At 58.1% G+C, this 57,671-nt stretch carries 50 protein-coding genes (1 of these 50 running past the window's edge); 32 read left to right on the forward strand and 18 right to left on the reverse strand.

The window, feature by feature from the left end; genetic code table 11:
* Positions 1–381 precede the first annotated feature (381 nt).
* The 5 genes from MHM37_RS14290 to MHM37_RS14310 all read left to right on the forward strand — a co-directional run bounded on the left by MHM37_RS14290 (position 382) and on the right by MHM37_RS14310 (position 3,784).
* Positions 382–843 carry a curli assembly protein CsgF gene (locus MHM37_RS14290; RefSeq protein WP_196781567.1) on the forward strand — a complete coding sequence of 154 codons (462 nt, stop codon included), beginning with the start codon at positions 382–384 and terminating at the stop codon, positions 841–843.
* A gap of 75 nt (positions 844–918) precedes the next feature.
* On the forward strand, positions 919–1,776 hold the full coding sequence (locus MHM37_RS14295) for a CsgG/HfaB family protein (protein WP_153842930.1): 858 nt from the start codon (positions 919–921) through the stop codon (positions 1,774–1,776).
* Positions 1,777–2,004: 228 nt separating this feature from the next.
* Positions 2,005–2,820, forward strand: a complete 816-nt coding sequence (locus tag MHM37_RS14300; protein WP_239297194.1) for a hypothetical protein — start codon at positions 2,005–2,007, stop codon at positions 2,818–2,820.
* A gap of 102 nt (positions 2,821–2,922) precedes the next feature.
* The gene (locus MHM37_RS14305; protein ID WP_239297192.1) at positions 2,923–3,504 is read left to right on the forward strand and encodes a hypothetical protein; all 582 of its coding nucleotides are present in this window, start codon (positions 2,923–2,925) and stop codon (positions 3,502–3,504) included.
* Positions 3,505–3,547: 43 nt separating this feature from the next.
* On the forward strand, positions 3,548–3,784 hold the full coding sequence (locus MHM37_RS14310; protein WP_239297191.1) for a hypothetical protein: 237 nt from the start codon (positions 3,548–3,550) through the stop codon (positions 3,782–3,784).
* On the opposite strand, the gene speB is transcribed toward MHM37_RS14310, so the two are convergent.
* On the reverse strand, positions 3,776–4,678 hold the full coding sequence (gene speB, locus MHM37_RS14315) for an agmatinase (protein WP_153843121.1): 903 nt from the start codon (positions 4,676–4,678) through the stop codon (positions 3,776–3,778). The two genes, MHM37_RS14310 and speB, sit on opposite strands and share 9 nt — an antisense overlap.
* Positions 4,679–4,830: 152 nt before the next feature.
* Between speB and MHM37_RS14320 the strand changes: the two genes are divergently transcribed.
* The 3 genes from MHM37_RS14320 to MHM37_RS14330 all read left to right on the forward strand — a co-directional run bounded on the left by MHM37_RS14320 (position 4,831) and on the right by MHM37_RS14330 (position 9,000).
* Positions 4,831–5,754, forward strand: a complete 924-nt coding sequence (locus MHM37_RS14320) for a LysR family transcriptional regulator (RefSeq protein ID WP_239297190.1) — start codon at positions 4,831–4,833, stop codon at positions 5,752–5,754.
* A 215-nt stretch (positions 5,755–5,969) separates the two neighbouring features.
* Positions 5,970–7,541: a Re/Si-specific NAD(P)(+) transhydrogenase subunit alpha gene (locus MHM37_RS14325; protein ID WP_239297189.1), complete on the forward strand. Its 1,572-nt coding sequence runs from the start codon at positions 5,970–5,972 to the stop codon at positions 7,539–7,541.
* A gap of 16 nt (positions 7,542–7,557) precedes the next feature.
* The gene (locus MHM37_RS14330) at positions 7,558–9,000 is read left to right on the forward strand and encodes an NAD(P)(+) transhydrogenase (Re/Si-specific) subunit beta (RefSeq protein ID WP_139525898.1); all 1,443 of its coding nucleotides are present in this window, start codon (positions 7,558–7,560) and stop codon (positions 8,998–9,000) included.
* Positions 9,001–9,089: 89 nt separating this feature from the next.
* On the opposite strand, the gene MHM37_RS14335 is transcribed toward MHM37_RS14330, so the two are convergent.
* The 5 genes from MHM37_RS14335 to MHM37_RS14355 form a co-directional block, all read right to left on the reverse strand.
* Positions 9,090–12,449 carry a PilC/PilY family type IV pilus protein gene (locus MHM37_RS14335; protein WP_239297187.1) on the reverse strand — a complete coding sequence of 1,120 codons (3,360 nt, stop codon included), beginning with the start codon at positions 12,447–12,449 and terminating at the stop codon, positions 9,090–9,092.
* Positions 12,450–12,517: 68 nt separating this feature from the next.
* Positions 12,518–12,964, reverse strand: a complete 447-nt coding sequence (locus MHM37_RS14340; RefSeq protein ID WP_153842938.1) for a PilX N-terminal domain-containing pilus assembly protein — start codon at positions 12,962–12,964, stop codon at positions 12,518–12,520.
* A gap of 1 nt (position 12,965) precedes the next feature.
* Positions 12,966–14,000 carry a PilW family protein gene (locus MHM37_RS14345; protein WP_239297186.1) on the reverse strand — a complete coding sequence of 345 codons (1,035 nt, stop codon included), beginning with the start codon at positions 13,998–14,000 and terminating at the stop codon, positions 12,966–12,968.
* A gap of 1 nt (position 14,001) precedes the next feature.
* A complete protein-coding gene (gene pilV, locus MHM37_RS14350; RefSeq protein WP_139525895.1) occupies positions 14,002–14,409 on the reverse strand; it encodes a type IV pilus modification protein PilV in 408 nt (135 codons plus the stop codon).
* A gap of 19 nt (positions 14,410–14,428) precedes the next feature.
* Positions 14,429–14,899 (reverse strand): GspH/FimT family protein, encoded by a 471-nt coding sequence (locus MHM37_RS14355; protein WP_239297184.1) that lies wholly within the window; start codon positions 14,897–14,899, stop codon positions 14,429–14,431.
* A 449-nt stretch (positions 14,900–15,348) separates the two neighbouring features.
* On the opposite strand from MHM37_RS14355, the gene katG reads away from it, so the two are divergent.
* From katG to MHM37_RS14370, 3 genes are all read left to right on the forward strand, one after another.
* Complete coding sequence (katG, locus tag MHM37_RS14360) at positions 15,349–17,505, forward strand: catalase/peroxidase HPI (protein WP_239297182.1); 2,157 nt, start codon at positions 15,349–15,351, stop codon at positions 17,503–17,505.
* 149 nt (positions 17,506–17,654) lie between these two features.
* The gene (locus MHM37_RS14365; RefSeq protein WP_219862133.1) at positions 17,655–17,843 is read left to right on the forward strand and encodes a hypothetical protein; all 189 of its coding nucleotides are present in this window, start codon (positions 17,655–17,657) and stop codon (positions 17,841–17,843) included.
* On the forward strand, positions 17,836–19,356 hold the full coding sequence (locus MHM37_RS14370) for a sodium:solute symporter family protein (protein ID WP_239297180.1): 1,521 nt from the start codon (positions 17,836–17,838) through the stop codon (positions 19,354–19,356). Before MHM37_RS14365 ends, MHM37_RS14370 begins: the two co-directional genes overlap by 8 nt.
* 42 nt (positions 19,357–19,398) lie before the next feature.
* On the opposite strand, the gene MHM37_RS14375 is transcribed toward MHM37_RS14370, so the two are convergent.
* The 3 genes from MHM37_RS14375 to MHM37_RS14385 are packed head-to-tail and all read right to left on the reverse strand — an operon-like array spanning position 19,399 to position 21,781.
* Positions 19,399–20,331, reverse strand: a complete 933-nt coding sequence (locus MHM37_RS14375; protein WP_239297178.1) for a biotin-dependent carboxyltransferase family protein — start codon at positions 20,329–20,331, stop codon at positions 19,399–19,401.
* Complete coding sequence (gene pxpB / locus MHM37_RS14380) at positions 20,328–21,032, reverse strand: 5-oxoprolinase subunit PxpB (protein ID WP_239297175.1); 705 nt, start codon at positions 21,030–21,032, stop codon at positions 20,328–20,330. The genes MHM37_RS14375 and pxpB overlap by 4 nt, the downstream gene beginning before the upstream one ends.
* On the reverse strand, positions 21,029–21,781 hold the full coding sequence (locus MHM37_RS14385) for a 5-oxoprolinase subunit PxpA (RefSeq protein ID WP_239297173.1): 753 nt from the start codon (positions 21,779–21,781) through the stop codon (positions 21,029–21,031). The genes pxpB and MHM37_RS14385 overlap by 4 nt, the downstream gene beginning before the upstream one ends.
* 527 nt (positions 21,782–22,308) lie before the next feature.
* On the opposite strand from MHM37_RS14385, the gene MHM37_RS14390 reads away from it, so the two are divergent.
* The 4 genes from MHM37_RS14390 (at position 22,309) to MHM37_RS14405 (ending at position 26,272) form a co-directional block, all read left to right on the forward strand.
* A complete protein-coding gene (locus tag MHM37_RS14390; RefSeq protein WP_153842948.1) occupies positions 22,309–23,301 on the forward strand; it encodes a LysR family transcriptional regulator in 993 nt (330 codons plus the stop codon).
* Positions 23,302–23,314: 13 nt separating this feature from the next.
* Complete coding sequence (locus MHM37_RS14395; RefSeq protein ID WP_153842949.1) at positions 23,315–24,304, forward strand: TRAP transporter substrate-binding protein; 990 nt, start codon at positions 23,315–23,317, stop codon at positions 24,302–24,304.
* A gap of 76 nt (positions 24,305–24,380) precedes the next feature.
* Positions 24,381–24,944 carry a TRAP transporter small permease gene (locus MHM37_RS14400; RefSeq protein WP_139525885.1) on the forward strand — a complete coding sequence of 188 codons (564 nt, stop codon included), beginning with the start codon at positions 24,381–24,383 and terminating at the stop codon, positions 24,942–24,944.
* 23 nt (positions 24,945–24,967) lie between these two features.
* A complete protein-coding gene (locus MHM37_RS14405; RefSeq protein WP_139525884.1) occupies positions 24,968–26,272 on the forward strand; it encodes a TRAP transporter large permease subunit in 1,305 nt (434 codons plus the stop codon).
* 9 nt (positions 26,273–26,281) lie between these two features.
* Here the strand turns inward: MHM37_RS14405 and MHM37_RS14410 are convergent, their stop codons facing one another.
* Positions 26,282–27,811, reverse strand: a complete 1,530-nt coding sequence (locus MHM37_RS14410) for a GGDEF domain-containing protein (protein WP_219862119.1) — start codon at positions 27,809–27,811, stop codon at positions 26,282–26,284.
* Positions 27,812–28,014: 203 nt separating this feature from the next.
* Here MHM37_RS14410 and MHM37_RS14415 point away from each other — a divergent pair, with 203 nt between their 5' ends.
* From MHM37_RS14415 to MHM37_RS14425, 3 genes are all read left to right on the forward strand, one after another.
* Complete coding sequence (locus MHM37_RS14415) at positions 28,015–30,714, forward strand: EAL domain-containing protein (RefSeq protein ID WP_239297171.1); 2,700 nt, start codon at positions 28,015–28,017, stop codon at positions 30,712–30,714.
* Positions 30,715–30,789: 75 nt separating this feature from the next.
* Positions 30,790–31,527, forward strand: a complete 738-nt coding sequence (locus MHM37_RS14420) for an HAD-IB family hydrolase (RefSeq protein ID WP_239297168.1) — start codon at positions 30,790–30,792, stop codon at positions 31,525–31,527.
* Between the two features lie 39 nt (positions 31,528–31,566).
* Positions 31,567–32,460 carry a drug/metabolite transporter gene (locus MHM37_RS14425; RefSeq protein WP_239297165.1) on the forward strand — a complete coding sequence of 298 codons (894 nt, stop codon included), beginning with the start codon at positions 31,567–31,569 and terminating at the stop codon, positions 32,458–32,460.
* A gap of 25 nt (positions 32,461–32,485) precedes the next feature.
* On the opposite strand, the gene MHM37_RS14430 is transcribed toward MHM37_RS14425, so the two are convergent.
* The 4 genes from MHM37_RS14430 to MHM37_RS14445 all read right to left on the reverse strand — a co-directional run bounded on the left by MHM37_RS14430 (position 32,486) and on the right by MHM37_RS14445 (position 35,677).
* Positions 32,486–33,226 carry a sulfite exporter TauE/SafE family protein gene (locus tag MHM37_RS14430; RefSeq protein WP_239297164.1) on the reverse strand — a complete coding sequence of 247 codons (741 nt, stop codon included), beginning with the start codon at positions 33,224–33,226 and terminating at the stop codon, positions 32,486–32,488.
* 142 nt (positions 33,227–33,368) lie between these two features.
* Positions 33,369–34,727 carry a magnesium transporter gene (gene mgtE / locus MHM37_RS14435; protein WP_239297162.1) on the reverse strand — a complete coding sequence of 453 codons (1,359 nt, stop codon included), beginning with the start codon at positions 34,725–34,727 and terminating at the stop codon, positions 33,369–33,371.
* Between the two features lie 156 nt (positions 34,728–34,883).
* The gene (locus tag MHM37_RS14440) at positions 34,884–35,225 is read right to left on the reverse strand and encodes a DUF6482 family protein (protein WP_239297161.1); all 342 of its coding nucleotides are present in this window, start codon (positions 35,223–35,225) and stop codon (positions 34,884–34,886) included.
* A gap of 116 nt (positions 35,226–35,341) precedes the next feature.
* The gene (locus MHM37_RS14445) at positions 35,342–35,677 is read right to left on the reverse strand and encodes a hypothetical protein (protein ID WP_153842955.1); all 336 of its coding nucleotides are present in this window, start codon (positions 35,675–35,677) and stop codon (positions 35,342–35,344) included.
* 185 nt (positions 35,678–35,862) lie between these two features.
* On the opposite strand from MHM37_RS14445, the gene MHM37_RS14450 reads away from it, so the two are divergent.
* Complete coding sequence (locus tag MHM37_RS14450) at positions 35,863–36,756, forward strand: LysR family transcriptional regulator (RefSeq protein ID WP_239297159.1); 894 nt, start codon at positions 35,863–35,865, stop codon at positions 36,754–36,756.
* Between the two features lie 100 nt (positions 36,757–36,856).
* Here MHM37_RS14450 and MHM37_RS14455 read toward each other — a convergent pair whose 3' ends face one another.
* Positions 36,857–37,873, reverse strand: a complete 1,017-nt coding sequence (locus tag MHM37_RS14455; RefSeq protein WP_239297157.1) for a 1-aminocyclopropane-1-carboxylate deaminase — start codon at positions 37,871–37,873, stop codon at positions 36,857–36,859.
* A gap of 207 nt (positions 37,874–38,080) precedes the next feature.
* Between MHM37_RS14455 and MHM37_RS14460 the strand changes: the two genes are divergently transcribed.
* The gene (locus tag MHM37_RS14460) at positions 38,081–38,587 is read left to right on the forward strand and encodes an Lrp/AsnC family transcriptional regulator (RefSeq protein WP_239297156.1); all 507 of its coding nucleotides are present in this window, start codon (positions 38,081–38,083) and stop codon (positions 38,585–38,587) included.
* Between the two features lie 133 nt (positions 38,588–38,720).
* Positions 38,721–40,850, forward strand: a complete 2,130-nt coding sequence (locus tag MHM37_RS14465; RefSeq protein ID WP_239297154.1) for a PhoX family phosphatase — start codon at positions 38,721–38,723, stop codon at positions 40,848–40,850.
* Between the two features lie 155 nt (positions 40,851–41,005).
* Here the strand turns inward: MHM37_RS14465 and MHM37_RS14470 are convergent, their stop codons facing one another.
* Positions 41,006–41,644: an NAD(P)-dependent oxidoreductase gene (locus tag MHM37_RS14470; RefSeq protein ID WP_239297152.1), complete on the reverse strand. Its 639-nt coding sequence runs from the start codon at positions 41,642–41,644 to the stop codon at positions 41,006–41,008.
* Positions 41,645–41,760: 116 nt separating this feature from the next.
* Between MHM37_RS14470 and MHM37_RS14475 the strand changes: the two genes are divergently transcribed.
* Positions 41,761–42,666, forward strand: coding sequence for a LysR family transcriptional regulator (locus MHM37_RS14475; RefSeq protein ID WP_239297151.1), 906 nt, complete (start codon positions 41,761–41,763; stop codon positions 42,664–42,666).
* Here the strand turns inward: MHM37_RS14475 and MHM37_RS14480 are convergent.
* Positions 42,663–43,421: a FadR/GntR family transcriptional regulator gene (locus MHM37_RS14480; RefSeq protein ID WP_239297150.1), complete on the reverse strand. Its 759-nt coding sequence runs from the start codon at positions 43,419–43,421 to the stop codon at positions 42,663–42,665. The genes MHM37_RS14475 and MHM37_RS14480 overlap by 4 nt on opposite strands.
* Positions 43,422–43,637: 216 nt before the next feature.
* On the opposite strand from MHM37_RS14480, the gene MHM37_RS14485 reads away from it, so the two are divergent.
* The 5 genes from MHM37_RS14485 (at position 43,638) to MHM37_RS14505 (ending at position 49,070) form a co-directional block, all read left to right on the forward strand.
* On the forward strand, positions 43,638–44,633 hold the full coding sequence (locus tag MHM37_RS14485) for an asparaginase (RefSeq protein WP_239297149.1): 996 nt from the start codon (positions 43,638–43,640) through the stop codon (positions 44,631–44,633).
* 76 nt (positions 44,634–44,709) lie between these two features.
* A complete protein-coding gene (locus tag MHM37_RS14490) occupies positions 44,710–45,711 on the forward strand; it encodes a TRAP transporter substrate-binding protein (RefSeq protein ID WP_239297148.1) in 1,002 nt (333 codons plus the stop codon).
* Between the two features lie 62 nt (positions 45,712–45,773).
* Positions 45,774–46,295, forward strand: a complete 522-nt coding sequence (locus MHM37_RS14495) for a TRAP transporter small permease (protein ID WP_239297147.1) — start codon at positions 45,774–45,776, stop codon at positions 46,293–46,295.
* A gap of 15 nt (positions 46,296–46,310) precedes the next feature.
* Entirely contained in the window at positions 46,311–47,585 is a 1,275-nt protein-coding gene (locus MHM37_RS14500) for a TRAP transporter large permease (RefSeq protein WP_239297146.1), read from the forward strand.
* 84 nt (positions 47,586–47,669) lie between these two features.
* The gene (locus MHM37_RS14505) at positions 47,670–49,070 is read left to right on the forward strand and encodes an amidase (protein ID WP_239297144.1); all 1,401 of its coding nucleotides are present in this window, start codon (positions 47,670–47,672) and stop codon (positions 49,068–49,070) included.
* 167 nt (positions 49,071–49,237) lie between these two features.
* Here the strand turns inward: MHM37_RS14505 and MHM37_RS14510 are convergent, their stop codons facing one another.
* Entirely contained in the window at positions 49,238–49,888 is a 651-nt protein-coding gene (locus MHM37_RS14510; protein WP_239297143.1) for a TetR/AcrR family transcriptional regulator, read from the reverse strand.
* A gap of 99 nt (positions 49,889–49,987) precedes the next feature.
* Here MHM37_RS14510 and MHM37_RS14515 point away from each other — a divergent pair, with 99 nt between their 5' ends.
* From MHM37_RS14515 to MHM37_RS14535, 5 genes are all read left to right on the forward strand, one after another.
* Positions 49,988–51,142 carry an efflux RND transporter periplasmic adaptor subunit gene (locus tag MHM37_RS14515; RefSeq protein ID WP_139525871.1) on the forward strand — a complete coding sequence of 385 codons (1,155 nt, stop codon included), beginning with the start codon at positions 49,988–49,990 and terminating at the stop codon, positions 51,140–51,142.
* Positions 51,132–54,185, forward strand: a complete 3,054-nt coding sequence (locus tag MHM37_RS14520; RefSeq protein ID WP_239297141.1) for an efflux RND transporter permease subunit — start codon at positions 51,132–51,134, stop codon at positions 54,183–54,185. The genes MHM37_RS14515 and MHM37_RS14520 overlap by 11 nt, the downstream gene beginning before the upstream one ends.
* 189 nt (positions 54,186–54,374) lie before the next feature.
* The gene (locus tag MHM37_RS14525) at positions 54,375–55,292 is read left to right on the forward strand and encodes a GGDEF domain-containing protein (protein ID WP_239297139.1); all 918 of its coding nucleotides are present in this window, start codon (positions 54,375–54,377) and stop codon (positions 55,290–55,292) included.
* Between the two features lie 154 nt (positions 55,293–55,446).
* Complete coding sequence (gene gmtY / locus MHM37_RS14530; RefSeq protein ID WP_239383766.1) at positions 55,447–56,913, forward strand: gamma-mobile-trio recombinase GmtY; 1,467 nt, start codon at positions 55,447–55,449, stop codon at positions 56,911–56,913.
* Position 56,914: 1 nt separating this feature from the next.
* Positions 56,915–57,671 carry the 5' end (the start) of a VPA1269 family protein gene (locus MHM37_RS14535; RefSeq protein WP_239383767.1) on the forward strand. 1,865 nt of this gene lie beyond the right edge of the window, so the window shows 757 of its 2,622 coding nt (coding positions 1–757); the start codon lies at positions 56,915–56,917; the stop codon falls past the right edge of the window.

A 57,671-nucleotide genomic window follows, 5' to 3' on the forward strand; every position in this document is an offset into this window, starting at 1 on the left:
GCGAGAAGGTCAGCTTTTCAGGTACCATTTTGGAAGCGGCTGTTGGTGCTTGATGGATTGGTTAGGTTCTTGAAATCATAGCACTTTCAGCCGCTTTCTTTTATACCCTGTGAGAAATCCGGGCTAGAATAGTAAGTTAACCTTATAGTTAAAATCCTCAAAATAACCAAAATCAACATAGCAAAACAAAGATGCAGAAGCGCTTCTAGATGTTATGGGAGTGGGTGGATATTTTTTAGTTATTTGTTGCATGGTTGTTTTGAAGGCTCTCTATTAATAATAACCTCATCATTATGTGAAGCATTGATGCTGCTTCGATTATCTCATGATGTTGTTGTACTAGAGGTTAGTGTAAAAACCGACGAACTATAGGGGGCTTATGTGAACGTTAAATGTACAAAAAGGTTCAACAGGCGGCTTGCTTGGCTTATTTTCTTAGGTGCTGTGAGCAGTGTTTGGGGAGTAAGCGCTAAAAGCTCTGATTATGTATATCGCCCTAATAACCCCTCCTTCGGTGGCGATGCGTTCAATTCAGCCCACCTGATTGGCCTGGCCGAACGACAGAATAAACACAAAGAGACCGGCTCATCGGCAGCCTCTCGGTATAGCAATAGCCCTGCAGACCAGTTCGTACGTCAACTCCAGAGTCGCATGCTGAGCAGTCTTTCACAGCAAGTTAATGAAGCCATTTTTGGTGAGAACGCTGCTGAAGAGGGCCGCATTGTTTTCGGTGAGCAGGTGATTTCCTTCAGTCGTGGCCTCGAGGGCGTTCATCTTGTGATCGAGAACACCACAGATGGCAGCCAAACGGAAGTGACCGTTCCAACACTACAAGTGCAGTAATGATAAAAAGCAGCAGCGCCCAGTGAGCCGCTTGGCGGCCTTGATTATTCAGCCAAGTACGAACAGGACGTCGACATGACGAAATTGCCACTGACACCAAATCTCATGCTGGTATTGGCGCTGACCGTTGCACTTGCCGGGTGTGCCTCTCCACAACGTTTGCAGCCCTTCACTCCTGAGACTCGTACGACGCCAAGTTTGGCCACACTTCCGCTTCCACCTGAGCCCGTTGTCGCTGCTGTTTATGATTTTCCTGATATGACCGGGCAGCATCGCGAAACGGAAGCCGGGGCGCCCCACTATTCAAAGGCAGTTTCCCAAGGCGGGGCGGCAGTCCTCATTCGCGCTCTCCAGGACGCAGGCGGGGGTAGGTGGTTTAGGGTGTTAGAGCGTAACCGGCTTTCCAGTGTGCTAACTGAGCGGCAGATTATTCGAGACCAGCGGCAAAGCTTTGCGGATGCAAACGGTAACCCGCTCCCTCCGCCATCTCCGCTGCTCTATGCGGGCGTCATTTTAGAGGGCGGCATTATCGGTTACGACACCAATACGCTGACCGGCGGAGCAGGCGCACGCTTTCTCGGTATTGGCGCGAGTTCTAGATACCGTGAGGACGTGATCACTGTGTTTCTACGAGCGATTAGTAGTCAAACCGGTGAAGTATGGAGAACGGTGGTGGCCTCAAAACGCATTTATTCGGTACAAGCTCAAGGCGATGTATTTCGCTTCGTGGATGCCGATGAAATTCTCGAATTGGAAGCCGGCTTTTCTCGTAACGAACCACGTTTAGTCGCCCTGCGTGAGGCGGTTGAGCAAGCCGTCCATGCCATGATTATGGAGGGCTCTGAACGGGGGCTATGGAGTTTCGCTAACGCGGCAGAGGGGGCGGCAGCCCTGGCCGCCTATCGTGATAGGCAAGGCGAGTTGGTGCAATAAGTTCTAAGGCCCAACAGATAACGCTATGGCTAGCATGGCCATGTAAAGGTGATGGCTCGGCTCACCTCTGGCGGTCTCGCAACAGGCAGTCAACAAACCGCTGGAGCTAAAGAATTGGGCGTGACGGACCACCTTGGCGGGATGTACCCCGTCACACCCAGGCTGGTTGCGGCATAGGGCCGTAACCAAATCCAAGTCCCAAGGGACACTACAATGGTGAGGTGTATCATGAAATTTAACAAGTCACTAATGGCAGCCAGCATCGCAGCAGCCTTCACCGCGGTTTCAGGTGCGGCTTTTGCAGATGACAACCTCGCTGACATTATGCAGCAAGGTAATCTCAACACCGCAGATCAACAGCAAGACGGTAACGCAAACGTAGCGGACATTGAACAGATAGGCTCTGGTGCGGCTGCTTCCTTCAATAATACGGCTGAACAAGACCAGATAGGCGATAGTAATGATGCGTCTATCCAACAAAATAGTGATGCGACTGGCTTTTTGACAGGTGCAATCACCTCCTTCAATACGGCCACACAATCGCAAACGGGTAACGATAACGATGCGATGGTTGAGCAGAACTCCAGCGCAGAAGGGCTTCTTTCTGGGGCTCTAACTACTCTCAATACCGCCAACCAGACTCAAACGGGCGATGCCAATATGGCCAGCATTACTCAGGTGAGCGATGCAGGATGGTTCAGTGCTGATGCCACATACGGTAATACGGCTACGCAAGAACAAGTGGGCGACTGGAATGAGGCAACGGCTAACCAGGCGGGCTATGGGAACGTGTCAGAGCAGTTCCAGCAAGGTGATAGCAACGTCTCGACCGTTATGCAGTATGGGCTCGATAACTCGGCTTACGTAAGTCAGTATGGCGACGGTAATACAGCCACTGTAGGCCAAGAGGGTTCTTACCACGTGGCGACGCTCACACAAACGGGCAATGGCAACACTGGCTCTATTTCTCAGTATCAATCCAGCAATACCGCGACGATGATGCAAACGGGCAATAACAATACGGGTACTCAAGTACAGTATTAAAAGACGCAAAAAGGCGGTGGCAATATCGCATTCGCCACTACGGGAGGGGCTCATGTTCCTCCCGTAGCGTAGCGCGGAGGTTGTTGGGTGAGGAGAGTGCCGATGAGCCCCAAGACACAGATGATAGCCAGTACACTCCTTTTTATTATGGCAAGTGTCGTGGCGCAGGCCGATACCCATCTGGCATATATCGAACAGGTCGGAGACAACCATAATGCCCGGATGATACAGGCAGGCACTGGCTTGAAGGCATCGCTCTATCAAGAGGGTGATAGCAGTCGTGCACAGTTCCAACAGCTAGGCGACCATCATACGATTCTTGGTCTTGATGATGGCCCAGCTTTACAGTCTGGATATGCGAATTGGATGCTTATTGACCAAACAGGGGAGCGTAATCAAGCTTTTGTAAGTCAACAAGGCTTGGAAAACGCGATGTCGCTTACTCAGCATGGTAATGGCAACCTAACAGCGGTTGGGCAGTTTGGTAATTTCAATACAGCGGATATACAACAATATGGCAACAGCAACACTGCGAACCTGCAGCAGACGGGTAACGCAAACCAAACCAACATCATCCAAATGGGAGAGAGTAGGCTACAGCTTAGCCAAGAAGGAGGGCTGCATATTCCTGAAATCGTACAGCATGCGAGCGACGTTATCGTCCAGCAATGGTCTGCATATTAAGCGCACATACTCACGCCCAACATAACGAAAAGAGACGAACGCAGTGCCATTACCGAATCGGCAGCGCGGCGTGTGGCTGGGGCTCTGTTTAGGGCTGTTGGGATTGATCGTCATTGGCAGTATGTGGACGAGCGGCGCGGCAGCGCTGCCGCACGTGCTGGCAGCGCTGACCGTGTTGATTCCGCTCACCCTGTTTGGCGTCGTCCTAAAAAGCCCCTGGCCCGCCGTCGGGGCGCTCGCGCTGCTGCTGGTCATCGACGTGACCCTGCGCTTAGGCTGACTTGGACGCTGCCAGCGTATAGAGAAACTCCAAGCCCAGCGTTGCGGCAGCCAGCGAGGTAATGTCGCCGTGGTCGTAGGCCGGGTTCACTTCCACGAGATCCATGCCCACCAGCTCCATCCCCACCATACCGCGCATCACTTTCAGCATCAGATCGGTGGACATGCCGCCGCATACCGGCGTGCCGGTGCCCGGTGCGAAGGCGGGATCCAGGCCGTCGATATCCAACGTGACATACGCCGGGTGGTGACCCACTCGCGCACGAATCCGCTCCAGCACCGCCGCCGGGCCGTGGTCGTTCACCCAGTCGGCATCCAGCACTTCGTAGGGGTGGTTGCTCCGGTCATAGCTGGTACGAATACCGATTTGCAGCGAGTGCTCCGGCACGACCAAGCCTTCTTTGAGGGCATGGTGAAAAATGGTGCCGTGATCGAAGCGCGTGCCTTGCTCGTAGGTGTCGGTGTGGGCATCAAAGTGAATCAATGCCAGCGGGCCGTGCTCGCGGGCGTGAGCGCGCAGCAGCGGCAGGCTGATGTAGTGGTCGCCGCCCAGCGTCAACATTTTCTTGCCCGCTTTCAACCAGCGCATGGCGTGGCTTTCCAGGTTATCCACCAGGCTTTCCGGTTCACCGTAGGCGTAGTCCAGGTTACCGGCATCGCATACCCGCAGGCGATCTTCCAACGCGAAATCCCACGGCCAGCGCTTGCCTTCCCAAATCAGGTTGGCGGTGCTTTGGCGAATGGCGTTCGGCCCCATACGGGTGCCGGAGCGGCCGGAGCATGCGAGGTCGAACGGCACGCCGCTGACCACCACCTCGGCATCGGTGGCGTTCGGGTCGGTGGCTTTGGGTACGCCCATGAACGTGGAGATAACATCACCAAACAGGCTGGGCATGATCTGCGCTGGGGTCACCTAATGGGTTCTCCTATCGTCGTGTGTCTGGAAAAGGTGGTGGGCTCGAAGAAGCGCGACGATAAGGAATTTTTCGCGATGAATGAAATGAATGTTTAGAATGAAATCATTCATCATATGAATAGTGAGGCGCTATGCGGTCGCTCCGCCATTTTGACCTGAACTTGCTGCTGGTCTTCGAGATGCTCATGCGCGAGCGCCACGTCACCCGTGCCGCCGAAAAGCTCCATCTCAGCCAGCCCGCGCTCAGCCATGCGCTGAAGCGCCTGAGAGAAGCGCTCGACGATCCGCTGTTGGTGCGCACCGAGCAGGGCCTGCAGCCGACGCCCCGCGCCATGGCGCTGCTGCCGGTGGTGCAGCAGGCGCTGGCGGCGCTGCAAGCGGGCTTGGCTCCACCCGCCACGTTCGCGCCCGACACCAGCACCCGGCGCTTTACGCTGGCGACCACCGACTACTTCGAAGAGGTCATGTATCCGGCGTTTCTTAGCCAGCTGCTGGGCTATGCGCCCGGCATCAGTTTTTCCATCGAGCTGATTACGCCGGAGGTGCTGAGTGAGGCGTTAGAGCAGCGCCAGGTGGATATGGTGGTTGGCTTGGACAGCCAGTCATCGCTGCCCAATGGCGTGGTGCAAACGCCCTGGATGCACGAAGAGCTGGTGTGTCTGGCGGCCCAGCACAACCCGCACGTGGGGGACGCGCTGGCGCTGGAGGCATTTGCCCGCCAGCTCCACGTCGAGCTCGCCGACATCAGCGGCCTGCTGCCCAGCCGTATCGAAAACTGCCTGGCTCAGCACGGCCTGAGTCGTCGCGTGATTTCGAAGAACCTCAACTACATCGCCGCCGCGCGGGTCGTCGCGCTGACCGATGCGATACTGACGCTGCCGCGCCAAATGGCCGAGCGCTTCGTCGCCATGCTGCCCGTGCGCATAGTGGCCCCACCGGACGAGCTTCCCGAATTGACCATGACGCTGATCCAGCACACCCTCTACGCCAACGCGCCTGCCAATGTCTGGCTTTACCAGGAGCTCACGGCGTTTGCGAAGAATGCCAGTCGTTAATTCATGGCGCTGTTTCGATATCAATATGTTGTAGAAATACAACTCAGTTGAAGCAAAGGTTGAATGGTCACTGGCAGGCTTGGCGTTAGATCCTAAACTGCTAGCTGGCGCGTTTTTTTGCGCCGCAACGAATAAAGCAGCGCTCCATGATGCTAGCGATGACGGGCTAGGTGAGGGGCGGGCGCTGGACGCGGGACAACCAAGGGAGAAGGCGTGTGAAAATAGGCGCACCGAAAGAGAGTGCTCGGGGAGAGGCGCGGGTCGCGCTGACCCCCGATAGTGCGAAGCATCTTCAAAAGTTGGGCCATGAGTGCCTCATCGAAACAGGTGCTGGCCTGGCCGCGGGTTTTAATGACGACACTTATCGTGACGCTGGCGTGACAGTGATCGAGAGCGCCGATGCCCTCTGGCGCGACGCTGAGGTGGTGATTAAAGTTCGTGAGCCGTCGGAAAGTGAAGCCAAGCAGCTTCGCGAAGGCCAAACGCTGATCGCCTTTTTCTGGCCCGCGCAAAACGAAGCGCTGCTGGAAGCCTGCAAAGCCCAGGGGGCCACCGTGATCGCCATGGACATGGTGCCGCGTATCTCCCGGGCGCAGAAAATGGATGCTCTGTCGTCCATGGCCAACATTGCGGGCTACCGCGCGGTGATCGAGGCGGGCAATAACTTTGGCCGATTCTTCACCGGTCAGGTGACGGCGGCGGGCAAGGTGCCACCTGCGAAAGTACTGGTGATCGGTGCCGGGGTGGCGGGCTTGGCGGCGATTGGCACGGCGACGAGTCTGGGTGCCGTGGTGCGCGCCTTCGACGTGCGGCCCGAGGTCTCCGAGCAGATCGAGTCCATGGGCGCCGAGTTCCTGTTCCTCGATTTCGAAGATAGCCAGGATGGTTCCGAGAGCGGTGGCTACGCGGCACCTTCGAGCCCAGAGTTCCGCGAGAAGCAGCTGGAGTGCTTCCGCGAGCAGGCCCCGGACGTGGATATCGTCATCACCACAGCGCTGATTCCCGGTAAACCCGCGCCCAAGCTGTGGCTGGAAGACATGGTCGCGGCCATGAAGCCCGGTTCGGTGATCGTCGATTTGGCTGCCGAGAAGGGCGGTAACTGCGACCTGACTCAGCCTGACGAGCGCGTAGTGAGCGATAACGGCGTGGTGGTGATCGGCTACACCGACTTCCCCTCGCGCATGGCGACGCAAGCGTCACTGCTTTACGCCACCAACATTCGCCACATGCTCACCGATCTCACCCCCGAGAAAGACGGCGTGATCCATCACGACATGGACGACGACGTGATTCGGGGGGCCACGGTGACGCACCAAGGCGAGATCACTTTCCCACCGCCGCCGCCGAAGGTGAAAGCCATCGGCGCGGCCAAGCCGAAGAAAAAAGAGAAAGAGCCAACGCCTGAAGAGAAAAAGGCCGCCGAGCTTGCCGAGTTCAAAGCGCAAACCAAGCGTCAGGTGAGCCTGCTGGCGATAGGTGGTGCGCTGATGCTGCTGCTCGGCTGGGTCGCCCCGGCCTCGTTCATGCAGCACTTCATCGTCTTCGTGCTGGCCTGCTTCATTGGCTTCCAGGTGATTTGGAAAGTGAGCCACTCGCTACACACGCCGCTGATGGCGGTGACCAACGCGATATCCGGCATCATCATCTTGGGGGCGATTCTGCAAATTGGCTCCGGTAGCGCGGTGGTTAGCGTGCTGGCGGGTATTTCCGTACTGATCGCGTCGATCAATATCGTGGGTGGCTTCCTGGTGACACGCCGGATGCTGGCCATGTTCCAAAAATCCTAAGCGGCGGAGAGACGATATGTTAGAGCAAGGATTCGTATCTGCCGCAGCGATTGCGGCCAGCGTGCTGTTCATTTTGTCGCTGGGCGGCTTGAGTAATCAGGAAAAGGCCAAGCGCGCCGTGTGGTACGGCATCGTCGGTATGGCGGTCGCGGTGTTTTTCACCGCGTTTGGCCCCGGTATTGGCGGCTACTGGTGGCTGATTCCGATGATGCTGATTGGCGCAGCCATTGGTGCTTACGTAGCGGGCAAGGTCGAGATGACCGAAATGCCCCAGCTCGTGGCCGCGCTGCACAGTTTCGTAGGCTTGGCAGCGGTCTTCGTTGCCTGGAGCGCAGACCTGGAACGCCGCCGGGTGATGGCAGCTCGTGCCGCTGAGGCGTCGCTGGACCAGTTCTCCGCTTTTGCGGCGCTGGTGGCCACCAAGGCACCCGACGAGCTGATGTTCCTGCAAATCGAGGTGGTGCTGGGCATCTTCATTGGCGCGGTGACGTTCACCGGCTCGGTGATTGCCTTCGGCAAGCTGGCGGGCAAGGTAGACGGTAAACCCAAGCAACTGCCCGGCGGCCACATGCTGAATGCGGGTGCCGCAGTACTATCGCTGCTGCTGGCGATTCTCTACCTCAACGGCGCAGGCTTCTGGACGCTGCTGGTGATTGCGGCGCTGGCGTTCTTCATTGGGTATCACCTGATCATGGGCATCGGCGGAGCGGATATGCCGGTGGTGGTCTCCATGCTCAACAGCTACTCCGGCTGGGCGGCGGCGGCGATTGGTTTCACGCTTTCCAACGACCTGTTGATCGTGACCGGTGCGCTGGTGGGCTCCTCCGGGGCGATTCTCTCTTACATCATGTGTAAGGCGATGAATCGCAATTTCGTCAGCGTGATTCTAGGTGGTTTTGGGGGTTCTCAAGGGCCTGCCGCGGAAATCGAAGGCGAGCAGGTCTCCATCGACGCCAATGGCGTCGCTACCGCACTGAACGACGCCGATAGCATCATCATCGTACCGGGTTACGGCATGGCGGTGGCGCAGGCGCAAACCGCGGTCAGCGATCTCGTTCGCAAGCTGCGCGCGGCGGGTAAGACCGTACGTTTCGGTATCCACCCGGTGGCCGGGCGCTTGCCGGGGCATATGAACGTGCTGTTGGCGGAAGCCAAGGTGCCCTACGATATCGTGCTGGAAATGGACGAGATCAACGATGATTTCGCCACCACCGACGTGGTCATCGTCATCGGCTCCAACGACATCGTGAACCCTGCCGCCGAAGAGGACCCCAACAGCCCCATCGCGGGCATGCCGGTGCTCAAAGTGTGGGAAGCGAAGCAGGTCTTCGTCAGCAAACGTGGTCAAGGCACCGGCTATTCGGGTATCGAGAACCCGCTGTTCTTCAAGGAGAACACCCGGATGTTCTACGGTGATGCTCGCGAAAGCCTGAATGCGCTGCTACCACTGGTGGATTGAGCCTGTAAGTACGGACGTGTAGGACTCGACGAGTGAGCAGTTGCTCGTCGTTCGCCGGGGGAACCAATGGCTCCTCCGGTTTTTTCCGTCTACGTATCGCTCTCTTCGCCGGTCACTTGCCGCCAGGAGCGACGCCCCAAGTGATCATCGCTAAAACCAATCGTGATGGAGCCATCGCCATTCGGTGAAGCGTTCGTATCCTCTGGATTGCCCACGAAGAGACGTTCGATCTCCCCGTCATTCACGCTCACCAAGCGCTCGCCGGTGCCCGCTTGCAAGCCGGTGATGGCGTCACCGTTGATGGTGGCGTCGCTGTCTGGCCGTCCGTCACCGTTGAAGTCGAAAGCGGTCGAACCGCCACTGCCGCCGGTATCGGCCAGTAGCGACATGAAGAACCCGCTGCGCCCACCGCCGCAGGGGTCGGATTCATCGGGAAGCAGCGTCGAGAAGCGCACCCGCCGTGGGAGGCTGGTTGAGATCGACGGGGCGGCGATCACGCGCTCTCCAGCAGGTAGCTCCAAGCGCCATCCCACGTCGCTACTGTCAGGGGCGAAGTTGGTGCTGGCGCGGCGGTTAAAGCCACTCTGTGAGTTTTCACCCGTAATGCGTTGAAGCAGTAGATCGCTTTGAGTAATGGTCGCGCTGCGACTCACTTGGTCTCGCAGGCCAATGAGCTGCTGTATCGAAGCGTCACCAATGTCGCCGTTGCGGAAATAGCTGCCGGTGCCGAAGGAGACCACTAGCGTATCCGGCGAGCCGCTGCTCAGCGTGACGGCGGGGGCTGATGTGATGGGCTGGCTAGCGCTGCCTTGATATAGCTGGTTAACGGTGCCACTGCCGGTTAACGAGAAGCGCCACATATTGCCTGCCAAGTCGCCCGCGTAGGCAAAGCGTGCGCCGTTATAGCTCGGCCAAGCAGTGACGGTGGGGGTGGCCAATCCGTTGGGAGTATCCGTGTTGCCTACGCCCGTCTTTATTTGCTTGATCAACTCACCGGTAGCAAGGTTCACTACGAAAAGTGACGCTTGGTAGCCCATGCTGTTATAGCCGTTACCAAAAATGGCGGCCCAGGTGCCGTCGGTCAGTTGCGTGATCGTGGGTTGAGAAACCCCCGTGCCCAACTCGGGATGGCGAAACTCCCAAAGCACGTCAGCAGCGCTCATGTTGCTGGGGTTGCTCACATCGAGTGCAAACACCGTCCGCCCACCCGCGCCCATGGTGCCAACGGCCACGGCAGTCGGGCCACCAGAGATGTTCACTTCCCGCACAGCAGGTGTGCCATCCATGAAGTAGCGATGGTTATAGTCAGGCTGCATCAATGAGCGAATGGCGGGCGCCTCGCCTTGGGTCAACTCAGCGGGTAAAAAGCCAAACAGTTCCCGACCAGTCTCCGCGTTAAAGCCGTGCAGCATGCCGTCGTTGGCGGCCACCAGCAGGAGCGGCATACGCTCATCAGTCCCCTTTAAGAACACCGGGTTGGCGTTGATGATATCGCCCAGCAGCGATTGGCGTGGCCGCAGCCCCTGCACGTTTTCGCCCTGTAGCCAGCGCACTTCGGCACTGGTTAAGCCGCTGTTGTCGGCACTTAGTATAACGCCGCTCCGGGTACCGCTCTCCAGCCGTCGATAGGTCAATAACCGCCGATTGCCTGCTTGCTCGGCGAGCTCGGTTTCAGCATTCCAGCGTTCGCTACGAGTACCATCGGCTTGGATCACCGAAGCGGCTAAACGCCCTGACCAGTCGTCACTGCGAAAGCCGGCGGTATAGAGCAAGTTGCCATCTTCAAGACCAAATTCGTCGCCATTGACCGCCGCGGAGGTATTGGACTGAGAGGCGGCGATGATATTGCCCAGCACCTGCTGCATGACCTGGTTCAACGAGGCTTCATCGTTGGCAAAGTACGCGCGATCGGTACCCCCTGCGCGGGCAAGATCGCCGAGTGGGTCGTCAGAGACGTTGGGTAAATTGACGATATCCGGCGGTAGGTTAAAGCCCACCACATAGGTTCTTACCGGGTTAGGCAGCTGTGCATTGGTATCGTCGTATAGCCGTTTAATGGCCGCTTCGGCGCTGGCCAAAGCGCCGCTAACATTGTTGCCTAGTGAGTTGCCGAAGCGGTCTACCGACGGCAAACCATCGGTTAGCCAAATATTGGCATTCACTAAGCACTGCTGCGCATCGGGGTTATTGATGTTGGGAATCGCTATACCCGCACGGCGTCCCTGATTGGGGCCGAACGCGCTGCTGCTCGTGTTCAAAAAGTAGTCGCGGGCGGTATACATCGTGCCTTCGATAGGGGTCAAACCTGTCGCCAGCAGTGGCCAAGAAGGATCCGTCATGGGGTTACCGCTACCGTTCCACTCATGGCGCTGGGCACCCAGTTTTGTCTCGATGGCACTCCAATGGGCACTGTTTACCGTGCCATCGTTATTGAGCCCTCCAATGGGAACATGCAGATAGCCTAGTCCCGGTGATGACGTCGTCCGCCACTCCCATTGGTTGAGTTGTATGGAGGCTGTATGCGCCCCCCAGTTTGGTATGCCCCGTTGGCGAAGACTGTCCACCAGCGGCAGCGTAAAATTTGAGCGAACCGGATTGCTATAAGAGACACCATCACCAATAGCTGGAGAGCTTGAAAAACCTGTGGTCAGTCCACGAAAGCGTTCTGAAAGCTGATCGGATGTGGTGGTTGGGTTGGATATCCGACGCCAGTACTCAGTGACGTCATTGCGTGGTAAGCCAGACGTGAAGTTTTCCTCAAACATGTAGCCAGGTACACCAACATTGAAAAACGTGTAGATGTCGGTGTTCGGGAGCCGTGCTCTATAACGTTTGGTGCTAGCGTTCCAGGCTCCGTCGAAGCTTGGGTCGTACCAGCTTGGGTTAGCGTTGCTGGAGTACCGTGCGGCCAACGCACGTTCTGTTAATCGCCAGACGACTGTATTGCCGCTAAAAGCCGCGTCTCGGGTGAGCGAGGCGGGGTTCTGCTGGTATGCCATCAACCCAAGATTTAATTCGCCTCGGTAGCGCTCAATGAGATCACGTCCCACGCGCTTCATAATGCTGGATTTACTGAGAGGTGAACGAGCACCTGCTGGACATTGAGAGGCATTGAACGTGTTGGGTTGGCAGGCGGCTAGATTCTCCCTATCGCCTGCGTTGTTGCCTACGGCGACACGGCCATCTAGGCCTTCTTGTCCACTCTCTGAGTTATCCAGAATCAATAACACGTTAGGTGGCACACGGCTGACCACGTTCAACGGAGCAGGGGAGAGTCCCGTTTGGTCGTTTGGGATGTCGTAATCTTCATCGACGAGCTCATCGCCTCCGCCTCCTATGGGGGGCTCAGGATCAGGCTCCTCCGGCGTTGGATCAGGATCATCGTCTCCTAGATCGACCTCCTGATCCGGGTCGTAATCAGGTGGTGGCGGAGGAGAAAAACCCAGCACGGGCGCACTCGTGGCGATCAACATTACGAACACAGCGCATACAAAAAGTGTCAGGGCGGATCTTTGTATCATGGCACGATGACCTCTACTGGCTGCTGGCGAACGTAGAGGGCCTCGAGCGTGACACGGGTATCTTCACCACGGCCAAAGCCTTGAGTTTCTATCCGATAAAGCATTTCGACCGCCTCCGTCCCGTCGTTGTTGGTCAGTGATCCTAGCGGTGCCAGCGTCTGGATGCGGTAGCGTGGGTTACGGGTGAGTTCTTCCATCGCCATGTCGTGGTTACGCCATCCATTGCCAGGCGGGGCGCCGTTTTGTAGCAGCGTTTCGGCTTCGCTCAGTGCGGCCTCTGCTGCTTGAAAGGCAACACCGTAGTCGCGCTGGCTCGAGGCCATACGGTCTTGAGTGATCGCTCCTTGCATGGAAGAGAGGCTCAACATGGTGACGATGGCAAGGAAAATCAGGCTCAACACGAGCGCCATTCCTCGCTGATGCGTCAATGCGTGGCTCTGCATGCTAACGATTCCTCAAAGCGATGGTCGTCGTGAAGGCTTGATAAATCCGTCCGTTGCCGCCGGTGAAAGCGTTGTCTCCTCGAAAATTGCCGATCGCCAGCGTGGTGTCGGCATTCCGTAGATTGGGACGGTCACTTTGTACGATGAGCGTGATGCGCGCCGCCCTGACATCGGGCCACTCTGCCTCATCGATCTCGTCGGGTGGTATGTAGGCGCCGTCGAGCAGAAAGGACGTTCGCATCGCCACCACATGGCTGGCCACGACCTCATTACGAGGCGTCGTTTGGCTCACATCCAAGCGCATCAACGAGGGCACATTCGCGTTATTGGCATCTCGGCCAATGTAGTAAAGGGCGCTGTTCAAGGCACTCAGCGATACGGTTTGGCCCGCAGCATAGGTAATATCGCTCGCCTCTCCCCATTCGCTTTCGCTTGGGTCGACGTTGCCCTGCCAGCCTGCCGCCGCGCTTTTCTGCAGGGTGCGGGCGTCACTCGTGGTGTTATAGAAAATATCGCAATTCAGCAGGCCCTGAAGCAGCACCAATCGTTGATGAAAGGCGCTATCGGTCTCTCGATTCAAGGTGAGTCGTTGGCTGCTATCGATCGCGGCAATTTCCAACGACGTATCGATAAACCCCGTACGGGCAAGGAGACCGCCACGAAACGCGAGCACATGCTGCTCGTCGAGGGGGGTGACCAAGCTGGCCGTAAAATCATGGTTGTTGGGTGTGTCCCATGCTTGCAACGGTAAGGGGAGGCTGCTGGCATCGGCCATATTGCGCATATGGACGGTCGTCTGTGGTAGCGCACAGCCACCGCTATAGTCCACCTGACGTAGCTCGCGGGCCATCGTATCCAGCGCGAAGCGACCAGTGTCCTGCATGTCGGCCAGTGCGGTTTGAAAACGGTAGCTTTGCTGAGAGGAGATGAAGAGTTGGGTTGCCCCAGCCATGACCAGTAGCCCAATGACCATGGCGACTAACAGCTCCACCAGCGTAAAGCCTGCTTGAGTCGTTCGAGGTTTGCCTCTGCCCACGCTATAGCTCCGACGCTAATTGTACTTGCCGAATATCGTTGGGCGAAGTGGCGTCCTCCCATCGCACGGTGACGCTAATACGCCGATTGTCGATCTCGATGCCGCCTACGCCGCCAGGGAGCATGGTACTCACATCCGCGACCCACTCGGCTTGATCAGTCGCGGGCAATCCGCTGCCGTCGACCTCTCCGCCTAACGTGAGCGCATAGTCGGCTGCTTGCTCACGGTTGGCGCGAATGCGATCCAGCATGTCCTGGGCCATGTTGGTGGCCTGAGTCTCGAAATAGGCAGCACGGTTATGCACCAGCGACTGGGTTTGCAAGCCAAGCACACCCAATAGGCCAATCGACAGCACCAGTAGCGCAATCAATGACTCCAGCAGTGAGATACCCCGTTGTCGTGTTGGCATGGCGTGGCTCGCTAATGAATTAGTCGCAGGCTTGACGATTAGTGAGTACTCGGGAAATGCCGCTCGGCTCGATACGCACGCAGCGGCCTATCTCATTCAGCGTGACGGAGACGCGCTGGGAAGCAAAGGCTGCCGACACCAGGCGCCCTTGACTGTTGAACGTAAAACGCTCGGGCGCATTCGCAATCGTAATGTCGTCTACCTCCTGCGCCCAGCGACGTAGCACCACCTCATCGGCCTGCACTACCCAGCCGTTATCCCAACCTTCGGCCACGGGGAGTAAGTCGACGGACTGATTGCGTCGCACGGCTTCACTACGGGCAAAGCTCAGCGCAATTTTATAGTCGTTGGTGGTCGTCACGACGCGGTTTTCTTGAATGATCCTAGCAAAATTGGGTATCGCAATGGTGGCCAGCGTAGCGAATAGCGCCAGGGCCACCAAAAGTTCCAGCAGGGTAAAGCCATGTGCGGAACGTCTAGCCGTCAGCATGAGGGATTACTCTGCGCAAGCACATCAAGAGAAGTGCTGTGGCTGGCGTGTCTAGTCACGGTAATGCCCGGGTCGGCTGAATTCATTATATCGATATTTGATTTTGTGGTAGGAAAGTATAGCGTTTATAACATACGGCATGGGTGCAACAAGGCAACACGCCCTGCGGATATTCGACATACGCGTTCATTAAAGTCGCGCTATGCTCGAAAGGCGCGTCAGCATAAAGCTCTATCGACAAGAGGGAGGATATTTCCAATAGCCGAGAGCTATTACATTGGTCGTAAAATGCAAATTGTGGCTATTGCAAAGGTGCTTTAAAACTGTGGCATGTGAATAACGCACGCCGGTGCTAGTGATGGTCGCGTTTAACGTCCAGCCTAGTGCGGAGGTGCACTGCATTTGTTCCCTTGGTATCTCCAAGGCCAAGAGCAATAAGGGAGAGAGCTATGAGCGGTAAATGTCCTGTCATGCACGGCGGTAACACCTCAACCGGTACCTCTAACAAAGATTGGTGGCCGGAAGGGTTGAACCTGGATATTTTGCATCAGCAAGATCGCAAATCAGACCCGATGGACCCGGATTTCAACTACCGTGATGAAGTCCGTAAGCTCGATTTCGACGCGCTGAAAAAAGACGTTCACGCGCTGATGACCGACAGCCAAGAGTGGTGGCCCGCTGACTGGGGGCACTACGGCGGTTTGATGATCCGCATGGCTTGGCACTCCGCAGGCACCTACCGTATTGCCGACGGCCGTGGTGGCGGCGGCACCGGTGCCCAGCGTTTTGCACCGCTCAACTCTTGGCCGGATAACGTCAGCCTGGACAAAGCGCGTCGTCTGCTGTGGCCGATCAAGAAAAAGTACGGCAACAAGATCAGCTGGGCGGACCTGATGATTCTGGCCGGTACCGTGGCGTATGAGTCCATGGGCCTGCCATCTTACGGCTTCTCCTTCGGTCGCGCCGATATTTGGGAGCCCGAGAAAGACATTTACTGGGGCAATGAAAAAGAGTGGCTCGCGCCCTCTGACGAGCGCTACGGCGACGTGAATAAGCCCGAAACCATGGAAAACCCGCTGGCTGCCGTTCAGATGGGTCTCATCTATGTGAACCCGGAAGGCGTCAACGGTCAGCCGGACCCGCTGAAAACCGCTCAGCAGGTGCGTGAAACCTTCGCCCGTATGGCGATGAACGACGAAGAGACGGCGGCCCTGACCGCTGGTGGCCACACCGTCGGTAAGTGTCACGGTAATGGCGATGCCTCTGCGTTGGCCGCTGAGCCAGAAGCCTCTGACGTTGAAAACCAGGGCTTTGGCTGGGGCAACCCCCACATGCAGGGCAAGGCGAGCAACGCTGTGACCTCGGGCATCGAAGGTGCGTGGACCACCAACCCCACGAAGTTCGACATGGGCTACTTCGACCTGCTGTTCGGCTACGAGTGGGAACTGAGAAAGAGCCCCGCCGGTGCCCACCAGTGGGAACCGATCGACATCAAAGAAGAAGACAAGCCGGTCGACGCCAGCGACCCCTCGATTCGTCATAACCCGATCATGACCGATGCGGACATGGCGATGAAGATGGATCCGACCTATCGCGCCATCTGCGAAAAGTTCATGGCCGATCCGGAGTACTTCAAGAAGACTTTCGCGAAAGCTTGGTTCAAGCTGACGCATCGTGACCTGGGACCGAAAGCACGTTACATCGGCCCGGAAGTGCCGGCAGAAGACCTGATTTGGCAAGACCCGATTCCGGCAGGCAGCACCGACTACTGCGAAGAAGTCGTCAAACAGAAAATCGCGGAAAGCGGTCTGAGTATCAGCGACATGGTCTCTACCGCTTGGGACAGCGCCCGTACCTATCGTGGCTCCGACATGCGCGGTGGTGCCAACGGTGCCCGTATCCGTTTAGCGCCGCAAAAGGATTGGCAGGGCAACGAGCCGGAGCGCCTGGCCAAGGTACTGAGCGTCTACGAGCAGATCTCTGCCGATACCGGCGCTAGCGTGGCGGACGTGATCGTACTGGCCGGTAGCGTCGGTATCGAGAAAGCTGCGAAAGCAGCGGGTTATGACGTGCGCGTGCCCTTCTTGAAAGGCCGTGGCGACGCGACCGCCGAGATGACCGACGCGGACTCCTTCGCGCCACTGGAGCCGCTGGCCGATGGCTTCCGCAACTGGCAGAAGAAAGAGTACGTGGTGAAGCCTGAAGAGATGCTGCTGGATCGTGCGCAGCTGATGGGCTTGACGGGGCCGGAAATGACCGTGCTGCTGGGCGGTATGCGCGTACTGGGCACCAACTATGGTGGCACCAAGCACGGCGTTTTCACCGACCGCGAAGGTCAGTTGACCAACGACTTCTTCGTCAACCTGACCGATATGGGCAACACGTGGAAGCCGGTGGGTAGCAACGCTTACGAGATCCGTGATCGCAAGACCGGGGCCGTGAAGTGGACCGCCTCGCGCGTGGACCTGGTGTTCGGTTCCAACTCGCTGCTGCGCTCATACGCAGAAGTGTATGCCCAGGACGATAACGGTGAGAAGTTCGTCAAAGACTTCGTCGCCGCCTGGACCAAAGTGATGAATGCCGATCGTTTCGACGTCGCGTCGTAAGTCAACAATCGTGAGTCGTACTCTCTAAGGCACCCAATCGAGGCACCCAGTCGGGTGCCTTTTTTGTATGCGTACTTAGGCATCGCTGGTTCGTCAGCTTTGCTACAGTAGCGTTTGCTTCCCTTTGATGTAACAACACGAGATCGACGATGACACGCAGTAAATGGATATGGCTCGTATGGGCCGTTGTCTTATCGAGCTATGTAGTGCCTTACACGCTGTTGAGCGACGTGTCGCGGTGGTACGGCAGCTTTTTGTTCTGGACCGTGGCGGGGTTGGTCATCATCGCCCTGAATGTGTTGATCACTCAAGGTTTCAAGGAACATAGTGATGACTGAGACGCTCATTTGGGGAGGCATTGCGCTTTACCTGTTGATTGCTCTCGGCATTGCGGTGCTGTCGCGTCGTCCCCCGACGAAAGGACACACGGAAAGCATGTCCGGTTACTTTTTGGGCAACCGGCAAATGAACGGGTTCGTCTCGGCGCTGAGCTACAGTGCCACGACCTACAGTGCCTTTATGATGGTGGGGTTGGCAGGCCTTACCTATGCGGGTGGCGTGGGCGCGCTCGGTTTTGAAATCATCTACTTTGCCGGTGTCTCACTGGTGGCGATTTTCGGCCCTAAATTCTGGGCGGTCGGCAAGAAGTTCGGCTACGTGACGCCCAGCGAGATGCTCGGCCACCGCTACAACAGCAAACAGGTGGCCATGGCCGTTTCCGTTGCTAGCTGTATCTTTCTGATTCCTTACTCAGCGGTTCAGCTCGCGGGCGTCGGCTACCTGCTTCAGGGGATGTCGGGAGGCACCATCACGTTTACCACCGGGGTTGCGCTGGCCACGGTAGTCGCCATTTTCTTCTCTTATATCGCGGGGATTCGTTCGGTCATGTGGACCGACTCGCTGCAGGCCATCATGATGATCGTGGCATCCACGCTGGTGGCGCTGTTGGTGATTCATAGCTTGGGCGGTTTTGGTTCGCTCTTCGAGACACTGGCGACCGAGCATCCGCAGTCACTGACGGTGCCCGGCCCGGGCCTATTCAGCTTCGTCACCTTTTTGGGGCTTACCATTCCCTGGTTCTTCTTTAGCCTCTCCAATCCGCAGGTGAGCCAACGTCTGTTCATGCCGTCGTCGCTGCGTTCGATGCGCCACATGCTTATCGGCTTTTTGGTGTTCGGTTTTATCTATACCTTGGTCTCTGTGCTGTGGGGATTCTCCGCCTTGGCCGCTTTCCCAAGTCTAGAACGCGCCGATTTAGCCACGCCTACGCTACTGGGCTCAGAGTTCGTGCCGCCCGTCTTGGGCGTGATCGTGATGATCGGCATCATGGCGGCGGCCGTTTCCACCATCGACTCGATCATGCTGACGCTGGCCTCCATGGTCTCACGCGATGTTTACGCCAACCTCAAGCCGAACGTGAGTGAAAAGCGCCAACTCCAAGTCGGAAAGCTCGTCATACCGGTCATTGCACTCATGGCGCTCGCCTTCGCTGAGCTACAGCTCGATCTCATTGCAGTGCTATCGGTGGCCGCCTCCTCGGGCTTGGTGGCCATGGTGCCTGCACTGATCGGTGCTTTCTATTGGAAACGAGGAACAGGCGCCGGAGCATTGGCCTGCGTGGTGGGCACCAGCGCCTTTGTGCTGCTGATGTATGCCACCGGCAATTCACTGCTGGGCCTGCCTGCCGGTGTATGGGGCATTGTGGTCGCGAGTGTGCTGTTTGTGGGCGTTAGCCTTGCGACCCAGCCTCATCCAGCCTCTACCGATGCCTTTTTTGCCGCCATCGAGGAAGAGCTGGGTCACAAGCGCCGCTCTGCCAGTAATTCAACGACCAAGCAGTCGACTCCTTAGGCCCCTAGCGCTAAAAGCCCCTGTCTACTGGGGCTTTTCAGCCTACTTCCACCGCAACAGCTGCTTGCGATACGCCGCCTGCGCATGGGTCGCACTGATCGGCTGCAAACGCACCTTGGTACCCGGCAAACACTGGGCGAGGCGGGCGCAGGCTATGGGGGTCAAAGCACCCAGGCGCGGGTAGCCGCCGATGGTTTGGCGGTCGTTCATCAGGATGATCGGCTGGCCGTCGGGAGGAATCTGCACGGCCCCTAGCGGAATCCCTTCAGAAACGATGCCGTCTAGGCGGCTGTTCAGCGCTTTGCCGGTGAGCCGAATGCCCATGCGGTCGGCACGTTGATCCACGGTCCATGGCTGGTTGAAGGCGTCAAACAGGCTGCGCCCGGCAAAGTGGGCGGCCTGGGAGCCCAGCACCATGTCCAGCACGGTGTCTTCTGCATCAGGCAGAGGGATCTGGGTGCCTTGGGGTAACTGACGCGGCGTGGCGCTGCTGCCTTTCCAGGTGAGCTGATCGCCGGTTTTGAGCGGCTTGCCATCTTCGTGCAGACCGCCGATGTGTTCTCTTGCCGTGCAGGCTTGGCTGCCCAGCACGGTTGGCGCATCCAGCCCGCCCGGGAAGGCGAGGTACGCGCGTAGGCCCTTTTTCGGCTGGCGAAAGACCAGCGTTTGGCCCGCTTGCATCATAAAGCTGGCGTTGGGCGCCAGCGGTTGGTCGTCCAGTGTGGCGGCAAGGTCGGCACCTGCCAGGGCGAGGCGCACGTCGCTATTGGCTACCAGCGTCAGGTTGCCGCCCATGACGATTTCCAGCGCGGCGCTCTCCAGCGAGTTGCCCAAAAGCCAGTTGGCCCAGCGGAAGGCGATCCAGTCGGCGGCACCGCCTTGCGTCACGCCTAAGTGGCCGACGCCGAAGCGGCCCGCATCTTGAATCAGTGCCAGCGGTCCGGCTTGCTTGACGGTCAGGGTAGGACGGCTCATGAGCGCTCCTCCAGCGGGGTGGTGTCGCCCCCGGCCGCTTCGAATTCGGATTGGGATATCGCCTTGAAGCGCACTTTATCGCCCGGGCGCAGCAGCGGCTCGCCGCGTTTGGCGTGTTCGAACAGCGGCACGGCGGTTCTACCCAGAATGTTCCAGCCGCCCGGTGAAAGCAGCGGGTAGATGGCCGTTTGTCGGTCGGCAATGCCGACGCTGCCCGCCGCGACACGGCGGCGGGGCGTTTTCAAACGCGGCGCGGCAATCGCCTCATCCACCAAGCCCATAAAGCCGTAGCCAGGGGCAAAGCCCAGTGCAAACACGCAGTAGTCGTGACTGCAGTGTCGCTCGATCAACGCCTCGACGCTGAGACCGGCGCGCTTTGCCACGGTGGGCAATTCGGGGCCAACGCTCTCGTCGTACCATACGGGAATTTCGTGGAGCTGGCCCTGCTGGGAGTCGGCAGGGGCTAAATTGCGTAGGGCACTGCGTACGAGGGTCGTGGCCTGGGCAAAGGTGAGCTTTTGGCAGTCGTAATGCACCAGCAGGGTGGTGTATGACGGGATCAGGTCGATGAGCGCGTGATCGAAAGCGCGCCGCAGCGCCTCGTCGGCGGCCATGATCCACGCCATATTGGTTTCATCGATGGCGTCGAACAAGCGCACCGTTAGGGCGTCCATCGCCGCTGTTTCTAAGCGCAGTTTCACGCGGACTCCAACGCCGTAAAGGCCTCGCGAATGGCGCGCACGGCGGCCACGGATTCGGGATTGTCGCCATGCACGCAGAGCGTATCGCAGGGTAGCAGCAGGGCGCTGCCATCGCGGGCGGTGAGGGTTTCCCCTTTGGCCAAGGCGACGGCTTGGGCGACGATGGTGGCTTGGTCGTGGTGCACGGCCCCCGGCAGGCGGCGTGAGGCTAAGTGGCCGGTGGCCTCATACGCGCGGTCCGCGAAGGTTTCAAACCAGAGGGTGATGCCCATTTTTTCCGCTAGCTGACGATGCGGCGCTGGATCGGCGGTGGCCATCACCATCAGCGGCAGGCGGTCATCGAACGCCTTCACGGCGCGCATGGCGCCTTCCAGTAGCGCCACATCGGCTGCCATGTCGTTGTACATTGCCCCGTGGGGTTTGACGTAGCTCAGTGCGGTGCCTTCTGCTTGGCAAATGCCTGCCAGGGCGCCGATTTGGTAGAGCATCATGTCTTCCACTTCGGCAGGCGAGCAGGCCATGGAGCGGCGGCCAAAGCCCATTAAATCGGGGTAACCGGGATGGGCACCGATTTTTACGCCGTGCTGAACAGCAAGCTTCACTGTCTTGCGCATCACATGGGGGTCGGATGCGTGGTAGCCGCAGGCAATGTTGGCACAGTCAACGTGGGGCATGACCTCAGCGTCCAAGCCAATCGACCAGTTACCGAAACTTTCGCCCATATCGCAGTTAAGCAGCGGAATCGCCATAACGTCTCCTGCCGGGTTGTGTGTTGTTAGTAATTGATATCGCTATTCATTAGCCAAATGAGACAGTCTATTTGCTCATAGTGATGACGTGTTAGTGAGCCTATTTATGGTGTTGTTAGCGCAAAAATAATATATGGAGAGCGCGTTCCAAGTGCCAATCGTTTTTAGCGATATTGAGTATCGGCTGTTCCTATCATGCTGTTATTTAGTGGAAAAATAGTTGACGCTAGAGCGTGATACGATTATCAACTATTGAAAGCGACTCAAAAAAGATTACAAAAGAGACGCCCTGATCCGCCGGATGTCGCGCGTTTGCGCTACCTATAACAATGGCTAGGAAAGGGTGATGTCTGAGGAGTGCCACATGCGGTTGCCAGCCCCGCGACAGCTTGCCTGTGCCCAGCACGGCAGGTTGCATATACATCTGCATAGCGACGCTTCACCTGGATTACCAACGGTGGGCGGCATGGTGAATGCGCCTACTGGGGTGCTTTGCCCGAGTGCGTTTTTGACAGGCTGGTGAGACGATGCTGGATTTTAAGGAACTCGATGCCTTTGTGTGGGCGGTGAAACTTGGCTCTTTTCGTAAAGCGGCCGCCAGGTTACACATCACTCAACCCTCGGTGTCGGAGCGTATTTCTCGCTTAGAGAGCACGGTGGGCGAGCTGCTGCTCGAACGCTCGGCGCGACCGATTCAACCCACCATGCGTGGCCGAGAGTTCTTTCTCCATGCCGAACGCATGCTGGCTCAGCGCGATGAAGCCCTGAAACTGTTCGACAGCGAAGAGGATTTTTCGGCGCCGCTACGTCTGGGCACCATCGAAACCATCGCCCATAGCTGGTTTCCGCGCTTCATGCAGCGCCTCACCGAGCGCTATCCCAAGCTCATCATCGAACTGACCGTCGACTACTCGCCCGCGCTCAATGAGCGTTTGACCGGCAATGAGCTGGATATCCTGTTGGCCATGAACGGCTATCTGCCCCCGGAGCAGATCGACCAAGAGACGCTCAGCCCTTACGAGATGGGCATGTTCGTCTCGCCACGCCACGCCCAGCGGCTTAGCGAACGCCCCCACGCCTGGTGCACCACGCTGCCGTTCATTTCTTTTGGCAAGCTGGCGCGCCCTTATGAGGAGCTGGTGAGCTACCTCGCCGCCCAGGGGGTGGCGCAGCCACGTATTCATAGCGTGAGCACGCTGATGACCATTGTTCGCTTGACGACCGAGGGATTAGGCATCGGCGCGCTGCCGGTCGCTACCGTGCTGGACGAGTGGCGACGGGGCGAGCTGTATCGTCTGGCGCTCCCCGCGCCGTTACCCGCCATGCACTATGATGTGATTTGGCGCAGCGCCAATCATCCGCGCTTTTGTCGCGGCGTGGGCCGATTGGCCCAAGAGTGCGCGCGTGAGTATGCCACTGAAAAGCATAACGAGATTACTAACACGTGTTTTACCGGGCGTTGGGTGACCCCTAACGCCGCCTCCTCCACCCCTGTGCAGCACCTCCATCCCTATGAATAAGAGGACTTTACCTATGCGTACTCGCATTGCGACCCCCCTGCTTCTTGCCACGGCGTGCAGCCTTGCCGCCGCCGCCACGGCTCAGGCCGCCGAGTGGACCATGGCCACGCCCTACGGGGATGCCAGCTTCCACACCCAAAACACCAAGCAGTTCGCGGAAGATGTGGCGGAAGCCACGGACGGCGAGCTCACCATTACCGTTCATAGCGGTGGCTCGCTAGTATCCCACGGGGAGATCAAGCCCTCCGTGCGTCGCGGCACCATCGACGCCGGTGAGGTGTTCCTCTCCATTCTCTCTAACGACGACCCGATTTTCGAAGTCGATACGCTGCCTGGCGTGGCCGGTAGCTACGATGACGCCTACGCGCTGTGGGAAGCGACCAAGCCGATGATTACCGAGCTGTTCGCCTATGAAGGGCTGATTCCGCTGTATGCCGTTGCCTGGCCTGCACAGGGCATCTACACGGCGGAACCGCTCACGGATCCGGCACAGTTCGAGGGGCTGCGCGTGCGTGCGCCGAACATCAACACCCAGCGCTTCGTCGATAACCTAGGCGGTAGCCCCACCGAAACCGAAGAGTCGGATATCCCCACGGCCTTTAGCACCGGCCGCGTCGACGCGATGATTACGTCGAGCTCTACCGGCAACTCCATGGCCGCTTGGGACTACGTCACCGACTACACCGATGCCAACTTGTGGCTGCCGAAGAACATCGTTTTCATCAGCCAGCGTAGCTTCGATCGTCTTGACGAAGCGACTCAAGAAGCGCTGATGGAAGCGGCGGCCCGTGCCGAAGAGCGCGGCTGGCAAATGAGCCGTGAGAACAATGACGAGAGCCTCTCGGCGCTGCAAGAGAACGGCATCAGCGTGTCCGAACCCAACGCTGAGGTAGCTGCTGCACTGCAGGCGGCCGGTGACGAGCTGTTCGCCGATTGGCAGTCCCGCGCCGATGACGAAGCCAAAGCGGCACTGGAAGCCTACCGCGCTCAGCGTGGCAACTAACCCTTCGTTGCCACGGTAACGCCTGGGGCAGCCCGCGGGCTGCCCCTTTCCCTACGCGCTCTGTGAGACTGCGAACATGACGTTTAAATTCGACAAACTCTACCGCCTGGGTGCCTGGGGCGCAGCAGCGTGCATGGTGGCCATTTGTGCGCTCATTGCGCTGCAAGTCACTTTCCGTTTGGTGGATGCTCTGTTGGTGCTGGTGGGCCTTAGTCGACTCGGCATCAGTATCACCGGCGTCTCGGAAATGGCCGCCTATTTATTGGTCGGCGCGACGTTTCTGGGTCTGGCTTACACCTTCGTGCATCACGCCCATATACGGGTCACGCTGCTCATTTCGCGCCTGCCGTCGGCGGTGCGCGTGTGGTTCGAGGTGTTTGGTCTGCTGATTGCGCTGGTCATCAGCGTGCTGCTGACCTATGGCTTGATCGGCTTGGCGAGGGAGAGCCTGGAATACAACGATGTGTCGTCGGGCTTCTTGTCGATTCCTCTGTGGATCCCGCAAGTGGTGCTGGCCGTTGGCGTTGGTCTGCTGGCCCTGGCGCTGCTGGAGGCGCTATGGATGGCTGGGCGTATTGCCCTGCGAGACCCGTCAAGCTTCCGTGAAGCCATGTCCATCGACGATAACGACGCGCACTAAGCGGCGACTCGGGAGATACCCTCGTGCTACTACTCAGTTTAGCGACTATTGTGACCCTCGTGGTGCTGTTGGGCAGCGGGGTGTGGATTGCCTTTGCGCTCATCGGCACCGCATGGATTGCCCTACAATTTTTTAGCCCTTTCGATCCAGGCCCCATTTTGGCCTCTGATTTTTGGGGCGCCAGCTACGGCTGGGACTTGACGGCGCTGCCCATGTTCATCTGGATGGGCGAAATTCTGTTCCGTTCGGGGCTAGCGGACAACATGTTTCGCGGGCTGTCGCCGTGGCTCAACCGTCTGCCGGGCCGCCTGCTGCATACCAACATCATTGGCAGTGGCATGTTCGCAGCGGTATGTGGCTCGTCAGCCGCCACCTGTGCCACGGTGGGTAAAATGACCCTGCCCGAGCTCGAACGCCGCGGCTACGACAGCAACATGGCGATTGGCACGCTGGCCAGCGCGTCCACACTGGGCTTGTTGATTCCCCCCTCGATCGTGCTGATCGTGTATGGCGTGGTCACCGAGCAGTCGATCTCGCGGCTCTTCATGGCGGGCATTGGCCCCGGCCTGATGATCTTGGCCATGTTCATGACGTATTTGGTGCTCTGGGCGCTGCTCAAAGGCAACCGTGCTGGCCTGACGGGTGCCGACGAATCGGATATGAGCATCGCTGAAAAGCTGCGCAATACCTGGGCGCTGGTGCCTATTTTGCTGCTGATTGGCGGCATCATCGTATCGATTTACGGCGGGCTGGCTTCGCCAACGGAGGCGGCTGCAGTGGGCGTGGTGCTATCGATGATCATTGCCCGGTTCAATGGTCACTTCGACCGGTCGATTTTTACCGACTCGCTCTTTGCGGCAGTGCGCACGGCCTGCATGATCGCCTTCATCATTGCCGGTGCATCGTTCTTGACCTCGGCCATGGGCTTTACTCAAGTGCCCATGAAGCTTGCTCAGGCCATTGGCGAGATGGGACTATCGCCCACCATGCTGCTGGTGGCACTCACGCTGCTGCTGCTCATCATGGGCTGCTTCTTGGACGGTATTTCGCTGATTCTGCTGGTGACGGCCATTATCATGCCGGTGGTGAGCGCGGCGGGCTTCGATCTGATCTGGTTCGGCATCTATTTGGTGATCGTGGTCGAAATGTCGCAAATCACGCCGCCGGTCGGGTTTAACCTGTTCGTGATTCAGGGCTTGACCGGTAAGGATATTCTGACCATCACCAAAGCGACGCTGCCGTTCTTTTTACTGATGATGCTGGCCATTGCGCTGATGCATCTCTTCCCCAGCATTGCGCTTTACCTGCCTTACGCCATGACCGGCTAATTGGCCGAGTCATTGACCATAGACCGACACCCCGCCCCGGCCAGAGCGCTTGATGAAGTACATGCTCTGGTCGGCGGCATCGATCAGCTCGCGTTCATTACCAAAACCGCCATCGGTCAAACACGCCACGCCAATCGATACCGAGACATAGAGCGGCTCTTGTTCGATCCGCGCCATGGGCCGCTCCTGCAAGCGCCGAGTAATGCGTTCGGCAAAGCGTTTTGCGCCTTCGGCATTTTCATCCGGCAGAATCACCAGGAACTCTTCGCCACCATAGCGGCCCGCTAGATCGCCCACGCGCACCAGCGAGGCGAGCATCTTACCAAAGCGGGCCAGTACCTCGTCGCCTGCCTGATGACCGAAACGGTCGTTCAGCACTTTGAAGTGATCGAGGTCGATGAACACCACCGACATGGTTCGCTTGGTCGATAGGCAAAGGTGGAAGCGCTCTCGCAGCTGTTCCTCTAGCCACGCGCGATTGGCCAGTTGGGTCAGCGGATCGATCCGGCTGCGCTGCTCTAGCTGGGCGTAATCGTCGAGCAGCGCATCCCGCGCCTTTTGCTGAGCGTCCAGACGGGCGCTAAGCGACAGCGTATGCTCGTACAGCAGCTGCTGAGCCTCTTGTAACAGCCTAACGCTATCGATCGAGACGGGTTGGCTTAGCCCCAGAGTCTCCATCAAGGGCGGCAGAGTGTATTCGAGGTGTGCCAAAAGCCCGGCAAGGGCCCACTCGTCAGCGGTGGCCAACGTTCGAAGCTGACGCATTACGCCCGCTAATGCTTGGGCGGGATCGGCCGATAACCAAGCATCGGCAAGTGCACCCGAGACGCGCAGGCAGAGAACCGAGGGATTGTCGGTCTCGAGCCCTTCGTGGCTGCGCTGGATGGCGCGAATCAAATCGTCATGAGCGCCCCATTTCGCGAGTAACCAAGCGCCGATCAGCGCGTGGTCGCAGCCAAAGTAGCGTTTTTCGACCTGCTGGGTATGGCCATGAGAGGCCTGCTCGGTCCCGTATAGCCGCTCAGCGTCGTTGGGGTAGGCGGTTTGTAGCGCCAGGATGCCAATGTCCTGCAGTAGTGCTGCCGTAAACACGCTGCCCGCTTGGTGAGGGCAGAGCTGTTGCGCGAGATAACTCGCGGCAACGGCTGAGGTAATGGCTCGCCGCCAGAAGTGCTGGCGGCCGCGTGCCGAGTGGTCATTTTCGAACAGGCAAAAACTCAGCACCGTGGCCAGCGTGACATCCAGCCCCATACGCTGGGTGGCTTCGAAACACGTATGAGGCGGCTGGGCGGCGCGCAGATAGTGCACGCTATTGGCCACGCTCATCACCCGTGCCGTCAGGGCCGGGTCGTGCTCGATGGCGCGTGCATAATCGCTCAAGGTGGCATCCGAGGTGCGGGTGATCTCCAGCACGTTGAGCGCCACCGCCGGCAAAGACGGTAGCCGCTTGCACTGCAGCAAAGCGCTGCTGAGAAAGCTGGGAAGCTGGTTGGCCAGCGAGGTATAAAGCGTTTCGCTGACGGCAGTAGGCCCCGTCATAGTGTCTCCTCAATGCCGTGCAGCGAAGTAGGCAGTCAGTTGAATAACGATCGTTTTTTTTATCATATTGTCAGGTTGGCCGATACCGCTTGGCGCGATCGGCGTCTTCCAAAAGGTAGCTGTTTATGGTGCAAACGTCGCCGTGCTTTGTTAAAACAGTGGCAAAGCTTAGCTGCTCTATAACGACATAAGCGAGTGCAACGATGCACACACGAAAAGAAGCAGCAGAGATTTTTCGCCAGCTAGCAGAAGGGGTGGGGCGTAGCAGTCAGCCCAACTTCTTTGCCTCCCTGGTGGAACAGCTTGCTCGTTTACTGGCCGTCGATCATGCGTTGATCGCGGTCGTCACTGATGCCAATATAGCGGAAACCCTGGCCGTTTGGTCAAGCAATGGTTTACAAGCCAATATCACCTACCCCTTGGCAGGCACGCCTTGCGAGACCGTGGTTGGCCATGAACCATGCCTTTACGCCTGCGACGTACAATCCTGCTTTCCTGAAGACGATCTTTTGCGCCAGCTCGGTGCCGATAGCTACATGGGCCTGCCGCTATTTGGGCCGGATGGGGCGGCCATCGGTCTGCTAGCGGTGCTGAGCAATCGCCCCATGGCGTTCGATGGACTAGAAAACGAAGTGTTGCGAATTGCCGCCGCACAAGCGGGTGCTGAGCTGGGCAGGCGTCAAGCAGAGAACGCGCTACGCAAAAGCGAGGCCGCCGCCAAAGAGAGCGAGCGACGGCTGAACACCTTGCTCGATCACCTGCCCGGCATGGCCTACCGCTGCCTGAACGATCATGACTGGACCATGATGCTCGTCAGCCAAGGCGCCGAAGCGCTGACCGGCTATCGGCCGGAAGAGTTGGAAAACAGCCGAGTGACGACCTTTGCCAGCCTAGTGCACGCAGACGATCAAGCGCGGCTGGCGCAAGAGGTAGCGGCTGCGATTCGCCAGCGCCGTCCTTATCGCGTGACGTTTCGCATTCGGCACCGCGACGGTAGCGAGCGCTGGATGTGGGAGCAAGGGCAGGCCGTCTTTTCCAATCAAGGCGAGGTACTCTGCTTGGAAGGCTTCATTACGGATGTGACCGACCAGCAAGAGGCGCAGCGGGTACAGCAGGCGGTGGTTCAAGTGGCCTCGACCGTCACTTCTAGGGTGGGCGACGATTACTTTCAGCAACTCATTGCCACGCTGACCAAGCTGTTGGAAGCCGATGCGGGATTCATCGCTCTGTTGGACCAACCGGTGCCGCCTGCACCACAGGGCCATTCTCATCCCAGTAATCTGTTGCCTGCCACTACGGGGCATACCGTGAGTCTGGTCGTCGCTGGCCAGACCCGTAAAAACCACACCTTCTTGCTGCGCGGCACGCCCGTCGAACGCGTGGTGCTCGAACAAGAGAGCGTCGTACAGCAGGGGCAGCGGTTTAGCCTGCCGGGCGCCACGCTGAACGCGCAAGCCTGGATCGGACGCCGCTTGGATAACGCCAAAGGGGAAGCCATTGGGGTGATGATGGTGTTTTACCAAACGCCGTTAACCACCAATGCCTTTGCTACCTCCGTGCTGCAGATTCTCTCCACGGGGGCTGCCGCCGAGCTCGAGCGACGCCGCGACCACCGCCACATGCACCAGCTGGCCTACACCGACAGCACGACCGGCTTGCCCAACCGGGTGCAGTTCATGGATCTCTTGCGTGATATAGGCGAGCGGGCCGAGCAGCAGGCGTCGCCGCTGGCGCTGCTGCTGTTGGATTTGCGCCGCTTCAAAGAGGTCAACGACCTGCACGGACATCAAGTCGGTGATCAACTGCTGGCAACGGTGGCGGCGCGTTTGCGCCACTTGGATATAGCCAACTTGCACTGCGCGAGGCTATCGGGGGATGAGTTCGCGCTGCTATTACCACGCGTCGAACGCGCAGCGCTGGATGAGCTGGTCAAGCAGCTTTGCAGCTTGGTGAGACGGCCGATTCGTCTAGAGCACCGCGTCTTCAATTTGGACGTAAGCATTGGTTTTGCGCGCTACCCAGGCGATGTGGCCAACACCAGCGAGCTGTTCAACGCGGCCAGTATTGCACTACATCACGCCAAAAAGCGTGAAACCAATATCTCCCCCTACACGCAAGCCATGCGCCATACGCTGGAACGCCGCCAATGGATGACCGAGCGGCTGCACATGGCGATTTTGGAGCAGCGGCTAGAGCTCTACTTCCAGCCCCAGGTGGATTTAGACACGAAAGCGCTGACCGGTGCAGAGGCGCTGTGCCGCTGGCACGACCCAGAGTGGGGGTGGGTCAGCCCAGGGGAGTTCATCCCCCTAGCCGAGGAGCGCGGGCTGATTCGTTTACTCGGTGACTGGGTGCTGGAAGAGGCCGCGCGTCAGTTGAGCGCTTGGCAAGCAGCGGGCACACCGCTTCCGGGGCGGCTGTCGATCAATATCTCCGCGCAGCAGTTTGCCGACCCGCGACTAACGACTCATATTGCCGCACTCACCTCCAGCGTCTCGCCCAGCGCGATTGCCATTGAGCTGACCGAGAGCGATTTCATGCGCGACCCGGATCAGGCGGTCATCATTACCCAGGCCATGCGTCAGGCAGGCTATGCGCTGTTCATCGACGACTTCGGCACCGGGTACTCCTCGCTCTCTTATCTGCGCCGCTTTGCCGCCGACGCGCTAAAAATCGATATTTCGTTCGTGCGCGAAATGCTCGATAACCACCACGATCGGGCCATCGTGCAGACGATCATTGCCATGGCCAACACGCTGGACATGAAAACCCTTGCCGAAGGCGTTGAGAGTGCCGCCCAAGCGGCGCTACTGGCCGAGATGGGCTGTAATCAGGCGCAAGGTTACTTTTTCGGCAAGCCGCTGCCAGCCGATCGCTTTGCCTGTACCTGGCTGAGTCGCTAGGCGCACGTTCGTCATCTTACTGTCATCATGCGTGGCATACCCTACGCGCGCCAAACCGCGACGATAGGAGTTCCCATGCGCCTGGCCCTGTTTGACCTTGATGACACGCTCCTGGACGGAGACTGCAGCGACCGCTGGAATTTATGGATGATCGAGCAAGGATGGGTCACCGACGCGGAGCGCTTCATGACACGCGCCGAACAGATGCAGCAGGCCTACCATGCGGGCAAGCTCAAGCTAGACGAGTACCTGGCCATGACGCTGGCACCCCTGAAGGGGCGGCGAGTGGCTGAGGTGGAAAAAGAGGTCGAGCGCTTCGTCGCTACTCATTTGCAGCCGCGTATTTTCGATCAAGCGTGGCGCTGCCTAGAGAGCCATCGACAAGCGGGCGATACTTTGATTTTGATCTCTGCCTCGTCTCGCCATTTGGTGGCACCCATCGCGACAGTGCTCGGCATCGAGCATGTGCTGGCGGTGGAGCCGGAGATCACTATGTCCGAAGAGGGTCGTGTTTACACCGGGAGCAGCCAAGGCGTGCTTTCGTACCGAGGCGGCAAGGTGATCCGCTTTCAGCAGTGGCTGGCGGAGCACGCCATCACGCCGAGCCACACCACGTTCTATTCCGACTCGCGCAACGATTTACCACTGTTGCAGTACGTGGATTGCGCCGTGGCGGTCAACCCCGACCCGGTCTTGGCCGAGGTGGCTAGCGTAGAAGGGTGGCGACGCTTAGACTGGCGGGCATTCTCTTTTAGTAATGACCGCTTATCTAGCTCCGTTAATAGTGAATACTCCAGTCTTGCTAAAACATGATGGTCGTTTCATAGGTACTCTCGTTGTCAAGGCGACCACATGAGTCCAGCGGCCCTCGCCCTGGTACTGGTCTCGGTGTGTATGCATGCCGGATGGAACGTGCTGGGCAAACGCAACACGCCCTCGCTGGGGGCGTTCGTTCTGGCCTATGGCGCTGGCGGCGTCGTGATGCTGCCGCTAGTGGTACTGGGACCATCGCTGCTGGCGCTTCCAGGCGCATTCTGGGGGTGGCTGGCACTCTCGGGGCTATGTCAGATGCTCTATATGGGCGGCTTGGCCTGGGCCTATGCACGGGGGGAGGTGAGCGTGCTCTACCCCATCGCCAGGGCGCTGCCCGTCGTGCTGGTGCCGCTGGTCTCCATTGCGTTACTAGGTAGCCGCGTTCTGGATGCCTGGGACGGCCTGGGAATGGCGCTGGTGGTCTTGGGGGCGCTCTGTCTGCCGCTCAGCCACCCGGAGGCGCGCCGGGTGTCCACCTATGTCACGCCCGCCATGGGGTTCGCGCTGCTGGCGGCGGCGGGCACGGTGGGCTATTCGCTCATCGACAAGCAAGCCTTGGGCCTGATGCAGAGCGCGGGTCACAGCGGGCTCACCGCCGGAGCCGTCTTTATGGTGCTGCAAGCGGTGATGACGCTGACTTGGGCAGTGCCGCTGCTGGCGCTGCTGCCCGCTGAGCGCCGCCGCCTGCCGCTACTTCGTCAGCAAGGCCTGCCCATGTTAGTGACGACCGGGCTGATGATGACCTGCACCTACGGGCTCGTACTGATGGCCATGGCGATGACCGATGAAGTGAGCTATGTGGTCGCGCTGCGCCAGCTCTCGATTCCGGTGGGCGTGTTGATGGGCGTGCTGTGGTTGAAAGAGCCTGCCTCCACCGCTAAAACACTCGGCACCTTGGTGATGCTGGCGGGGTTGGTGATGGTGGCGCTGTAGTCGCGCCACCTTCTTGCTCTCTCAACTAGAGCGCCTGCCACACCAAGTTGATCCCCACTAAGAACATGGCGAGGATCACCAGACGGTAAAACAGCGTTTCATTGACGCGACTCTGTAGCCAAAGACCGTTACGTACGCCGATCCACGCCACGGGCACCAGCAGCAACGAGGCCCAGGCGCTGGTCATGTTGACCTCGCCTAGCCACATGTACGGGCCGAGCTTGATGGTGTTCACTACCGCATAGGTCACCGTGCAAGTGGCAATGAAGGTTTCTTTGGTGAGTTTGCGCGGCATCAGGTACATGTTCATCGGCGGCGCGCCCGCGTGGGCGATGAAGCTGGTAAAGCCGCACACGCTAGCGGCGGGCAGCGCCCAGTGGTGGGAAATGGGCTTTTTCGCCACCGGCTTGAGCAGCATGTAAGCGGCGAAAACCACCGACAGAATGCCCAGGGCCATGCGCACGCCCTGCTCGCTCAGGCTGCCAAACAGCAGCGTACCCACCGCCACGCCAATGAACAGCCCCGGCACGAAGCGCCACACTTCCGCCCGGTCGTGCTTGCCCCACCACGCCTTGACCGCAAAGACATCCATCACCAGCAGCAGCGGCAGCAGCAGCCCGGCCGCCTGGGTGGGGCTAATCGCCAGCGCCATCAGCGGTACCGAGAGCGTGCCAAAGCCACCCGCAAAGCCCCCCTTGGAGACGCCGGTGAGATACACCGAAAAAACGATCAACAGCCAGGCGATAAGGGAGTAGTCCGGGAGCATGGAGGCCTCAAAGGGTGATGAAAATAGGGTGATTGAAAACAGCTGCCACAAAAAAGCCCCGCAGGAGCGGGGCAGCACAGGATAGCATTAGATAAATGTTAGCGGGCGAATAGAAAGGAGGGGCGCCTTGTCATCGCGTTGATCACAAAATGATCACCGTCGCCAGCCCTAAGAATGACAGAAAACCCACCACATCCGTGACCGTCGTCAGAATCACCGCGCCGGAGAGGGCGGGGTCGATTTGTAAGCGTTTCAGCACCAGCGGAATGAGCACGCCGGAGAGGTTGGCGAGGCTCATGTTAATGAAGATGGCTAACGTGATGACCAGGGTAATCAGCGGGTCGCTAAACCACAGATAGGAAATGCCGCCTACCACCAGGGCCCATACCAGGCCGTTGCTCATGCCCACCCACAGCTCTTTGTTATAGAGCCACTGTTTGTTGTTACCCGCGATTTGGCCGAGCGCCAAGCCGCGTATGACCACGGTCAGGGTTTGGCTACCGGCAATGCCGCCCATGCTGGCGACGACAGGCATAAGGATGGCCAGGGCGACGATTTGATCCAGCACCGCTTCGAACTGGCCGATGACGAAGGCGGCGAGGAAGGCGGTGAGCAGGTTGATGCCCAGCCAAATGCCGCGGCTCTTGGCACTGCGTAGAATGGGGGTGAACACCTCTTCTTCGTCGCTCACACCCGACATGTGCTTCAACGTCATGTCGGCGTCGTCCTGGGTGATTTCCAGTACGTCGGCGGCGTTCAGCTGGCCGACCAGCAGCCCATCGCTGTTGCACACCGGCACGAAGGGCAGCTCTTTGGAGCGCAGCAGGGCCGCGGCGTCGCTGACCTTCATTTGGTCATTCAGCGAGTAGGGCGCATCGTCCATAAACGCGTCGACGCTGCTCTCCTGGGGCTGTTTGACCAAGTCGATCAGCGTCAGGGTGCCCAGCAGGCGCTTGTCCTTGTCAGTGATCATGATCTGCTGCGAGTCGTCGTCTAGCAGATGGTGTATCCGGATGTAGCGCTGCACGGCTTCCAACGACACGCCCTGCTTTACATTGACCGTCTCTGGGTCCATGTAACGGCCGACCATGTCCTCTTCATAGGTATAGAGGTTCTCGACCTGAGCGCGAATCTCTTGGTCCAGGCTGGCGTAGACGGTGGTTTTGATCTCTTCATCGGCGACATCGAGGACTTCGGCGACTTCCTGAGCATCCAAGCCCTTAACGATTTGCTCGACGTCGCTGGCGGTCAGGTCTTCGATGTAATCGGCGCGAATGTCCTCGTCGACTTCGGCAAGTACTTCGCCGAGCATCGCTTCTGGAATGTACTCCCACAGCCGGTCACGGGTTTTGGCAGGAAAAGACTCAAGGGTGCGCGCAATCGCTAAAATATCGAGCTCATTGAACAGCTCGTTCAGTGCAACCGTATCTTCCTCGTCGAGCAATTTTTGAAGATAGAGAAGCTGCTCCTCGGTGTTGGTGTATTTCTCTTCATCGCGCATAGAGTCCATCCTTTGGTCATTAATTTTTAACACAACTACTTGAAAGCGCTCGATGGCTCACTATGAATCTTATCGGCAGCCGCAGTTGAAAGCCATGCGGGCTTTTTTACCCTCATGACCAGGTCCCTCTAGTCGCCCAGGTGAAACGGGAACGTGTCAGTGCCGAGTTACAAAGGCCACGCGTACGCCATGCTGAAGCCGCTGTTGGGCAGAAACAGGTTGCGTAGGGTGGCCGATCATCTCATCGGCTGCATCGGCCCAAGTAAGAATTCCGTGGGTGAAACCCAGCGGTGCCAGCGTGCGGCTTACCCACTGGGTACCACTAAAACGCTTCGTGTCGCCCTGAGAATCGACTAATAGGCTGACCGAGTCATCGCGGTGCAGGCGCACGATATACCAGCCCACATCAATCCCATGCAGCTCAACGTCGGGCAGCGGCTTGGCCAGTTGGGCAAGCGCAGCCAGGGTTATACGAGGAGGAAGGGGCAAAACCATCATGGCACCTCATTGGCTCAATGGTGTTTATGTAGAGTCTAATGATTGTGATGGTTTTGCATAGTTTTTTGGGTGAGAAGAAACCCCTCTGCCGTCCTAAGGGCGACGCCTTTCTGAGGTTAGCGGTGCAGGATATGACATTTTTTCTGCCGAGCCTTTAACGCCTGTAGGGCATCGACCTTTAATGGCAGCTGGTTGGCCCAGAGGATGTCTTCTCGGCGATGGCCAATATCGCGCAGTATCTGATCGTCGTATTTCAGTAGTGGCACTATATGCCTGCGGAACAGCCAGCGCCGCCGACAGCGCCACCAAGCCATATCGATGACACGGATCAGTCGCATTGATGGCATGGCCGGCATGTAAAACGGCAACTGGGGTGGCTTGGGCGGTGGTGCCAAGCGGCTAGCTTTCTCCCAAGCGTGCTGGGCATGTTGGCAAGGGGTTTCAAACGTCATCGCGCACCTCCATCGTTACTTTCGCTTTATCCAAAGCGGTACCTCCCCAACGACTGGGCAGGTGTGAACTGTGATGAGTAAGTAGGAGGGTCGCGACCTCTGGCTAGAAGCTTGGCGCTTTTCCTTGGATCAATCAAACGAAAAGATTTACACTGAGGGTTAAGTTTTTCTGAAAGGTTAGCGTGATGAGCCAACTCTCTACCCTGCCACCCAGTCGGGTCGCCTTGCCGCTATTGGATAGCGAGGTGTTGCGCACCTTTGTAACGATTGCGGAAAGTGGCAGCTTTACCCGCGCCGCCCAACAGCTATGTCGCACGCCTTCCGCCTTGAGTATGCAGATTAAACGCTTGGAGGAGACGCTTGGCCAGACGCTCTTTGTACGCGAAGCGCGGCACGTACGCTTGACGACCGAGGGAGAAGTGCTGCTGGGCTATGGTCGACGGCTACTTAAACTGAATGCAGAGGCTGTGACCCAGTTTTTAGCCCCTACTATCGAAGGGCGTGTAGGGTTGGGGCTCACCGACGACGTGGTAGGTCGTATCCTGCCCACGGTGTTGGCTCAGTTTGCCCGCTCGCACCCAGCGGTGCAGGTCGATGTGGAGGTGGGGCGCAGCAAAGACCTGCTCGTCAGGCTGGACGAGGGCGAACTTGATCTCGCCCTCGTGATGGCTGGAGGGCCTGGACAGGCTGGACGAGGAGAGATCGTCCATAGTGAACCGCTGGTGTGGGCGGGCCGCGAGGATGGCGTTGCCGTACAGCGCTCGCCACTGCCGGTGACGCTGGCGCAACAGGGATGTGAGTGGCGCAGAATTACTCTCGATGCCCTCGATCAAGCGGGTATCGCGTACCGAATTGCTTACTCCTGCGACCATTGTGCCGGGCAGGAGGCCGCCATGCTGGCTGACTTGGCCGTGACGGCTTTCCCCAAAAGCCTGGTTCGCTCTCCGCTCAAGCGTCTCCACAACGAATCGCTGCCCCCACTAGGCGATTACCAGGTAGCGCTTGTGAAGCGTCCAGGTGTTGGTAGTGCCAGTGAGGTGTTAGCCGAACGGGTGACCGAAGCCTTCCGAGAAGGGTAAGTCTTGTTCTTTGCATCCAGAGGGGGCAGTAGCGTCAAGCCCAATGGCCCGAGCAGTCGGCTGCTCGGGCCGTGGCACGGATCAGCGACGCTTGGTCTGATTAGCCGTTGCGGAACAGGAAGCTGTAAGCATTGAGAGCGGGCACGCCGCCCAAGTGGGCATACAGCACTTTGGAGCCCGCCGGAAACTCCCCGTTGCGTACTTTATCAATCATCCCGTGCATGGATTTTCCCTCGTATACCGGGTCGGTGAGCACCCCTTCCAGGCGGGCGCAAAGGCGAATGGCCTCTAGCGTGCCGTCATTGGGCAGGCCGTATTCAGGGCCGCCATAGCGGGTGTCCAGGATCACGTCGTCATCGGCAATGCCGCCTTCCAGTTCGACTAGCTCGGCGGTGTGGCGAGCAATCCGCAGAAGCTGCGCACGGGTTTGCTCGGGCTTGGCCGAGGCGTCGATGCCAATCACCCGCTGGGCGCGGCCATCGGCGGCAAAGCCCACCACCATCCCGGCCTGGGTGCTGCCAGTCACCGAGCACACCACGATGTAGTCGAAGGTGAAGCCCAGCTCTTTCTCCTGCTGGCGCACCTCTTCGGCAAAGCCGACGAAGCCCAAACCGCCGTAGGGGTGTTCGGAACAGCCCGCGGGAATGGGGAATGGTTTGCCGCCCTGCTGGCGCACATCCTCCATGGCCTGCTCCCAGCTAGGGCGAATGCCGATATCGAAACCGGCGGCGTCCAGGCGAACGTCGGCCCCCATGATGCGCGACATCTCGATATTGCCGACCCGGTCATACACCGCATCGGAGTAGTTCACCCAGTTCTCCTGCACGAGGACGCACTTCATGCCCAGGTGCGCCGCGACGGCAGCCACCTGACGCGTCTGGTTGGACTGGATTCCGCCAATCGACACCAGCGTATCGCAGCCCTGCTCCAGCGCTTCGGGGATGAGGTACTCCAGTTTGCGGGTCTTGTTGCCGCCGAAAGCCAGGCCGCTGTTGCAGTCCTCGCGCTTGGCATACAGCTCGACCTTGCCGCCCAGATGGGCGCTCAGCCGTTTGAGGGGAGTGATCGGGGAGGGGCCGAACGTCAGTGGATAACGGGGGTAGCGTTCAAGGTTCATGGCAAGCTCCTGCGGTGACAGTCAATGCGATAGACAAGGATCGCTGGGTAACGGTGGTTGGAACGTTGGCGTGCTCACTGAGGTTTATAGTAGGCGTTTGCCTATCATGGCGGGTTGCGAAATGAGGGCTTTATAAACAACAATGGATTGTATAGTTGTGTTTATGGGTTTAATTAGTGCGTAAATTCGTTCTTTGAGTAAATAGTAATGTGTGCCAAGCGAGCGGGAGGGGCCTCGGAGCCCCATGACATGGGCGGTGAGCTGGATCGTATCGACAAGCGTATTCTCAAGCTGCTTCAGGAGGATGCGACGCTTTCCAATGTGGCGCTGGCCGAGCAGGTGAACCTCAGCCCTGCGGCCTGTTTGCGGCGTGTCGAAAAACTGAAGCGAGACGGGGTGATCAGCCGAATCGTGGCCCACCTGAACCCGGAACCCCTGCAAGCAGGCATGGTGGTGTTGATTGGCGTAGTGCTGGACCGCTCGACGCCAGAATCTTTCGCGGCGTTCGAGGCGGCGGCTCAAAAAGTGTCGGGCTGCATGGAGTGCCACGTGGTCACGGGGGAGTTCGACTACTTCATGCTGGTGCGCACCAGAGACAGCCAAAGCTTCAACCGGCTACACGCCGAGCAGTTACTCTACCTGCCCGGCGTGCGTCAGATTCGTTCGTTCATGGGGCTGCGGGAAGTGGTGTCGACCCACAAGGTGCCGATTTAGTCCTAAAGGCCCACGGCATGCTCGGTCGTCAATAAACCGTCGTGATTGCGTCATGCATCTTTCATCTTTAACGAATACTCTCCCTCGAAAACGACATGTAGTCGTACGGGCTAATGATGACGAGGGGAGTACCATGAGCAAGGCAATCGAAGATCACCGCCTGTTTAACCACAGCCATAACCAGCCATTTGCCGAGGTACTGGCAAAGCACGTCTCCCGGCGCGATGTGATGCGGGGCGGCCTGGGGCTGGCGGCATCGTCGATGTTGGGGTTTGGCGGCGCAGCCCAAGCGCTAGCAGGCGAGCAGGCCAAGACGCCGCTGACTCTCGCATTTGAAGCGGTGCGTGGTTCTCGCACCGATGCGGTGGTGGTACCGGAAGGCTATGTGGCCCAGGTGCTGGTGCCCTGGGGCACGCCGCTCACCCCATCCGCAGAGTGGCAGCCCGATCTACACATGACCGCCGAGCGCCAGGCCGATAGCGTTGGCATGAACCACGATGGTATGGCCGGATTCGCCTTGGATGTCGACAGCGCGTCGCGGCGTTTCGTGCTAGCGCTCAACAATGAGTATATCGAGCAGGATGCGCTATGGGCGCCTCAGGGTGGCCCTACCAATGCGGGAGGCAAACGCCCGGCGGAAGAGTCGCGCACCGAAATCAACGCCCATGGCGTCACCCTCGTGGAGGTGGAAAAAAACGCCAGCGGGCAGTGGTCTCACGTGACCGACTCGCCCTATAACCGCCGCTTCACCAGCGCCACGGTGATGGATCTTGCCGGCCCCGTGGCCGGTAGCAACTATGTGAAAACCCAATTCTCCCCTGACGGCACGCAAACCCGAGGTACTAACAACAACTGTGGTAACGGCGTGACCCCCTGGGGCACCTATATCGCCTGTGAAGAGAACTGGCCCGATATCTTCGTCAACCGTGGCGAGCGCTTCCCAGACGATGCACGCATCGGTATTCCCACCGATAAAAGCCGCTACGGTTGGGATACCTCGGCAGGCGACGCGACAGAGCAGAACGGCGAGTTCGCGCGCTTTGATATCACTCCGCGCGGTGAGCGTGCCGAAGATGACTACCGCAACGAAGCGCGTACCTTCGGCTACCAGGTCGAAGTCGACCCCTATAGCGGTGCTCGCGCGGTGAAACGCACGGCGCTGGGGCGTTTTCGTCATGAAGGGTGCTGGTTGGGCAAGTTAGAAGCGGGCAAGCCGATCGTTTACTATTCAGGCCACGATGCCCGCAACGAGTATGTCTACAAATACGTCTCTGATGCCGCCTGGGATCCCGCCGATGCCAACCGTCCCGGCGCGGAGTACGACCGTCTCGCCATCGGCAGTAAATATATGGATAACGGCACGCTATACGTGGCGCGCTTTCATGCCGATGGTAGCGGCGAGTGGCTGCCGCTCACACCGAGTGCCAATACTCAGGATGGTCGCACGCTGGCTGCCGCACTTGGCCTAGCCGAGAACGACCTGGCAGGCATCATCATCAATACCTGCGATGCGGCCGACCTCATGGGCGCAACGCCAATGGACCGCCCCGAATGGGCCACGGTGGACCCGGCCTCCGGTGAGGTATACCTGACGCTGACCAACAACTCCCAGCGCAGCGAAGAGGGCAGCGATGCGACCCTCACGAACGATGGCAGCGAGCTGGCCGAGCCGGGAGTAGGTTTCGCAACGGCGCCCGTGAACGCCGCGAACCCCCGTGCCAATAATGAAGCCGGGCATGTGATCCGTTGGCGGGAGAGCCGGTTGCCCAACGCCTTTACCTGGGAGGTCTTCGTGTTCGGCGCGGCGGCTGACGATGCGGACAATCACTCAGGTTTGAACGAGATGAACCAGTTTGCCAGCCCCGATGGCCTGTGGTTCGATGAGCGCGACGGTGGCCAAGGTATTCTGTGGATTCAAACCGACAACGGCTACGAAGGTGTTACCGAGCATACCAACGATCAGCTTTTGGCGGTGGTGCCCAACGGGCTGGACGACATTCGCGGCACCGGCCCGGTGATTAACAGCAGCAACCAACAGCAGCTCAAGCGCTTTGCGGTGGGTCCGAACGGCTGCGAAGTCACCGGTATCTTTGCCACGCCGGATAAAACCGCGCTGTTCATCAACATCCAACACCCCGGCAACTGGCCAGCAGATGGCAATGCCTTAGTGCAAGACGCCACTGCGTCAGCGAGTGGCCAGGTGCGCCCGCGTGCGGCCACCGTGGTCATCCAGAAGCGCGATGGAGGGCCGGTGGGGGTTTAACAGCCAAGCCTCAAGAAACACTCCGTGGTACGCCTATAAAAGCGTCGAGCCCCTGCAGGCTCGACGCTTTTAGCAACTACCTGCTCGCTAGACTGAATGAATGTGAGCTTGCCCCCGCCCTGGTGAAACGGTTTAGCAGTGGCGAAGCTGATCGCTTAATAGGCGACGCAGAAGCGCTGATTGGTATGGCGTGGCGTTTCCAGTTCATCGATCATGGCGATTGCGTAATCCTGCACCGAAATACGGCTCTTGCCCTCGCTATCGCTCATTAGCGTATCGCCGCCAAGCCGGAAACTACCCGTGCGCTCGCCGGGGAAAATCTCGGCGGCGGGGGAGAGAAACGTCCACGCTTGCGCCGTTTGTCCGCGCAGCGTTTCGAGGGCCGTTTTCGCGCCTTCTGCCGTGGCCCGGTACTCGGGTGGGAAGCCTGGAGCCTCTAACAAAAGCTGGCCAGGCGCTACCTCAAGGGTGGCGGCACCACCTACAAGCAGCAATCTAGGCACGGCCGCGTGTTGAGTAGCAGTCAAAATCGAATTGAAGCCTTTGATATAGTAGTCGTACACGTCCTCCTGGGCGTGGCCGCTAAAGGCGCTGATGACGGCCTCCGCACCGCGTAGCTGTTCGGCAAGTACTTCGGTATTTAACACATCGCTTTTAACGGTAGTGAGATTCTCCTGTGACGCTACCCGTTCAGGTCGGGTCACTAACGCCATCACATGATGGCCACGGGAGAGCGCTTCGGTTAAGAGAGCAGAGCCAATAAATCCACTAGCGCCAATCAGTGCAATCTTCATAACGGTTATCCTCGTGTGGGTTGGGGTTGTCGCTGCATTGTCGGACGCTTTATTGATTTGAAAAATAGCGGTTAACGTAATTTACTGTTGTCATTTTCATAACAATAGGGCGTTACATGACCACCGCTAGCGAGTTCGACCTAAACGGTTTGCCGATTTTTATCGCCCTGGTAGAGGCCGGTAGCTTTACCAAGGCGGCGGAGCGTCTAGGCTGCACGAAAACTCGGGTCAGCCTGCAAATTCGCCAGTTGGAAACGCGACTGGGAGTAACGCTATTCCTTCGCACCACGCGACGGGTTCAACTTACCCAGGCTGGCGAGGCGCTTTATCATCAATGTCAGCCGCTATTGACAGAGCTAGAGGGGGCGCTGGCCAGTGCTGTGAGTGACACCCAGCAGTTGCACGGCGAGCTACGTATCACGGCCCCTGAAGATTACGCCGCCGGGGTGTTGAGTGAAGCGGTGGTGGCGTTCAGCCGCTTGCACCCGGCGCTGCATATAGAGCTGCGTAGTGGTGACCAGATAAGCGATATGGTGCAGGAGGGTATCGACTTGGCGTTTCGTCTAGGCTGGTTAAAAGACTCCACGTTGCGTGCTCGTCGGCTAGGCGCCTTTCGGCAGCAGGTGGTGGCTGCGCCTGATTACTTGAAACGCCACGGCACGCCCTCGCATCCATCGGCGCTGCAAGCCCATGCATGGATCGCATTTACACCATTAAGAGCGCCATTGACCTGGACTTTTCAACGACGGGATGAGCGGTGTGAGGTGCAAATGAGCGCGGGGGTGGCAGCCAACTCAACGGTGAGTTTAGTCGCGCTCATGGTCGCCGGCGGTGGTGTCTCCGTATTGCCGGACATTACCGCAGCACCTGAGATAGCCGCCGGGCGTTTAGTGAGTGTGCTCGAGGAGTGGGCTCTGCCGGAAGGCGGCGTTTATGCGGTATATCCGCCCGGGCGGCACATAACCGCCAAAGCGCGCGCCTTTATGGCCTTTTTTGATGCCTGGTTACAAGAAGAGCCCTAACGAGGGGCTGCGCTTAACTCGCTGTCACTTTCATACGTTAGGTTTGTTTCCCAGCTTTCACTACTAACGGCTATTGCTGCATGAATACCGTCGGTATCACCCGCCTTGAAGGCAGCATAGATTGCTTTATGGTCCTTCAATGCTGTTTTCGGTAGCGAACGCATAGAGGTTTCCAGCGCAGCCTCAATGAGTTGCAGTAGCGTTTCCCCGACACGAATCGTCATAGGGTTATGTGTGCTGTGTAAAATAGCACGATGGAAGGCGATATCGTGCTTCGAGGTCTGAGCTCCCACACTGATAGCTTCTTCCATGGCGTCGATACTTTGCTGTATTCGCAGGTGATCCTCTGCCGTTGCACTGTGCATTGCTTGAAGTGTGTAAGCCGGTTCGAACATGCGGCGAAACTCCAGTACATCTCGCGTCATGCCTCGCGCCAGAATCATCCCGAACGCCATCGGGTCGACGAGCGGCGTGCCTGGTTCTCGGCGAATCATGGTGCCTTGACCCCGTTTGACCTCAACGATCCCTATTGCTTGCAGCATTTTGATCGCTTCACGAACGCTGGATTTGCCAATGCCCAGGGTGTGTGTCAGCTCCGTTTCTGAGGGCAGGTAATCTCCAGGATTGAGGTCACCCCGTATTAGAGCACCTTTAATGCGTTCCAGCAGTTGCAATGCAACGGAACTGCGTTCCATTGAATCACCAAACGCAGGTGCATGTGTCGAGCGAGGCTCGGGCTGGCGTTTAAAACTCATGTGGGCCTCACGTGGCTCATCGGTGTTTTCTTCATTTTATCAATACCCTAAGCCTAGCGGCTAAAGATACTCGGCTTAATATAATTAAAGGAGATATAGATATTAGCTATTATTTTGTTTGGCGGCCTTGCTAAAAGCTCGTTCTTCATTCTAGTCTGAAATCAGACATCTGATGTCTGTCTTTTTATTTTAGACATAAAAAACACGAGAACATGCATGGTCAAAAAACACATCGTGGTGTTGACCACAGGCGGCACTATTGCGAGCAAGCCCTGTGATTCAGGTCGAAGCCTGTCAGGAGGGTTAAGCGGCGAGCAGTTGCTGGATCAAGTGGCGCTGCCGTTAGGTGTCGACGCCACGGTAGAAGTGAGGTCGATCCTGCAAAAACCGAGTAACGCCGTCACACTCGCCGATCTGGCTGAACTTCATTGCGAGGGGCGGAAAGCATTGTCGCGAGCCGATGTGGACGGTCTGGTGATCACACATGGTACCGATACCCTGGAAGAGACCGCTTACTTTCTATCGCTGACGCTGCCAGCAGATAAACCCTGCGTGATTACCGGTTCCCAGCGGGCGCCACACCAGCTAGGTACCGACGCTTTTAAAAATATCTGCGATGCCATCGTGGCGGCGGCAGATTCCCAATTGAGTCAGCTGGGCTGCGTCGTGGTGTTCAACGAGACGCTGTTTACCGCGCGCCATGCTCGTAAAGTGAGCAGCTTCCAGTTGCATGGGTTTGACGCCCCTGGGGTCGGTTCGCTTGGCTATATCGATGGGCAAAGGCTCAAGCTATATCACACGGGAACGGCGATAGCGCCCCCCATCGAAGAGTGGAATACCCCGCTTCCCCGTGTCGACCTACTGCCCGCTTATCTGGATGCTTCGTCCACGCTGTTGAAAGCCTGCGTGGAGAGTGGTGCGAAAGGGATAGTGATCGATGGCTTGGGCCGGGGCCATGTACCCCCTGGTTGGATGAACGGCATACGCGCATTGGTTAGCTCGGGTGTTCCTATCGCGGTCGTGAGTAGTTGTGCTCAAGGGCCAGTGAAAACCAGCTATGAGTTTCGCGGCAGCCTGGCCGATTTGACGTCGGCTGGAGTGATCGCGCTCAACGATATCAGCGCACGCAAGGCAAGGCTTGCCCTTGCCTTACTGCTGAGTAGTACCCCACGCGAAGCGTTGGGGGATGCGATGGAACGCTTGATGGCGTGAGCGGCCTTTTAACCTGCTCAACTGCAATAACAGAAAACTAAACAGCAATTTACCATAACTAAATAAGGTGCTGGACATGAAACTAACGCTTACAAAAGCCACCCTCTCTGCGGCCATTGCCGTTGCTTCTCTTAGTGCGGCGCAACTTCATGCGGCCGACTATACCTTCAGCTTTGCCCATGTGTTGATTGAAGAAACGCCGAACGGCCAGGCGGCGCTGCGCTTCAAAGAAGAGGTAGAGGAAAAGTCCGACGGACGTATCGAGATTAACGTACTTCCTGCCGCTCAGGTGGGTGGTGACGTCGAAATCATTGAGCAGATTCAGATGGGCTTGGTCGATATCGGTATCCCGCCAACGGCCACCCTGGGTAACTTTGAGCCGCGCATGCAGATCTTGGACCTACCGTTCTTGATTGCCGATTACGACACCATGGTAAACACTCTGGATGGTGAAGTGGGCCGCGAAATTCTCGACACGCTGAACGGCCATAACATGCATGGCTTCAATTTCTGGGGAGCGGGTTTTCGCCATATCACCAATAATGATCGCCCAATCGAAACCCCCGAGGATATGAACAGTATCCGCATGCGTACCATGCAGGCACCGATCATCATCTCCACCTATGAAAACCTGGGGGCGAACGCCACCGCAATGGCCTTCACCGAAGTTTATAACGGCCTGCAGCAGGGCGTGGTGTCGGGGCAGGAAAACCCATTGGCTAACATATACACCATGCGTTTCCATGAGGTGCAGGATTATCTCTCGCTGACCAATCACGCGTATCACGCCTATGCGGCGGTCATGAACCAGGACGCCTGGGACTCGCTGCCGAAAGATCTGCAAGCGATCATGTTAGAAGCCTTCGATAACGGTCGAGATACGTCCCGCGCGCTGACGTTGCAGGACGAAGAGACCATTTTGGAAGAGATCCAGGACGAAATTGCGATCAACGAACTCACCCCAGAGCAGCGTGACGCCTTCATTGAAGCCAGCATGCCGGTACACGAAGAGTATGAAGATATCGTCACCACTGAGTTGCTACATAAAGTATACGACGCGGTGGGTATCGAATATTGATCCAGGGTGTCTGCTAAGGCCCTGCTCTTCTCTTCTTACCCCTTTCAGGGTGTGGATATCTCATGTTCGAAGCGCTCAACAAATGTCTTGATCGCTTGGAAAGTGTGGCGATGGTCGTTTTCATGTCGATTGCGACCATCCTCACCACCATCCAAGTCGTGTATCGATACGGCTTTAGCGGTTCGCTATTTTGGGCTGAAGAAGTCGTTATTTACTCCATTATCTGTATGAGTTTCGTCGGCGCCAGTATGGGGGTGCGCCATGGCACGCATATATCGGTGGATGTACTGAATGCCATTGCCTCGCCCTCTGTGAACCGTTGGTTGCATATGATCGCAGCGCTGATCGGTATCGTGTTCGCTGGCTTCATGACCTATTACGGCTTTGTGCTCTATTTCAGTACGCTGGATCGCGGGCAATTGACTGCGGCACTCCGCCTGCCAATGGCATGGTTCTATCTGCCGATTGGCGTTTCCGGAGTGCTGCTGACTCTGCGTTATTTATGGGTCATCAATGAAGTCTGGAAAAAGCCGCCGGTAAGTCTCTCCGAAGAGCTTGTGGCTGAGTCGGATAAGCTCATTTAACCCTGGAGAGCGACCATGATTACTGCCTTATTACCGATTTTTTTTGCCGTGCTACTGCTTGGGCTGCCCATCTTTGCCTCTTTGGCATTGGCGGTGTTCCTTGCCATCGAGTTCTTTGGTGCCACCAACCCCGTCATCGTACCAATGCGCATGTTTACCGGTATGAACAACTTCTCGCTGATGGCGATTCCATTCTTCATCCTGGCGGCAGAGCTAATGCGGATTGGCGGACTTTCCGACCGGCTGATCAATCTCGCCAAGGCCTTGGTAGGGTGGGTGCCAGGAGGCTTGGCAGCGGCCACGGTGCTGTCGTGTTTGTTCTTCGGGGCCATTTCAGGTTCGAGCCCGGCAACGGTGGTGGCGATTGGCTCGATCATGTTCCCGGCGCTTGTCGCTGCTGGCTACGATAAGCGTTTTGCGATTGGGTTGATCGCCACCGCCGGTACCTTGGGGCCGATCGTGCCGCCGAGTATTGCGTTGATTATCTACGGCTCAGTGACCGGTACGTCGGTGGGACGGCTATTTGCAGCGGGCCTGCTGCCTGCCATTGTGATTGCCTCGATTCTCATCGCCTACTGCATCATCTTTAGCAGCATCAAAGGCTACGAACGTGCCCCTTTTCCTTCGCTGCGGCAAATTTTAGTCGCCTTTAAAGATGCTGCCTGGGGCCTGGGACTACCAGTGATTTTGCTGGGTGGTATTTATAGCGGCGTCTTTACTCCAACCGAATCGGCAGCGGTCGCCTGCATGTACGGACTGTTCGTCGGCATGGTGGTTTATCGCACCATTGATGTCACGGAATTGATGGGGACGCTACGAAGCTCCGGTTTAATCTCTGCCACGCTGTTGCTGATTACGGCGGGAGCCTCTGCCTTTTCTTGGTTGCTCGCGATTACCGGTACGCCCAGCCAACTGGCTGGCGAGGTGTTGTCGTGGACAGACGACCCGTTTCAGGTCATGGCGCTGTTTAATGTCGTGATGATCGTTGCTGGCTTCTTCCTCGATAGCGCGTCGGCCATCATCGTTCTCTCGCCGCTATTGCAGCCTATCGCCGCGCAGGTGGGTGTAGATCCGGTGCATTTTGGGGTCATTACGCTGATCAATTTCTCGGTAGGCATGATTACCCCGCCGGTCGGGTTGAACCTGTTCGTTGCTATGGCGATATCCAAAATGTCGCTACAGGAAGTTTTCAAGGCCTGCTTACCGCTGATTGGCTTGATGTTGTTAGCGCTGATTATCATCACCTACGTCCCATGGCTAAGTACTTGGTTGCCCTCGCTGATTTATTAAAGGTGGAACCGTTAATAAGTAAGCTAGCGCTTTGAAATGAAGCAGTTTTGAGGTGCACAGAGCACCTCTGGAGGTACATAAAGCATGCAGGATTCACCCATTTTTCTACCCCTACGTGAGCAGCGCGCACGCCTGCGCGCAGGTACGCTCACCGCAACTGAACTTGCAAAGGCATCCATAGCGGCGTACCAACAACGCGGCAAACACGACCACGCCTACCTTACCTGGAACGGTGAGCAGGCACTGTCAATGGCAAACGCTGCCGATGCGGTGCTTGCCCAGGGTGGTGATGCGGGGGCGCTAATGGGCATGGCGGTATCTATCAAGGATATCTTCGCCGTGACCGGTCTGCCGACTTATGCGGGCTCTTCCCAACGCCTGCAAAAGCGCTGGGAGCGTCCCGGCCCAGTGGTGGGCGCGCTATTGAAACAGCTGCCTTCTGTGATGGGCAAAACCCACTCCGTTGAGTTTGCCTTTGGGGGCTTGGGCACCAATGCCCATTGGGGTGCACCGCGCAACCCCTGGGATGCACATCAGCACCGCACGCCTGGCGGCTCCAGCTCCGGCGCGGGGGTATCGTTAGTGGGCGGCACGGCGAGCTTGGCGTTTGGCACCGATACGGCAGGATCGGTGCGTATTCCTGCTTCGATGACGGGCGTTGCGGGGCTAAAAACCACCGCCGGGCGCTGGTCGACCGAGCAGATCGTGCCGCTTTCAAGCACGCTGGATACCCCAGGGTTGCTAGCGCGACGGGTCGATGACCTGGCCTTTGCGTTTGATGCGTTGGATGGCGCTCTTAGCGGTAAGGATGAACAAGTGCCGGCGACACCAGCGCTTGCTGGGTTGACCTTTGGGGTGCCAGAAACGTTTTTCTGGGATGACTGCAGTCCCGGGGTCGCGGAAAGCGTACGTGCTGCCATTAAACAGTTGGAAGCGGCCGGGGCGCGAATTGTCACCTTGGAATTGCCTGATATTGATGGCGCGTATGAGCTGTTTAAACTCGGTGGTGTCGCGGCAGCAGAGCTTGCCGCGTTTTTAAAAACCGAGCTACCCGAGATGATTGACGCCCTGGATCCTAACGTCGCCGCCCGCGTGAAAGCGGCCGATGACATGCCCGCGTGGGAGTACGTGCGGCGGCGCACGGTGCTGGATTCGCTCCATCAATCGGCTGCCGCTTGCATGGCCAATGTCGATGCAGTCTTGACTCCCACGGTAGCGATTACCCCACCTACCATCGAAAGCCTTGAGCATGAAGGTGCTTACTCCAAAGCCAACATGCATGCCCTACGCAACACGGTGATCGCTAACTTCTTAGGGTTGTGTGGCTTGACGCTTCCGGTGGGAAAAGATGCCGCAGGTATGCCCGTTGGCCTGCAAGTGCTGGCCGGGCCGTGGCAAGACGCCAACCTGCTAGCTATCGGCCAGGCAATTGAAAATGAGCTGGGATCAGGCATGGAGATTCTGGGGCAACCGCCAGTGGTGTGAACAAACTGATGCGGTCGAATGACACCTGCCAAGGCGGTGCTTGAAGCCCACATTATCCTGGCTAAGTTCAGGACGTAACGACAGCCACTGTAGTAGTAATAGTCAGTGACTGGCATTCTTTCGGCTGAGCCAATGTTAGAAAAATATTTCACTGGATCTCTTGAGCATCAGCGTCGCCCATACGCCGCCAAAAACACATCCACAGCGCTGGTGATCTGGCGCTGTAGTTCCTCTTCGGTAGGCGGTGGGCGTACGCCCATGCGCACCTCCTTGGTCAGCATGCCTTGCCACATACTGCATAACTGGTCGGCGGCGCGCTCTGGGGCGGGGAGGCTCAGGTGGCCTGCGCTGGCCAACCCTTCCAGCTTCTCTTGCAGCCACTGGAGCATGGCCCAGGGGCCTGCCTCGAAAAACGCCAGCAGCAGCTTGGGGTGTTGCTCTCCCTGATGGCTCATCACACGCTCGACCGCCAGCACATGGGGTTCTAGTAAGAAGCGGACCATGCTCACCCCCACATCGATCAGCGATTGGCGCACCGCGTCGTGGGTATCGGGAAGCTGTGATAATCCCTGCCGAATCGTCGCGGTTTCGCGACGAATGACACTGCCAAATAGGGCTTCTTTCGACGCAAAGTGCCCATACACCGTCACTTTGGAAACGCCTGCCTCGCGGGCCACTGCCTCCATGGTCACGGCTTCTAAACCGTTACGAAAAAATAGGCACGCCGCGGCGTCCATCATCGCATTGCGTTTGGCCATGTCCTTCGGGCGGCCGACGCTGCGTTTGGGGTCGGATAACGGCGGTTGAGCGTCTGTCATGCAATAAACCCATGCCTATTAAAAAATAGTTATTGAACGGAAGCGTACACATATTATAGTAAACGCTACCGTTCAAGAATAAACCATTTCGAGGCCAACATGGGCACGTCAAAGACTTCTTGGGGACACCGGCTGCGGGGGGCGCTGGCAGCCCTGTCGATGATCGGTGCGACGCTGGTCGTGGTGGCCCTGGTAAGCAGCCAGCACAGCAGCGCCCAGCAGGCTCGGCAGCAGGGGGCGGATAACGCCTTGCTCCAAGTCGCCACGCTGCCGCTCGAACAAGCCGAAACGCTTACCCGTGAGGTGCGATTGACCGGGCGTGTGGTGGCGCGCCAGTCGGTGTCGTTGGCCTTCGAACCGGCCGGGCGGGTGGAATCCCTGTTAGCCGACCGAGGAGATGCCGTGGAGCAGGGCGACGTGCTGGCGAGTCTCGATACCCGGCGACTGGAGAGCCGCCTGGCCGAAGTAGCGGCGCGAAGCGAAGAGGCCCGTGCCAGTCTCGCGCTAGCCCAGCGTCAGGAAGAGCGAGAAGCGCAATTGAACCAGAGCAACTTTGCGAGTCGCACGGCGCTCGATCAGGCCCGCACTGACCGTTTGACCCTGCAGGCGCGCCTCTCTGCCCTGGCCGCCGAGCGCGATAGTCTGACGGCCGATCTAGAAGACAGCACGCTCAAAGCGCCGTTTGCTGGCCGGGTGGTCGAGCGCTACATCGATGTTGGTAGCCTCGTGAGTAGCGGTACGACGGCGTTCGATTTGATCGACACGCGTCAGTTAGAGGCTCATCTCGGGCTACCCGCGCGTCTCGCGGCGACGTTTACCGTAGGCGAGTCCGTGACGCTGCAGGTGAACGGGCAAACGATCGCGGGCCAAGTACGGGCGCGGTTGCCTCAAGTGGATGGTGATAGTCGTACACAGACCCTGGTCGTGGCGATGACGGGCGACCATCGCGCCGTGCCAGGCGACTTGGCCGAACTGGATTACTCGATCAGCGAACCGGCGCGCGGTTACTGGGTGCCGCTAGCGGCGCTGCGTGCGGCCGACCGTGGCCTGTGGAACGTCTTGATTGCCGAACCGGATGAAGACGAGCGCTACCGGGTGGCGCAAGCCAGCGTCGAGCTACTGCATACCGAAGGAGATAGCGCCTTCGTGCGCGGCACCTTGGCGCCCGGCATGCATCTGATCCGCAGTGGTACTCACCGCATTACGCCAGGGCAGCAGGTCACGCTCAGTGAGGATGTCGCCCATGCGCATTGAGTGGCTGTTCAATCGCCGCCTGCTGGCGCTCATACTCGGTTTGCTCGTCGTCTCGGGGCTGTCGGCCATACAAACTCTGCCCAGGGCGGAAGACCCCCATTTGGTGGCACGCATGGCCACGGTGCTCGCGCCGTTTCCAGGCGCTACGCCGGAACAAATCGAAGCGTTGGTCGCGCGACCTATCGAGGATGAATTAAGGACCATCTCGGAAATTCACGTGTTGGAATCCACGTCGCGCCAAGGCATTGCGCTGCTGAGTGTGGAGCTGGGTGACGAGGTCACCGACGTCACGCCGGTATGGAGCCGCGTGCGCGACAAGCTCGGCGATGTCGCCCCGTCGTTGCCAGAGGGCGTGCAAACGCCTGAGCTGCTGGATGATCGCGGCTATGCGTTCAGTCTCGTCGCCGCGCTGCGCTGGACGCTAGACACGCCTCCCTCGCCGCCCGTCATGGAGCGTTACGCCGAGCGCCTGGAAGATGCGTTTCGCCAAGTGGCCGGCACCGAATATACCCACCGCTTTGGCGTCGCCGGCGAGCAGGTCGAGGTAGTGGTGGACCCCATGGAGCTCAATGCTCTCGGGCTATCCGTGGGGCAGTTGGCGGCCACCATCGAGGCCAGCGATGGGCGACGCACGGCGGGCGAAGTCGTGACCCAAGGACATCGGCTCACGGTAGGTCTGAGCGGCGAGTTCGACGCGCTGGATCGTCTGCGGGAGATCAACGTGACGACCCGGCAGGGACAGAGCGTCAAACTGGGCGAAATCGCCGAACTGCGCCGTGGTGTGCAAGACCCGCCCAACGCCGTGGCGCTGCTCGACGGTGAGCGCGCCGTCTATGTGGGCGCACGCATGGCGCCTGGTCAGCGGATCGATCTATGGGTAGCGCGGGCGCAGGAGCGACTGGCCGACTTCGCCGATGAGCTGCCGGTCGGTCTTGCCGTCGAAGAGGTCTTCGAGCAGGCCAGCTACACCAACCAGCGGCTGAGCGATGTAGCGCTCAGTCTGCTAATGGGCTTGGTATTGGTGGTCGCCATTCTATTTCTGACCATGGGGTGGCGCTCTGCCTTGACCGTGGGCTTGGCCATTCCCGCCACGGCGCTTCTGACACTGGCGCTATTCCGGCCGTTGGGCATGGAAATTCACCAAATGAGCATCATCGGCATCATTGTCGCGCTGGGACTAATGGTGGACAACGCCATCGTCATGACCAACGCCCTCCGGGAGCGCTTTTTACAAGGTGATTCTGCGCTGGCCGCGACCCGCGATGCGTTACGCCATTTAGCGGTGCCGCTGCTCGCCAGTACGCTGACGACCATTCTGGCGTTCATGCCCATCGTACTCATGCCAGGCCCGGCGGGAGAGTTCGTCGGACCGCTGGCCATGGCGGTCATGGTGGCGCTAGTGAGTTCGTACCTGGTCTCACTGTTTCTGGTGCCGGCGCTGTCACCCATGCTGCTGGCCAAGGTGGCAGCCAAACCGCCTGCCCCGCGCGACCATTCGCTGAAGCGTGCCTTTCGTGGCACGGTGCGGAGCGCGTTGCGCCACCCTGTGGCCGCCATGGTCATTACCCTCTGTGTGCCCGTGGGTGGAATCGCGTTAATGCCCACGCTAGACGTCGCATTTTTCCCGCCTGCCGATCGCGATCAGTTTCATATCGAAGTACGGCTACCCGCTGCCAGCAGCATCGCGCAAACGCAGGCCTTGGCCCATGAGATGGAACACATGGTGCGGGAGGTGCCGGGCGTGCTACGCGTCTCTGCGTTCATCGGCGAAAGCGCTCCGATGATGTACTACAACGTGCTGACGAATGAAGATAATAACCCTGCTTTCTTGCACTTGATCGTGGATACAGAATCGTTAGACGTCACCAATCGGCAGGTGCCCCCCTTGCAACAGGCGTTGGATAGACGCTTTCCACAGGCCCAAAGCGTGGTGCGCAAATACGAGCAGGGGCCGCCGTTCAAGGCTCCCATCGAGCTGCGCGTCTATGGCAATGATTTGAACGTACTCTCGTCGCTCGGGCTCGAGCTAGCAGGCCTGATGCACCAGCTTCCCCAGGTGACTCATGTGCGCGCCGGGATGCAGCGAGATTTACCCCGCCTGATGCTGGATATCGACCAAACCGCGCTGAACAATGTCGGGCTATCGCCGCAAAATCTTGCCGAGCAGGTGGGGGCGGCGCTCTCTGGTCAACCCGCGGGCGTATTACTTGAAGACACCCAGCAGCTGCCCGTGCGCGTGCGCTATGCCGACGACTGGCGTACCGACGCCGAGCAGCTGGCGGCGTTACGCCTCGTCAGTGAGCACGCCAGCGAGGGATTACCGCTCGCGGCCGTCGCCGACAGCGGCTTGGTGCCTTCGTGGAGCGTCATTACCCGCCGCAACGCCGAGCGTGTCCAGCTCGTGCAAGGCTATCTGGTAGCCGATGCGCTGCCAGCCATCTCCATGGCACAGCTCGAGACCAAGCTTCAGGCGGCCATCGATTCGGGACAGATACGTCTTCCCCCCGGTTATCGGATCGAAACCGGTGGTGAAGCCGCCGAGCGTGACGAAGCCGTCAGCCAACTGCTCGCGTCGGTGGTGCTGCTCGTCATTGCGATGTTGGCGACCGTAGTGCTGGCCTTTAACTCTTTCCGTCGTGCCGCCATCGTCTTTATCGCTGGGGCGCAGGCGATGGGCATGGGCATCGTGGCCCTACTGCTGAGCGGGCACGCGTTCGGGTTCGTGATCATCGTCGGCATCATGGGGTTGGTGGGGGTGGCGATCAACGCCACGATCATCATCATTGCTGCCTTCGATGACGATCCGGCTGCTCGGCAAGGGGATAGCGAGGCAATGTTGGCAGTGATCAGCGGGCCAACCAGCCGGCATATCGTGTCGACGACCATCACGACCTTTGCGGGGCTCATTCCGCTCATGGTCGCCGCCGGTGGGTTATGGCCTCCCTTCGCACAAACGGTGGGCTTTGGTCTACTCTTGGCCACATTAGTGTCGTTTTTCTTTACGCCAGCGCTCTATCGGCTTTGGGTCGCAAGAGCCGCGTAACGGTCGCTACTTTTCGCGTATTCATAACGTGGACTATATTGCTATTGAGTAAGCGCGCGTATCCTCCGTGTAATGGCGACGTGGCCAGTGCATCGAGGGTGCGTATTGTCGAAAGACGTTTCGCGCTTGGATATCACGGCTCGTTTCTGGGACGAAACGACCCCAACGCCGACTTTCATTGGATGAATTATGGTAGAAACATCGCAAGATCAAGAGCAAGGAGTGCCGCTGTCCATCAGCGAACCCAGCAGTCAGGCCGTCGCGATGCTTGGCAGGTGGCCCGATGGTGGTGGCATTCGGGTGCTGGATGTTAGCGAAGAGTACGTTCAATTTTGGGGGGGCGATCGCAACCGTTGGTTGGGGGCGTCCCCTAAAATCGTCCATCAAGCGGCGGCGAACGAGCAATTGTTGAGTCAGCTCGACCAAGCCTTGTCTGCCGGTGAGCTGAAGGTGGGATATTCGCTCTCCGGTCTGGATCATGAAGAGGAGGCGTTGCTCTCCAAAGCGCCACGACCGCTCATCGAGTGGCGTATCACCGCGATGTCGATGCCCGGCTATGCGTCGACCGTTCTAGTGCTAGTTCAGCGTGATATCACCCGGCGGGTGGAAAAAGAAGCCGAATTAAAGCGCCTCGCCACCACCGATATGCTGACCGGGCTGATGAATCGCTCAAGGTTCGATTACCTGCTGAAACACGAGCTAGGTCGCTTGAGCCGCTATGTGCGACCATTTTCGCTCATCATGCTCGACATCGACTATTTCAAAACGATCAACGATAGCCAAGGTCACGACGTGGGCGATCAAGTGCTGCGCGCGTTGGCAACGCTGCTGGAGACCAATTTGCGCAGCGCCGACTACTGCGCCCGCTGGGGAGGCGAGGAGTTCATCATTCTGGCACCCGAAACGCCCCGCGAGCAAGCGGCCAAGCTCGCTGAGAAGATACGTCAGCGTATCGCTAGCGCCTCTTTTCCGGGGGCCGACCGTGTCACCGTTAGCTTGGGGGTTGCCGAGGCCGCTGCGCACGATACGCCCAAGAGCATGATGAAACGGGTCGATAACGCGCTGTATCACGCCAAAGAGAGCGGACGGGATAGGGTCGCATGTTAGCCATGTTGGCCATGTTAACAAAGGGGCCTGGTGTTCTGTATAGTACATAGAACTGTGTAATTTTGATAAAAACCCCCTTAACTGGGGGTTTCTTTTTCCTGAATACTTCGCTATATGTATAGTAAATACTGTGTATTATGTGTAGGATTCAAGAATGTTTGCAACGAAGGTTACAGCTAAGGTAGTTCAGGATAAAAGTGGAGTGGCCACAGAGATCCCGGTCATTCTGACCGACCAAGGGGTTCTGGGGTCAGTCACAGATTATGTGCTTAGCCTTCACCTAAATGGCACCTCACTTTCAACAATCACTAACCATATTCAGTCGATTAGGCTCCTCATCGAGTTCATGGATGCCAACGAAGGCATGTTCGATGAACCTGAAGCGTTATTCGCGGCCTTTGTCCGACGGCTCTACAGCGGCACAATCGGTGAAGATGGATTGGACCCCTCTGGCCTTTATTGGATACCGGCCAGTAATGGCACGATACATCGACACATCAGCAATCTGACGAATTTCACCAATTGGCTCTCGGACAAAGGTCTGGGCAAGCCTCTTAATACCTTGCGGACAGCCACTCGACATGAGGAGCGCATCCAGTATGCCGCTTGGTTTAGGCGCAACCAGAACGATTTCCTCGGACACATCAAAGACAAGTCGATCAGCAATACTGTCAAGAGAGCCCGCAGCATCAAGGGCAGAACGCCTCTGGCAAGAACCAATGACGATGCCATTGCCTTCCCTACGGGAAAGTTTGAAGACTTCTACATGAAGGGCTTGGGAGGAGCCAAAGACCCGCGAGTTGCGCTGCGGGATAAGCTTATCTTGCTGCTGATGCACGCGGCCGGGTTGAGGCGTAGCGAAGCACTGTTGCTTTGGGTCACAGATGTCTTCGAGGACCCCTCCGATCCGGATCGGGCAATCGTGAGGATTTATAACGAGATAGAAGGTAAGGCACCTGAAGGATGGAAGTCCCGAAAAGGGATAAAAAACCGCAAGGCGTACCTACAAGAAAAGTATTCACGCATACCGCGTCAGGAGATGCAAAACACGCAGCATCTTGGCTGGAAATCCAAAACCCTGGATCACAAGGATGGTTACCTGGAGGCGTATTTCTTCCCGCAGGAGTTTGCTCGGATATTCATGTTGCTGTGGCGACAGTATTTGGTTGTCCGTGCATCGTTGGAGTGCCATCACCCCTATGCGTTTATCAGCTTCGACTCTCGCTATCTTGGCAATCCCTATACCTACAACGCCTTCACCCAAAGCTATGCGGCTGGATTAAGGCGAATCGGCCTCGAACCCAACAAAAGCGTAGGGCTCGATCCTCATGGCCATCGCCACAATTATGGCCGCCGATTGACAGATGCCGGGGTCGATCCACTCATTCGCAAAAAGTGCCTGCATCACGCAAGCCTGGAGTCTCAGGTTCCTTACACCATGCCCTCCAGCGTGAAAGTCTCAGAAGCGCTGTCCCAGGCAACACAACAGCTTCAGTTGGGATCGGATAAGGAAAAGACTCCCGCATCTTTCGACTGGAAGACGTTGGCAGAACACGGCTTTGAAGACCTCGATCCAAATGGCCACTTCACCGGCAAGAATCCACGGTTAGGGAAACGATAACATGACCAAGAAATCAGAAAGGAAAGGCTACACCACCGATCTGACGCTGGGGTGGGTGACTGAGGAACTGGGGCAAAACTGGCTGCAATGGCAGCAGTACGCCGCCGAATGGCTTGCAGAGCAAAACGTAGGCATTGATCTGCGATTAAGAGGCTTAAGACATTTCTTTCACTATCTGAACGCTAAAGCCCCATACGCCGCTGACGTGGCCACGATGTTCAAGGGCCATTCGGGTGGTCACAAGGTGTCCACTGAAGAGCTTGAGGCCTTTCTGGTTAACAGTGGATCAACTGCTAAAAACTATAAACACATTTCGTACGCGGTCGATTTATGCGACTACATCCTCAAGCACCATTTGAGCGCCGAGGACGATAACGGCGTTGAGCGGCCCCTGTTCCTGAATCCGTTCGAGAAAATCACGAATAACACATCAAACACCGAAACCGTCCACAGCCCGTTACCCTATCGCTATATCCAGCAAACCAGGCACATCCTCTGCCCCTATCCAATCGATGACTCCGGCAATAAAACGCCATGGGCCGGGTTTCATTTCCGAGACTGGCAGTGGGCCATCGACCATCTTCAGGCTGGCAATCTTGCGTGGATGAAAGTGCCTCCGGAGGTCATTGATCCCGATGATCCGGATTGCGTTGCCCGTACACGGATTGTGGAGAGAAACAACAAGCGAGTTGAGATCCATGAGATCTGGTCGCCTGTGATGGCGATGTTTCTATTCACCAAACTCCATCTGCCGCTTC

Source organism: Halomonas sp. MMH1-48, from assembly GCF_022348105.1.
Taxonomy (GTDB): Bacteria; Pseudomonadota; Gammaproteobacteria; order Pseudomonadales; family Halomonadaceae; genus Vreelandella; species Vreelandella piezotolerans.

Excerpts from the sequence above, each read along its gene's own strand:
- MHM37_RS14295 (WP_153842930.1), top strand. The coding sequence starts at position 919 with ATGACGAAATTGCCACTGACACCAAATCTCATGCTGGTATTGGCGCTG.
- MHM37_RS14300 (WP_239297194.1), top strand. The coding sequence starts at position 2,005 with ATGAAATTTAACAAGTCACTAATGGCAGCCAGCATCGCAGCAGCCTTC.
- MHM37_RS14305 (WP_239297192.1), top strand. The coding sequence starts at position 2,923 with ATGAGCCCCAAGACACAGATGATAGCCAGTACACTCCTTTTTATTATG.
- speB (WP_153843121.1), bottom strand. The coding sequence starts at position 4,678 with ATGCCCAGCCTGTTTGGTGATGTTATCTCCACGTTCATGGGCGTACCC.
- MHM37_RS14320 (WP_239297190.1), top strand. The coding sequence starts at position 4,831 with ATGCGGTCGCTCCGCCATTTTGACCTGAACTTGCTGCTGGTCTTCGAG.
- MHM37_RS14330 (WP_139525898.1), top strand. The coding sequence starts at position 7,558 with ATGTTAGAGCAAGGATTCGTATCTGCCGCAGCGATTGCGGCCAGCGTG.
- MHM37_RS14340 (WP_153842938.1), bottom strand. The coding sequence starts at position 12,964 with ATGCAGAGCCACGCATTGACGCATCAGCGAGGAATGGCGCTCGTGTTG.
- pilV (WP_139525895.1), bottom strand. The coding sequence starts at position 14,409 with ATGCCAACACGACAACGGGGTATCTCACTGCTGGAGTCATTGATTGCG.
- MHM37_RS14355 (WP_239297184.1), bottom strand. The coding sequence starts at position 14,899 with ATGCTGACGGCTAGACGTTCCGCACATGGCTTTACCCTGCTGGAACTT.
- katG (WP_239297182.1), top strand. The coding sequence starts at position 15,349 with ATGAGCGGTAAATGTCCTGTCATGCACGGCGGTAACACCTCAACCGGT.
- MHM37_RS14365 (WP_219862133.1), top strand. The coding sequence starts at position 17,655 with ATGACACGCAGTAAATGGATATGGCTCGTATGGGCCGTTGTCTTATCG.
- MHM37_RS14370 (WP_239297180.1), top strand. The coding sequence starts at position 17,836 with ATGACTGAGACGCTCATTTGGGGAGGCATTGCGCTTTACCTGTTGATT.
- MHM37_RS14375 (WP_239297178.1), bottom strand. The coding sequence starts at position 20,331 with ATGAGCCGTCCTACCCTGACCGTCAAGCAAGCCGGACCGCTGGCACTG.
- MHM37_RS14385 (WP_239297173.1), bottom strand. The coding sequence starts at position 21,781 with ATGGCGATTCCGCTGCTTAACTGCGATATGGGCGAAAGTTTCGGTAAC.
- MHM37_RS14390 (WP_153842948.1), top strand. The coding sequence starts at position 22,309 with ATGCTGGATTTTAAGGAACTCGATGCCTTTGTGTGGGCGGTGAAACTT.
- MHM37_RS14395 (WP_153842949.1), top strand. The coding sequence starts at position 23,315 with ATGCGTACTCGCATTGCGACCCCCCTGCTTCTTGCCACGGCGTGCAGC.
- MHM37_RS14400 (WP_139525885.1), top strand. The coding sequence starts at position 24,381 with ATGACGTTTAAATTCGACAAACTCTACCGCCTGGGTGCCTGGGGCGCA.
- MHM37_RS14410 (WP_219862119.1), bottom strand. The coding sequence starts at position 27,811 with ATGACGGGGCCTACTGCCGTCAGCGAAACGCTTTATACCTCGCTGGCC.
- MHM37_RS14415 (WP_239297171.1), top strand. The coding sequence starts at position 28,015 with ATGCACACACGAAAAGAAGCAGCAGAGATTTTTCGCCAGCTAGCAGAA.
- MHM37_RS14420 (WP_239297168.1), top strand. The coding sequence starts at position 30,790 with ATGCGCCTGGCCCTGTTTGACCTTGATGACACGCTCCTGGACGGAGAC.
- MHM37_RS14425 (WP_239297165.1), top strand. The coding sequence starts at position 31,567 with ATGAGTCCAGCGGCCCTCGCCCTGGTACTGGTCTCGGTGTGTATGCAT.
- MHM37_RS14430 (WP_239297164.1), bottom strand. The coding sequence starts at position 33,226 with ATGCTCCCGGACTACTCCCTTATCGCCTGGCTGTTGATCGTTTTTTCG.
- mgtE (WP_239297162.1), bottom strand. The coding sequence starts at position 34,727 with ATGCGCGATGAAGAGAAATACACCAACACCGAGGAGCAGCTTCTCTAT.
- MHM37_RS14440 (WP_239297161.1), bottom strand. The coding sequence starts at position 35,225 with ATGATGGTTTTGCCCCTTCCTCCTCGTATAACCCTGGCTGCGCTTGCC.
- MHM37_RS14445 (WP_153842955.1), bottom strand. The coding sequence starts at position 35,677 with ATGACGTTTGAAACCCCTTGCCAACATGCCCAGCACGCTTGGGAGAAA.
- MHM37_RS14450 (WP_239297159.1), top strand. The coding sequence starts at position 35,863 with ATGAGCCAACTCTCTACCCTGCCACCCAGTCGGGTCGCCTTGCCGCTA.
- MHM37_RS14455 (WP_239297157.1), bottom strand. The coding sequence starts at position 37,873 with ATGAACCTTGAACGCTACCCCCGTTATCCACTGACGTTCGGCCCCTCC.
- MHM37_RS14460 (WP_239297156.1), top strand. The coding sequence starts at position 38,081 with ATGTGTGCCAAGCGAGCGGGAGGGGCCTCGGAGCCCCATGACATGGGC.
- MHM37_RS14465 (WP_239297154.1), top strand. The coding sequence starts at position 38,721 with ATGAGCAAGGCAATCGAAGATCACCGCCTGTTTAACCACAGCCATAAC.
- MHM37_RS14470 (WP_239297152.1), bottom strand. The coding sequence starts at position 41,644 with ATGAAGATTGCACTGATTGGCGCTAGTGGATTTATTGGCTCTGCTCTC.
- MHM37_RS14475 (WP_239297151.1), top strand. The coding sequence starts at position 41,761 with ATGACCACCGCTAGCGAGTTCGACCTAAACGGTTTGCCGATTTTTATC.
- MHM37_RS14480 (WP_239297150.1), bottom strand. The coding sequence starts at position 43,421 with ATGAGTTTTAAACGCCAGCCCGAGCCTCGCTCGACACATGCACCTGCG.
- MHM37_RS14485 (WP_239297149.1), top strand. The coding sequence starts at position 43,638 with ATGGTCAAAAAACACATCGTGGTGTTGACCACAGGCGGCACTATTGCG.
- MHM37_RS14490 (WP_239297148.1), top strand. The coding sequence starts at position 44,710 with ATGAAACTAACGCTTACAAAAGCCACCCTCTCTGCGGCCATTGCCGTT.
- MHM37_RS14495 (WP_239297147.1), top strand. The coding sequence starts at position 45,774 with ATGTTCGAAGCGCTCAACAAATGTCTTGATCGCTTGGAAAGTGTGGCG.
- MHM37_RS14500 (WP_239297146.1), top strand. The coding sequence starts at position 46,311 with ATGATTACTGCCTTATTACCGATTTTTTTTGCCGTGCTACTGCTTGGG.
- MHM37_RS14505 (WP_239297144.1), top strand. The coding sequence starts at position 47,670 with ATGCAGGATTCACCCATTTTTCTACCCCTACGTGAGCAGCGCGCACGC.
- MHM37_RS14510 (WP_239297143.1), bottom strand. The coding sequence starts at position 49,888 with ATGACAGACGCTCAACCGCCGTTATCCGACCCCAAACGCAGCGTCGGC.
- MHM37_RS14515 (WP_139525871.1), top strand. The coding sequence starts at position 49,988 with ATGGGCACGTCAAAGACTTCTTGGGGACACCGGCTGCGGGGGGCGCTG.
- MHM37_RS14520 (WP_239297141.1), top strand. The coding sequence starts at position 51,132 with ATGCGCATTGAGTGGCTGTTCAATCGCCGCCTGCTGGCGCTCATACTC.
- MHM37_RS14525 (WP_239297139.1), top strand. The coding sequence starts at position 54,375 with ATGGTAGAAACATCGCAAGATCAAGAGCAAGGAGTGCCGCTGTCCATC.
- gmtY (WP_239383766.1), top strand. The coding sequence starts at position 55,447 with ATGTTTGCAACGAAGGTTACAGCTAAGGTAGTTCAGGATAAAAGTGGA.